This window comes from Methylobacterium sp. W2, from assembly GCF_020662345.1.
Lineage (GTDB): Bacteria > Pseudomonadota > Alphaproteobacteria > Rhizobiales > Beijerinckiaceae > Methylobacterium.
On sequence record NZ_VMOA01000035.1, the window covers coordinates 1 to 55,307 of the forward strand.

Sequence of the window (55,307 nt, forward strand, 5' to 3'; positions counted from 1 at the left end):
CCATCCAGCGGGTGCGCATCGGTGCCACCAAGGACGGCACGATCACGGCCATCGCCCACGAGAGCACCTCAGGCAACCTGCCCGACGGCGATCCCGAGACGGCGGTGAGCCAGACGAAGCTCCTCTACGCGGGCGCCAACCGGCTCGCGGCGATGAAGCTTGCTCTTCTCGACCTGCCGGAGGGCAACGCCATGCGCGCGCCTGGCGAGGCTCCGGGCCTGATGGTCCTGGAGGCGGCCATGGACGAGATGGCTGAGAAGCTCGGCCTCGACCCCGTCGAGTTCCGCGTCCGCAACGACACCCAGGTCGACCCCCACGCCCCGGATCGCCGCTTCTCGCATCGCGACCTCGTCGGGTGCCTCAAGCTCGGAGCGGAGAAGTTCGGCTGGGCTAAGCGCAGCGCCAAGCCCGGCACGGTCCGGGACGGGCAGTGGCTCGTCGGCGTCGGGGTTGCTTCCGCCTTCCGCAACAACATGGTGATGAAGTCCGGTGCGCGCGTTCGCCTGGACGAACAGGGGACGGTCACGGTCGAGACCGACATGACCGACATCGGAACGGGCACCTACACCATCATCGCCCAAACGGCCGCCGAGATGATGGGCGTGCCGCTGGAGAAGGTCGTGGTGCGGCTGGGGGACTCCAGCTTCCCGGCCTCGGCGGGCTCGGGTGGCCAGTGGGGCGCGAACTCGTCGACGTCCGGTGTCTACGCGGCCTGCATGAAGCTGCGCGAGGCCGTGGCCCAACGCCTCGGTATCAACTCGGCCGATGCGGTCTTCGAGGACGGCCATGTCCGCTCCGGCAACCGCGCCGTGCCGCTCGGCGATGCGGCCCAGGGCGGCCTGACGGTCGAGGACACCATCGAGTTCGGCGACCTTTCCAAGACCTACCAGCAATCGACGTTCGGAGCGCATTTCGTCGAGGTGGGCGTCGACGTCCATACCGCGGAGATCCGTGTCCGGCGCATGCTCGCAGTCTGCGCCGCCGGTCGCATCCTCAACCCGAAATCGGCCCGCAGCCAGGTCATTGGCGGGATGACCATGGGCACCGGTGCCGCGCTGATGGAGGAACTCGTCGTCGATACGGAGCGCGGCTTCTTCGCCAACCACGATCTGGCCGGCTACGAGGTGCCGGTCCACGCCGACATCCCGCATCAGGAGGTCATCTTCCTCGACGAGGTCGATCCGATCTCGTCGCCGATGAAGGCCAAGGGCGTCGGCGAGCTCGGCATTTGCGGCGTCGGCGCGGCGGTGGCCAACGCTGTCTACAACGCCACCGGCATCCGGGTGCGCAACTATCCCATCACCCTCGACAAGCTTCTCGACCACATGCCGGAGGCGGCATGAGCGAGTCTCGGGGATCGGCAGTACGAGGTGGTGGGCGGTCGCCTCCACGGCGAGGGCCGGATCGTCGGTCGCACGACCAGGGCCGAGATCGCCGAGGGTAAGGCCCGGGCCCCGGCCACGATCGACGGAGCCTTCCTCAAGGCCGGCCTGATCACGAGATCAGCCTGCTGATGAGCCCGGCCATCGACGGCCTCGCCGGGGTGCCGAGCCCCTTCGACCACCAGGGAGAGCCCGGCCGAGAAGCCCGCCGCCGGCCGGTCGCCCCGGCACCTCCACACAGAGACCCGTGAGGGCGGCACGGTCTGGCTCCGGCCCCGGATCGAAGACGCCCCGGCGGCCTGAGCAACTCCACGAACCCGACGATGAGGACCAACCATGCCCAGGCTCACCACGACCGTCGACTATGCCGAACGCGACGCCGCCATCGCGATCAACACCTACACGACGGTGCTGCGACGCCCCCGGGTGCCGCACGAGCTTTTCGCCACCTATTGGCGGGACGTGCACGGGCCCCTGTGCGCGCGCATTCCCGGGCTCGGGTGGTACGTGCAACGGCATCTCGATCGTGCGCAGGATGCGCATCTATGGCCACAGGTCGAGGGGATCGGGCCGTTTGCGGACTACGAGTTGGACGGAGGCGTCGAGATCGGGTTCAGTTCCGTCTCGGACCAGGCGGCCTTCACCGAGGCATGCCCGATCCTGTTTGCGGACGAGCAGAACATGTTCGCCGCCACGGTCGCGTATGCGCTCCCGCACGGCTCGACGACCTTGGTGGACCGCGTGGCCGAGCCATCCCCGAACGGGGACGACGGCCTCGACAGGATCGAGATCCATTTCGGCGCCTCGCACGATGACGCGGCGGCGTTCGGCGAGTGCATCACCGAGTTGGCCCGCTCCCTCGCGGCCGAGGCCGCGGTCCTGAAGGTGCGGTTTCACCTTCCCGAGCCCTACGACAACGCGAAGCCCGCTCCGCCGGCGCCAAACGTGGATCACGCGGTGCCGAGCGAACGCCGGCTGATCGCGGTCCTGGAACTGGCGTTCGGCTCGCCCCTGGAGCGGCGCACCGTCTACGCGTCCGATGCCCTCGCGGCCGCAACCGCGGGGCTGAGCGAGCATGTCGCCCATGCCTCGGCGTTCGCGGTCAGCGGCGTCTACACCTATGTCCGCGACGGGACACTGACGCTGGCGGGCCTGCGCGGCAGCCGCCCCGCCCAACTCATCGAGCGGATCGGCGCGATCAACCAGGTCGGCGAGGATGTGCGGCATCTGCTTCACACCGGAGAATTGCCCCGTCGCTGAAGGATCGCCGGCGTCCGCGCTTGGGTGAAGCGTGCAGCTTGTCGTCCGGCCGAAGGGCCCGCACCACGACGATGATGTCGTCATCGGGGCCGCCTCGCGGGTTCGGATCGGTGGAGGCTTGGGTTCAGGCGACGCAAATGCCGGGCACAGCCACGGGGCGGAACAGGTGCGGGCTGACGGTGGCGGTGTCGGGATAGGCGCTGAGGCTCGCCCTGAACTCCGGATTGGTGAAGGCGGCCCGGAAGTGGGCGACGGACTCCCACACGGCGTGGTTCAGAAAGGCACCGCTGCCCGCGATGCCGCGATGGAGCTGGGTCGAGACGAAGCCCGGCTGGCGCTTCATCACGGCGGCGTCCGCGGCCCAGGCAGTCAAGAGCCGATCCGCGTCCTCGGGCGGTGCGGTGAAGACGTTGAACAAGACGACGGGACCGCCCTCGTCCCCGAGCTGGTCAGCGAGGGTGACGGTGGGATCCATCTCGACGAAGGTCATCATGGCTGGGCTCCTTCTGCGGTAGGTTCGGCGGGTGCGCCGGTCTCGGCCTCGGCAAGACGGATCTGAAGTATCCGCAGCAAGGCGCCGGCGGCCTCGATGGCGTCGGAGGACAGGCCGGAGACGAGGTCATCCGCCCAGCGCTCCTGTCGTTCGCTCGCCCGGCGGTAGGCGTCCTCGCCCCGCTCGGTCATCACGACGAGCATGGCGCGGCGGTGATGCGGATTGGGCTCGAACCGGACCAAGCCCTCTTCTCGCATGTCGTCGGCGACGCGCTGTACGGCCTGGCGGGTCAGACCCATGTTGCGGGCGATGTGCGCCACCGGGAGCGGCACCGGTGAGAGGGCGATGGCCCCGAGCACCTGCCAGCGGGCGCTGGTCAGCCCAAGGTCGCCCACCAGGACGTCGCCGGCGGCGAGCAGGTCGCCGTTCAGTCGGAAGATCTCGAAGATGAGGCCGTTGAGGGCAAGCCTCGTTGCGGTGAGATCCGGCAGCCGCGACGGGGATGTCTTGCTCATGGGCACAACGTAAACGATGACATCCCATAGTCAAGTCGACAATATGATGTCGTTTATTGGTTGTCGGTCATCCTTGGGGGGAGGGGACGGCATCGTGCGGCGCGGACGCCATCCCCGCTGGATGCCGCCGGGCGAGGATGGGCGCTCGGTCTGAAAGCGGAAGTTTGCTGCGCCATTCCGTTGGCCTGGGTCGGTCCCATCGCCGACATCCAAAGTCATCCCTGGCCCACCGCGACGGGAGCGCGGACGGGTCCCCGGGAAACGCGGGACCGGATTACTCCACCAGCACCCGCGCCGCCGCTCCGAGCGCGCACACGCCGAAGGCCAGATCCGCATCGCTGGTATCCTCCGCCCAGTGATGGCTGATGCCGCCGATCGACGGGACGAACAGCATGGCGGCCGGCAGGATGCGGGCGATGTTCTGGGCGTCGTGGCCGGCACCCGAGGGCATCACCTGCCAACGGCCGGGGCACACCTGCTCGGCAGCCTCCGAGAGGGCCCGCATCAGGGTCGGATCGCAGGGGGCGGGGACCGCCTTCGACAGGGCCGTGAGAGTGGCGGTGCAGCGCTCCCGCCGGTTCGACTCGCGCACCAGCCCTTCGAGGCAAGCCTCCATCCGCTCCAGCACCGGGATCGACACGTCTCGGAACTGGAAGGCCACCTCGGCGCGGCCCGGGATGATGCTGTAGCCGCCGGGATCCAGGATGATCCGTCCCGCTGTCCAAGTGCTGCGCGGGCCGCAGACCTTCGGAAATTCTCGATCGATGGCCGCGAGCAGGCGCACCGCCGCAAGCCCCGCATCTCGGCGCTCGGCCATGGTGGTGCCGCCGGCATGGTCCTGATTGCCTTCGAACACGATCTGGAACTGCCAGATCGCCACGATGCCGCTGACCACGCCGAGATGCAGGCCGGCGGATTCGAGTTGCGTACCCTGCTCGATATGCAGTTCCAGAAAGCCCCGGTAGCGGGCAGGATCGAGCCGCATGCGGGGTAGATGGGCGAGACCGCTGGATTCGAGGGCCACGCGCAAGGGCGTGCCGTCGGTGCGGTTGCGGGCGGCGTCGATCTCGGCCTCGGTCAGGTCGCCGATCGCCGACCGGCTTCCCAGGAAACCGCCTGAAAAGTGACCCTCCTCGTCCGCGAAGGCGACGACGTCGACGGGAAGCCCGGCCCGGGCCAGCGCCAATCCGGCGACGACGCCGAGCGCCCCGTCGAGCCAGCCGGCCTCGTTCTGGGTCTCGATATGGCTGCCCACCAGGAGGTGGGGCCCTGGGCCGCGATGACGCCCGAGCACGTTGCCGATGCCGTCGATCGACGCCTCGAGACCGCAGGCCTCGAGCCGGTCCATCAGCCAGCGCCGCGCCTGCATATCTTCCCGCGAGAAGGTCGGCCGGTGGACGCCGGTGCGGAACCGCCCGATCTCGCGCAAGGCGTACAGGTCGGCCAGGAAGGTGTCGGTCTCGATCTCGGTCATGCTGGGTCCAGGCGGTTGATCGTGTTCGGTGGTCACCTCGCCACCCTCTCTCAGAGATCGAGGGTCACGCTGCCCTGAGCGCGCGAGACGCACGGCGTCATCCGGTCCCGGCGTTTCCCGACCGAGAGCACGGCATCGCGATGGATCACCGTGCCGTCGCGGTAGCCACACTCGCAGGCGCCGCAGACTCCGAGTTCGCACGAGGCGGGCTGAGAGACGCCGTGCTCCCGCAGGACGTCGAGGAGCGAACGATCTGCAGGCACGTGAAGCAGGGCGCCCGTGGATGCGATGCGCGCCTCGAACGGCTCGGGCTTGAAGGTTTCGTCCGAGAGGGGGGCGAAGTGCTCGACATGGACCTGCTCCGGCGGCCAGCCCTGCGCATCCAGGGCAGACTGGACGGCGTCGGTGAGACGCCGCGGGCCGCAGGCATAGACGTGCGTGTCCACCGTGAAGTCGCAGAGACGCGTGGGATCGAGGCGTCGACCGTCATCGGCGAACCAAACCTGAAGTCGGTCACCGCAGAGCGCGCGGACATCCGCGAGAAGAGGCGCATCGGCGGCGGAGCGCGCACAGACATGCAGCGCGAACTCCGCCCTGTCCGCCGCAAGCGTACGCGCCATGGCGAGGAGCGGCGTCACGCCGATGCCGCCCGCCACGAGAATGTGGCGCCTTGCAGCGGGTGCGAGGGGGAAGTTGTTGCGGGGCGCGGAGACGTCGGCGACCGAGCCAACGCCGAGGTTGCCGTGCGCCCAGGCCGAACCCCCGCGTCCCGCTTCCTCGCGCTTGATCGCGATCTCGTATCGACCGCGATCGGCAGGGTCGCCGCAGAGCGAGTACTGGCGCACCCGCCCATCCGGCAGCCGAAGATCGACATGGGCGCCGGCTGTCCAGGCCGGCAGTTCCGGCCGTCGCGGATGGACCAGGGTGAGATGCAGCACGTCGGGCGTCGTCGCTACAGCCGCCGCGACCTGCAGCTTCATGACCAGGCGTGCGCTCACGGGCTAGTCCACCATCTCGATCGTATCGCCGACCCGGATGATGCCGCCGCGCTCGATCCCGCAATTGAGGCCCGAGCGGTTGTAGAGAGGCAGGTAGACCGGTTGGCCCAGGAGCTCCTCGAGGTACTTGCAGGGGAAGTTCAGCCGTCCGCCGCGCAGGATCACCTCGCCCACGCGAAAGCGACGTCCCACGAGATGGTTGAGCGGCACGCCGCGGACCGTGAGGTTGCGGCGATGGTCGATGGGCGCGATGTGCAGGGGGCCGCTCTGGAGCGGCGGGTCGTTGCGGTTGATCGCATCGAGGGCCTCCTGCTCGATCAGGGTCACCTCACGGGTGTCGGGCTTGGGCGAATAGGTGCCGGAACCGAGATAGTAGCGGTCGCCCTCGATGCCGCGTCCGGCGACGCACCGAGCCTCGGCGCGCTCTTCCATCTCGTAGCTCGCCGCCGAAGCGGTATGGATGTTGAGCAGGCTGCCCCGCCATCCCACGGCTCCGCCAGGCACGCCGACAGCGATCGAACCGGCCGGGTGCGCGAACGCCTCGACCATGCGGGGGGCTGATGCGTCCGTCATCGCGTGGTCTCCGGCCGTGTCGCGAGGGCGATGGCTTCGATCTCGACCATGGCGTCGCGGGGCAGCCGGGCGACCTCGATCGTCGAGCGCGCCGGGGCATCGCCGGGGAAGTGCTCCGCATAGACCGCGTTCATGGCGGCGAAGTCGTTCATGTCCTTCAGGAACACCGTCGTCTTGGCCACCGTCGCCAGGCTCGCGCCGCCTGCCTCCAGAACCGCCGCGAGATTGGCCAGCGAGGCCCTGGTCTGTGCCGCGATGCCGTCGGGAAACCCGCCCGTCTCCGGGTCGATCGGGAGTTGCCCGGAGGCGAAGACGAGATCGCCGACGCGTGTGGCCTGGGCATAGGGACCGGCGGCCGGTGCGGCCTTGTCCGTCTTGATGATGGTTCGGTTCATTCGTGTTCCTCGGGGTGAACGAGACTGCCAGGATTCGTCTACGATACTAGAAAAATATCCACCGTGAAGGAGTGGCGGCGCCGAAGTTCTCAGTCGTGCGCCGAGCTCGGGTGGTCCAACGGCTCAGTCGATCGGCCGTCGCGCGGTTTCGGGCGACAGGAACGCGGCGACCAGCGTCACGCAGGCCAGCACGATCAGATAGACCGAGATCGGCCAGGTCGCGCCGCTGCTCCAGGTCAGCAGGGCGGCGGCGATGAGCGGGGTGAAACCACCACTGAGGGCGGCCCCGACCTGGAAGCCAAGGGAAGCGCCACTGTAGCGCAGGCGCGCATCGAACAGCTCCGACATCCAGGCCGCTCCCGTCCCGAACATGATGCCCTGGCCGAAGCTCAGGGCCACCGCGACGGTCAGCGTGATGATGGTCGGATCGCGGGTATCGAGAAGCTGGAACAGCGGGAAGGCGAAGACGATGGAAAACAGGCAGGCGACGACGAACAGGGTGCGGCGGCCGTAGCGGTCCGACAGCCATCCGAAGACCGGGATGGTGAAGAGCTCGATGATCGCCGCGACCAGGATGCCGTTGAGGATGACGCTGCGCGGCAGGCCGAGTTTCCCCGTCACGTAGGAGATCGAGAACACCGTGACGATGCTGACATAGGCGATCTCCGACACCTTCAGGCCGACCGCCTTCAGGAAGGTGCGGGGATGCTCGGTGAGGATCTCGACGACAGGAATCTTGGCCACGGCGGCGCGCTCTTTCACACGCTGGAACGAGGGTGTCTCGTGCAGGCGAAGCCGGATGAAGAGTCCGACCCCGACGAGGAGGGCGCTCGCCAGGAACGGCAGGCGCCAGCCCCAGGACAGGAACTCGGCCTCGGGCATCAGCCCAGCCAGGGCGAAGGCTCCGATGGAGAGGATGACGCCTAAGGGATAGCCGAGCTGGACGATGCTCCCGAAGAAGCCCCGCCGATGGGCCGGTACGCTCTCGACCACCATCAGGACCGCGCCACCCCACTCACCGCCGATGCCGATGCCCTGGACCAGCCGCAGGGTGACGAGCAGGATCGGCGCCCAGACGCCGATCTGCGCATAGGTCGGCAGGCAGCCGATCAGGAAGGTGCCGAGGCCCATGATCATGATCGTGAGGGACAGCATGGCCTTGCGGCCGATCTTGTCGCCGAAATGGCCGAAGACGATGCCGCCCAGGGGGCGTGCCAGGAAGCCGACCGCGTAGGAGCCGAAGGCAGCGATCGTCCCGACGACGGGATCGATGCTTGGAAAGAAGAGCTTGTTGAACACCAGGGCACTGGCCGTGCCGTAGATCAGGAAGTCGTACCATTCGACCGTCGTGCCGATCACGCTCGACCAGACGATCTGCCGTCGGTCCGCAAGGGACACCTCGTTCCGGTTGAGGCCGATGTCGGCCTCCATCGCGATCGCCGCACTGGCCATGATGATCTACCCTCCACGAACTTGGAGAAATTTCCACTGATGTGGAGGCAATCGTCGTGCCACATGCGGCAACGATCGTCCGACGAGGCTGGGGAGCACACCTTCGCGCGCGGCTGCATCGGGGTGCGCCGGGAGGGCCGGGACGTCGCGCGATGGGGCGCGTGCAAACGTCGTGACGATCCACTATTCAGGGGCAAAGCTGACCCGCACGGCCATACTGCCGATCTACCGGGAGGATGGGAGTGGATGACGGCATGTCGGTGAGGGAGATGGTGGCCCCGGCGCAGACCGCGGCGGAAACAAGTCCCCAGATCTATGTGTCCGAGGAGATCCGTCGCCGCCGCAGGGAGCTCCACCTGTCCCTGGAGGCGCTTGCGACGCGATCCGGCGTGAGCCGCTCGATGATCTCGAAGATCGAGAGGGCCGAGGCGGTGCCATCGACCGCTGTGCTCTCCCGCCTGGCGGAGGCCCTCGGCGTGACCTTCTCGCGCTTGATGGCCCCGGCGACCGAACTCGAGGTTCTGCTGATCCCGGCGCGCCGACAACCCGTCCTTCGGGACGAAGAGTCGGGCTTCCTGCGTCGCTGCCTGTCGCCGGTCCTGCCGGGCCGAGGCATCGATCTGGTGCTGAACACCCTGCCGCCCGGTGGCAGCACGGGCGAGTTCACGGCGCATCGCCCCGGCGTCTCGGAATACATCTACATCCTGCGCGGCCGCCTGCGCGCCGTGATCGGCGACCGGACCGTCGTCGCAGAGACGGGAGACAGCCTGTACTTCGAAGCCGATGCCGGGCACGCGTTCACGAATCTCGGCACGGACCCGTGCGAGTATATCCTCGTGATCGATCCGTCCCGCGCTCGGTAGCGATCTTCCGTCGGAAGCTCGGGGTTTCGCATGCGTTGCAGAGAATGGGCTTGAGAACGAACCGGAGCGCATCCTGCGATGGAAGACCGTTTTGACATCGCCGTCGTGGGCCTTGGCGCCATGGGCAGCGCAGCCCTCTATCAACTGGGGCTGAGGGGGGCGAAAGCGGTCGGCCTCGATCGCTTCGCCCCGCCGCATGCCCTGGGGTCGAGCCACGGCGAGAGCCGCATCACCCGGCAGGCCGTCGGCGAGGGCCGCGACTACGTCCCCTTCGTCCTGTCTTCGCACCGGATCTGGCGCGCTCTGGAGGCGGAGACCGGGGAGACGCTGTTGACCGCCTGCGGCGCCCTGGTGATGGGGCCGGGCAGCGGTGTCACCTCCCACCACGGCAAGCCGGATTTCGTCGGGCGTTCGATCGATGCCGCGCGGGCCTTCGCGATCCCGCACGAGGTTCTCGACGGGCGCGAGGTCGCGCACCGCTTCCCGCAATTTCTGAACCTTCGCGGCGACGAGAAGGCCTATTACGAGCCGGGCGGCGGCTATGTGCGCCCCGAGCGCTGCATCGCCGCGCAGCTGCGCCGGGCGGGCGAGCTCGGCGCCGCGATCCGCACCGGGACGACGGTGCTGTCGATCCTCCAGGAGCCGGGCGGAGTCCGGATCGAGACCGAAAACGGCGTCGTCCTGGCCGATCAGGTGGTGGTCTCGGCAGGAGCCTGGACCGCGCCCCTCCTGGGCGCGCCTTTCACGGATCTGCTCACGGTCAACCGCCAGCTCCTGCACTGGTACGCCCTCGACGACGCTTCGGCCTACGGCCCCGAGGCCCCGGTCTTCATCTGGATGCATGGATCCGGCGAAACGGACTACCTCTACGGCTTCCCGCCCCTGCCGGGCGAGACCCGGATCAAGGTCGCCACCGAACAGTACGAGAGTTCCACGCGTGCCGAGACCGTGGACCGCGCCGTCAGTCCCGAAGAATCCGCCGCCATGCATCGGCACCACGTGGCGGGCCGGCTCGCCGGCGCGACGGCGCAGGTGACCAAGGCCGCCGCCTGCCTCTACACCGTAACCCCCGACCGCGGATTCATCATCGACCGCCACCCGCGGATGGACCGGGTCCTCGTCGTCTCCGCCTGCTCAGGGCACGGCTTCAAGCACTCCGCCGGGATCGGCGAGGCCGTGGCCGACGAGATGGTTCAGGCCAGCGGGCGGATCGATCTCGAACCGTATTCGCTCGCACGGTTCGGCTGATCCCCACAGGATGGCCTGCCGATTGCTTGACCCGGGCGAACCGGACAAGGCAGTCTCTCTGAAGAGCGATCGTCGCGCCCGGGTCTCGTATCCGGTCGACCCGGATGTCCCAAGCACAGGTGTCGTTTCATGCGCAAGCCGACAATGGCGTTCCTCGGCTCCGGTCTGCTTGCAGCGGCAACATTGCTTTCAGCCTCCTTGGCAACGGCTGCGGATGGGATCGAGGCGATCAAGCAGCGCGGGACGCTCATCGTCGGCGTGAAGGCGGATTACCGTCCCTTCGGCTTCCGCGATCCGAGCGGCGCGATCATCGGGCTGGAACCGGATCTCGCCGCCGACGTCGCCAAGCGCCTCGGTGTGAAGCTCGAACTCGTGCCGGTGGTCTCCTCCAACCGGATCGAGTTCCTGCAGCAGGGCAAGGTCGACCTCCTCATCGCCACGCTTTCGGACAAGCCGGAGCGCCGCCGCGTGGTGCAGGCCATCGACCCGCAATACTATTCCGACTTCGTCAACGTCATGCTGCCCAAGAAGGCCGGCATCACCGACTGGGCGCAGCTGAAGGGCAAGCCCCTCTGCGCCACCTCCGGCGCCTGGTACAACAAGGACGTGGCCCGTACCTACGGCGCGGAGATCGTCGCTTTCGACGGCTCCGAAAAGCCGCTCTTCGCAATGAAGCAGGGCAACTGCCTCGGCTACGTCTACGATCAGAGCATGCTGCAGGGGAAGCTCCTCGACGCCGACTGGAAGGCGGATTACGCCCTGCCGCTGAAGGGCATCCTCGACGCCCCCTGGATGATGGCGGTGGCGCCCGGTAACGGCTCGCTGCAGACCATGCTGGAGGCCACGACCAAGGACTGGATGAAATCCGGTTTCATCATCGAAGGCGAGAAGAAGTGGGGCATCGAGCCGACGGAATACTCGAAGGCGATGCACGAGAAGTACAAGAACGCGACCAACTGAGTGTCTCTCACGAAACTCCCGCCGCGCGGTAGGGTTCAGGGCGAGAACCGGCCGCGGTCGGGAGTTTCGTGAGGCACTCCGAGCCGCGCCGGGCCGATCGACCCGCCGTCTTGAGGAGCACGATGGACGCCGTTCCGAACTGGTTCCGGACCCTTTACGACAGCACGGGCTTCAACTTCACCGTCTTCTACGACCCCTACGACTGGGACCGCTACGTCAACGGTCTGAAGACGACCCTGCTGCTCGCGGTGACGACGATCCTGGCGAGCCTCGTCATCGGCGCCGTGGGGGCCCTGCTTCAGGGCGGCCCGTCGCGGCTCCTGCGCGGATTCGTCAACGGCTTCGTCGTGGTGTTCCGCAACACGCCGCCGCTGGTGCAGATCTTCTTCTTCTACTTCGGGCTCGGGACCCTGCTGCCGGCCGCCGAGACCGCCGACAGCCTGCGCGTGCCGATCCTCGACAACGTGCAATGGGCCATCGTCTCGCTGGCGCTGTTCGCCGGCGCTTTCAACGTCGAGATCTTCCGCTCCGGCATCGAGGCGGTGCCGCGCACCACCATCGAGGCGGCCGAGGCCCTCGGCTATACCCGCCTGAAGGCCTATCTCTACATCGTCCTGCCGCTGGCGCTCCGCGTCTGCCTGCCGGCCCTCAACAACAACCTCATCAACCTCCTGAAGACCACCACCCTGGCCTACGCCATCGCGGTGCCCGAGACGCTCTATGCGGTGAAGCAGATCTGGTCGGAATCGCAGAACGTGCTCGAGATGATGATCGTCCTGCTGGCGACCTACGCCGTCCTCGTCGGCGTCCTCGTCTGGATCATGCATCGCTGGGAGCGGGCCTTGCGGATCCCGGGCTACAGCCGGTGAGGGCGCCACCGCCGAGTGCCAGCGACCTGCCGGTCCTGCTGCCGTTCCGGGTCTCGCGCACGCGGACCCGGTTCGCCCTCAGCCCGGCCCAAGGGTGGCTCCTCGGGGCGTGGCTCGCCGGCCTCGTCCTCGTGGTGCCGGCCTTCGCACAAGGGCCGGACGCGGTCTTGTCGCCGCTCCAGGTCGTCCTGCGCTGGGCGCCGCTGCTGCTGACGGGCTTTGCCTTCAACGTCGCGATCTCGCTCGTGGCGATGCTCCTCGGCACGGGGGCGGGTCTCGGGCTGGGGCTCGCCCTGGTGAGCGAGGGGCCGGTCCTGCGCCGCATCGCCTGGGGCGTGACGCAGTTCTTCCGCAACGTGCCCTGGCTGGTGCTGCTGTTCTTCGTGATGTTTCTCGTGCCGTTCCAGGTCACGGTGTTCGGCCTGCGCGTACCGCTGCCCGACTGGGTCAAGGCGACGGTGGGGTTCGCCCTGCCGGTGATGGCCAATGTCGCAGAAATCGTGCGTGGCGCCGTGCGCTCGGTGCCGGCCACCCAGTGGGAGGCGGCCGAATCCCTGGCCTTCACCCGGCGCCAGACGCTGTTCCGCATCATCCTGCCCCAATGCCTCAAGCGGATGCTGCCGCCCTGGATGAACGTCTACGCCCTCATCGCCATGGCCACCGTGCAGGCCTCCATCGTCGGTGTCACCGAGATGCTGACATTGACGGCGCAGGTTCACGCCGCCGAAGGCGGGCGGCCCGAACTGTTCGCGCCCCTCTACGGCTTCGCCCTGCTGTGCTTCTTCCTCTACTGCTATCCGATCGACCGGCTGACGGCGCGCCTGGAGCGGCGCTTCGAGACCGCGTGAGGCCAGTATTCCCTATGGTGCGTCCCCGATGCTGAAGGTCCCGACCGCCGATGCGCCGATCATCGAGCTGCGCGACGTGCACAAGTCCTTCGGCGAGGCCGAGGTTCTCAAGGGCATCAGCTTCGACGTGCGCCGGGGTGAAGTCGTCTGCATCATCGGGCCGTCCGGTTCGGGCAAGTCGACACTGATCCGCTGCATCAACGCCCTCGTTCCGGTGACCTCCGGTACCATCCGGGTCGGCGGGATCGAAGTGGTCGATCCGAAGCTCGACAAGCTCGCTTTGCGCCGCAAGGTCGGCATGGTGTTCCAGCAGTACAACCTGTTCCCGCACAAGACGGCGCTGCAGAACGTCATGATGGCGCCCATCCACGTGCTCGGCCAGGACAAGCGGGAGGTCGAGGCCCGAGCACGGGCGCTCCTTGCCAAGGTGCGGCTCGCGGGCAAGGAGGCGGCCTATCCCGGCGAGATGTCGGGCGGGCAGCAGCAGCGCGTGGCCATCGCCCGCTCCCTCGCGATGCGGCCGGAGGTGATGCTGTTCGACGAGGTCACAGCTGCCCTCGATCCCGAGACGGTCAAGGAGGTGCTGGTCACCATCCGTGAACTGGCCGAAGAGGGCATGACCTGCCTCCTCGTCACCCATGAGATGAACTTCGCGCGCGAGGTCGCCGACCACGTCTACTTCACCGATCGCGGTGTCATCGTCGAGCACGGACCGCCCGAGACTTTGTTCTCGTGCGCCGTCGATCCGCGCACGCGACGATTTCTGTCCCAGGTGCTTTAGAAGCCCATTCGAGAGTAGTCAGACAAACTGTGGGCATCGCCCCCTTGCTCTTCGGTAAGGGACCTGTCGCTTGGCGACCCAAAATCACTCCTGCGCAACACGGAGCTTGGGAGCCGCTGCGAACAGGGCCTGCGTATAGGCGTGGCGCGGGTTGGCGAAGAGTGCGGCGGTCGCCCCTTCCTCGACGATCCGTCCGCCGAGCATGACCACGAGGCGGTCGCAAAGGCGTGCGGCCACGCGCAGATCGTGTGTGATGAACAGGATCGAGAGGTTGAGACGCTCGCGGATATCCTCCAGCAATTCCAGCACCTGGCGCTGCACCGAGACGTCCAGGGCCGACACGGCCTCGTCCGCGATGAGCACATCGGGTTCCATGGCCAACGCCCGCGCAATGGCGATGCGCTGGCGCTGGCCGCCGGAGAATTCGTGCGGATAGCGGTCGAGCGCGCCGGCATCGAGATGGACGAGATCGAGGAGGCGCGTCGCGCGCGCCCAAGCCGCCTCTTTCGACAGACCGTAGTTCATCGGTCCCTCGATGATCGACTGCCCCACCGTCCGGCGTGGATTGAGCGAGCGGTAGGGATCTTGGAACACCATCTGGACGCGACGCCGATAGGGGCGAAGTTCCCGCGTCGGCAACAGGGCGATGTCGTCGCCACCGATGCGGATATGGCCGGCGGACGGATCGACGAAGCGGGCGACGCAGCGCGCCAGGGTCGATTTGCCCGAACCCGATTCCCCCACGATGCCGAGGGTTTCCCCCGGTTGCAGCGCGAGGCTGACGCTGTCCAGGGCCGTCACCGCGCGGCCGCCACCGAAGAGACCGCGTCCGCCATAGGTCTTGGTGAGGTCACGCACGGCGAGGATCGGCGCCGAAGGCTGCCGGCGTGGCCGGGGAGGCGGCGGCTCGGCCCGGGGAACCGCCGCGATGAGCATGCGGGTATAGGGGTCGCGCGGCCGGGTCAGCACATCCTCGGCGCTGCCCTCCTCCACGAGACGCCCCTTCTGCATGACCACCACCCGGTCGGCGATCTGGGAGACGACGCCGAAATCGTGGGTGATGAACAGGATGCCGGCATTGCGGCGGGCCTGGAGTTCCTTCAGCAGCTTAAGGATCTGCGCCTGGGTGGTGACGTCGAGCGCCGTGGTCGGCTCGTCGGCGATGATCAGGGCCGGGTCGTTGGCGAGCGCCATGGCGATCATCACCCTCTGGCGCTGGCCACCGGAGAGTTGGTGCGGGTAGGCCTTCGCGAGGCTCGGCGGATCGGGCAGGTGGACATCGCCGAGAAGGTCGAGGACGCGGCGACGCCGCGCCTCGCGGCCGCCCCGGCCGGAATGCGCTTCCAGCATCTCGGCGATCTGGTCGCCGACCTTCAGCACGGGGTTCAGGGCCGTCATCGGCTCCTGGAACACCATCGCCATGCGGCTGCCGCGCAGGGCGCGCAGGCGCGCGGGGCCGACCTTCAGCACATCCTCGCCCTGCAACAGGATCTGCCCGGCAGACGGCGACAGGTTCGGCGGCAGGAGCCCCATCACCGCGCTCGCCGTGATGGATTTGCCCGAGCCGGATTCGCCGACGACGCAGACGATCTCGTTCGGCCCCACGCTGAGCGACAGGCCCTCGATGGCGTTGGCCCGGTCGGCGCCCCGCGGCAGCGGAACGGTGAGGCCGGTGATGGACAGGACAGGTTCCGAACGCACCGAGGCTCCGATCATCGCAAGGCTCCGAAGCGGCGCGCGGTGCGCGGGTCGAGGGCGTCGCGCAGGCCGTCGCCGATGATGTTGACGGCGAGCACCGTGGCGGCGACGCAGAGGCCCGGGAACAGGATCACCCAGGGCGCGATCTGGAAGGATTGGCGCCCCTCGGCCATGATGTTGCCCCAGCTCGGGATCTCGGTGGGAATGCCGGCGCCGAGGAAACTGAGGATCGCCTCGGTCAGAATCGCCGAGGCGCAGACATAGGTGCCCTGGACGATCAGGGGCGCGATGGTGTTGGGCAGGACGTGGCGGATCAGCAGCATCGGCAGGCGGGTGCCGGCACCGATGGCGGCCTCGACATAGGGCTCCGAGCGCACCGACAGGACGACGCTGCGCACGAGGCGCGCCACCCGCGGGATCTCGGGAATGGCGATGGCGACGATCACCGTGCCGATGCCGGCTCCCGACAGGGTCACCATGGCGATGGCGAGAAGGATCGACGGGATCGCCATGATGCCGTCCATGATCCGCATCACCACCGCGTCGAGGCGGCGCAGGTAGCCCGCCACGAGCCCAATGAACAGACCGATGAGTACGGCGGCGGCGGCCACCGAGAAGCCGATGGTGAGCGACACCCGGGCGCCGTAGACGACACGGGTCCAGACGTCGCGCCCGAATGCGTCGGTGCCGAGCCAGGCCACGCTCGACGGCGGTTTCAGGCGCAGGCGGGGCCGCAGCAGGATCGGGTCGCCGGTCCAGAGCAAAGGTGCCGCCAGCGCCGCGAGCCCGACGACCAGCAGGACGACGAGCCCGAAAAGCACGCCCGGATGGCGCAGGGCCGGTGGCAGCGTCGCGAGCCGTGAGGCCAGGGAGGAAGGGATGGGGGAGGGCATCGTCCGATCCTCGCCGCTCAATAGCGTATCCTCGGATCGAACAGCAGGTAGGACAGGTCGATGGCGAGATTGACCACCACGTAGAGGGCGGAGAACAGCAGGATCACGCCCTGGATGACCGGATAGTCGCGGGCGAGCACCGAATCGACGGTGAGGCGGCCAAGGCCGGGCAGGTTGAAGACGCTCTCGGTGACGACGACGCCGCTGATGAGGAGCGCGATGCCCAACCCGATCACCGAGATCACCGGCACCGCCGCGTTGCGCAGGGCATGGCGCCACAGCACCTGCGTCTCGCCGATACCCTTGGCGCGGGCGGTGCGGATGTAGTCCTCGCCCAGAACCTCCAGCACGCTGGAGCGCGTGGTCCTGGCGATGAGGGCGATGTAGATCACCGAGAGCGTGAGCGTCGGCAGGATCAGCCGCGACAGGAACGGCCAGACGCCTTCGGTGATGCTGACATAGCCTTGCACCGGCAGAAGCCGCAGCTGCATGGCGAAGCCGAAGATGAGGAGATAGCCGAGGACGAAGACCGGCACCGAGAAGCCGAGCACCGAGACCGCCATCACCGCCCGGTCGACCCAGGTGCCGTGCCACCACGCCGCCAGCACCCCGAGGGGGACCGCCACGAGGACGGCGAAGACGATGGTGGTGGTGGCCAGCGCCAGCGTCGGCTCGATCCGCTCCAGAATGAGCTTTGCGACGGGCTGGTTCGAGATGATCGACGCGCCGAGATCGCCATGAAGCAGACGGCCGATCCAGGACAGGAACTGGGTCAGGATCGGCTGGTCCAGACCGAGCCGCGCCCGGATCGCAGCGATCTGGTCGGGGCTCGCGGCATCCCCCGCGAGGATGGCGGCGGGATCACCCGGCGCCAGCCGCAGCAGCAGGAACACGATGACCGCCACCACGCCCATGACGGGAAGCGTGGCGGCGAGGCGTCCGGCGAGAAAGCGACCCATTCAGATCTCCGGGTTCTCGGATCGAGGTGCGGTTCCCCCCTTCCGCGGGGGAGGGGAGGCCGTGCGAACGTCACTTCTTCTCGATGTTCCAGAACACCGGCGCGGGGGCTTCGAGGATGCCCTTGAGCTTGGGGCCGGCCGCCAGCGGGCTGATGAACTGGCCGGTCGGGTAGTACATCCCGACCGCGTAGGCCCGCTCCTGCACCATCTTGGCGATGGCGACCTGCTTGGCCGGATCGATCTCCAGGGCATAGGCGTCGCGCATCTTCTCGATCTCGGCATCCTCCGCCCAGCCGAAGAAGCCGCCGTTGCGGCCGCGCGCGTTGACGCCGACATTGCTCACCGGGTTCAGCATGTCGGCGTTGACCCAGGTCGTGTGGAAGATGTTCCAGCCGCCCTGGTCCACCGGATCCTGCTTGGCACGGCGTCCCACCAGGGTCTGCCAATCCATCGATTGCAGATCGACGTTCATGCCGATCTTGCGCAGCGCCTGGGCGGTCACCGGCCCCAGCGGCGCGGCGATGGCGAGGTCCGTCGGCTGCATCACGACGATGGGCTTCCCGTCATAGCCGCCCTCCTTCAGCAGTTGCTTGGCGCGGGCGAGATCGGTCTTGGGCGCACCGGCATCGGTGGCGTTGGGCGTGTTGCAGACGAACATCGCGAGACACGGCACCATGTAGTCCGGGTCGCCGATCTGGGCGTCGAGGTAATCCTGCTGGTTGACGGCCAGCAGCACGGCCTGGCGAATCTTCTCGTTGTCGAAGGGCGGGTTGACCCAGTTCATCCGGAGCATTCCAGAGACGCCGAGCGTATTGTAGTTGATGATCTGCACACCCGCCCCTGCCTTCAGGATAGGCAGGAAGTCATGTGGCGGCTGCTCGATGTAATCGATCTCGCCGTTGATGAGGGCGTTCACGGCAGTCTGATAGTCGGGGATGTTGAGCCACTCGACCCGGTCGACCTTCACCACCTTCGCGCCGGAGGTCCAGCTCGGCGCCTCGCTGCGCGGCACGTAATCGGGGTTCTTTTCGTAGACCACCTTCAAACCAGGCTGGAATTCGGCCTTGACGAAGCGAAACGGGCCGGAGCCGATCTCCTCCGGCACGTTCTTGTCCGCCGGTGTTTCGGCGATGCGCTTGGGCATGATGAACGGCACGTTCGAGGACGGCTTGCCCAGGGAGGTGAGAACGAGGCCGTAGGGCTGTTTCAGCTTGAGGGTGAAGGTCTTGTCGTCGACCGCGTCGAGGGAGGCGGTGTAGGCCATGAGCTTCTGGCCCATGCTGTCGCGTTTGCCCCAGCGTTGCAGCGAGGCGATGCAATCGGCCGACGTCACCGAGGTGCCGTCGTGGAACTTCAGCCCGTCGCGCAAGGTGAAGGTGTAGGTCAGCGAGTCGTCGCTGACGCTGTAATCCTTCACCATCTGCGGCTGGACCTTGAAGGTCGCATCGGTGGCGAACAACGTGTCGTAGATCATGTAACCGTGATTACGGGCGATGTAGGCGGTGGTGATGATCGGGTCGGTGATCCGCAGGCCCGAATGCATCACGGCGCGGATGGTGACGGGCTTGGCCTGCGCCATCGCCTCGCTCGTGATCGCTCCGGCCGCCATCGCAGCGAGGGCCAGTGCCGCCCGGAAACCCGTCCTGAACGCCTTGTCCATGGAATTCCTCCCCAACGCCGCGATGCGGCTCTCGTGACGAAGTGTATGCAGGATGCAGGCCGTTACCGTCCGTCGAGCCTCGCCATCAGGCCGGCCAGCAGCCTGGCGCGATGCGGCAGCGAGGCGGTGAGCACATGCTCGTCCAGGGTATGGTAGCCGGCGCCGCAGGGGCCGAGACCGTCGAGGGTCGGGATGCCGAGATTGCCGGTGAAATTGCCGTCGGAGCCGCCGCCGAAGCTCTCGTGCGGGAGGGCCGAGCCGAGGTCGCCAGCGATCATCCGGGCGGTATCGTAGAGCGCCATGGTGCCGGTATCGGGCTCCCAGACCGGGCGGGTGACACCGCGCGTCACCGTGAAGGCGACCCCGTCCGCCTCTCCGGACAGGGCGAGCATCCGCTCGACGCCGCGGTCGAGATCGCCCTGGCGCTTGGCCATGCTCAGCACCTCGGCCCGGCAGGTGGTGGCGACGCAGTTCACCCATTGCCCGCCCTGGACGATGCCGACGCTGAAGGTGCAATCGGCATCCGACATCGCCTCGATGGCGATGATCTGCTGCGCCATCGCCCGGATGGCCGAGCGGCCGTCCCCGAGGCGTGCTCCCGCATGGCTCGGGCGGCCGGTGGCGGTGAGATCGAAGCGCGCGATGGCGTAGCGCCCCGTGAGCACCCCGTCCCCCGGCTGGCCGGGCTCCGGCACCAGGACGTAGCGCTGCCGGGACGCTTCCGCCTCGATGAGATCACGGGTCGAGGGGCTTCCCACCTCCTCGTCGCTCGTGAGGAGGAAAGTGATCGGGAGCGGTGTCTCGACGGCGGCTTTGCGCAAAGCCTTCACGGCTTCGAGGGCGATGAAGTTCCCCCCCTTCATGTCGAGGATGCCGGGGCCGTAGCAGCGATCCCCTTCCACCCGCCAGGGGAGGGCGGACAGGGTGCCGACGGGATGGACCGTATCGAGATGGCCGAGCACGAGGATGCCCGGCTCGTCCCGGCTTGGATGCGGGAACCGGGCGCGGACGCAATCGCCGAAGCCCATGCGTCCGGGGATCGACTCCACCGCGGCGCCGGCCATGGCGAGGTCGCGGGCGGCAACGCCCATCATCCGGTTCACCGCCGCCCTGTCGTGGGTCGGGCTCTCGCACTCGATCCAGGGGCGAAGGCCGGCGAGAAGGTCGCCGAGATCGAAGGGAAGGTCGTTCAGAGCGAAATTCTCGAAAGCCATCGATCAATCCTGTGCGAACGGGTCGGCGATGCGGGGCCAGTAGGCCGGGTCGCGCTTGGTGTAGGGGATCGCTCCGTAATCCGGTGGAACCGCGCCGGGGGCGGCGACGTAGCGAATCTCGCTGGCGATGGGCGCGAAGGCCGCGTGGAAGTGCTGCATCGATTTCACCACGACGATGCGCTTGTCGTCGAGGGTGAGGCCGAGGCCGGTATAGGCATCCGGAGCGAAGGGCTGCTGGCGCTGAGAGGCCAGAACGATGTGGATGCCGTCCGCCTCGATCCAGGCGCAGGGACCGAGCTGTGCGCGCCCGCCGCTGAGGCCGCCCTGGCTATGGGCCTCGGAGAGCCCGCGCACGGTGATGCGCAGGTCGAGGGGATCGCCGGAGGTGACACCGCACTTGCCGGCGATGCGCAGATCGAACGTGGCGCCGATCCCGGCCTCGTGGCAGATGCCCACCGCGCCCGGATCCCAGTACAGGCCGGTGACGGCGTCGCGGATGCCCCGCTCGACCATCCGGGCGAGGAGGGCGGTATTGTCGGAGGGAGCGCCCGCCCCGGCATTGTCCGCGATGTCGGCGAGCACCATCGGGCGCGGATCGGTGGAGGCCAGCGCCGCGTCGAGCGCGGCATCGACCGTATCGACCCGTGTCGCGGCCTCCCCGCGCATCGCCCAGACCTCGGCGGCGAGACTTCGGGCAAGGGACGCGGCCTTGGCCGTATCGTCGTCGGCCACCACGAGCATCCGGGCGCCGACCTCGGCGACGTCCCCCCATGGAAAACCGTGTCCGAACGAGACGGACAGGATGCCGTCCCTGCCCTCCAGCGCCTCCATCCGCCGCACGAACCCGGCGACCGGCTCCGCCGTGGTGCGCCACATATTGACCATGCGGCAATCCTGGATCGCCATGACCGGACGGATCGCCCCCGTGGCCGTGCCGATCACGAGCGGATAGAGGTCGCGCGCCCGCGCCACGATGTCGGTATGCGGGTATTCCTTGTAGATCACGACGACGTCGGCCGCCCGGCGGATCGTCTCGGTCAGATGGCAATGCAGGTCGAGCTCGACCCCGACCGCCACTTTCGGCCCGACCAGGGCGCGGACCCGCGCCAGGGTATCGCCCTCGCAATCGTCGTAGCCTTGCGCGACCATGGCGCCGTGCATGAACAGCAGCACCGCATCCACCGGCAGGGCCGCTTCGAGATCGGACAGCAGCGTCTCGCGCAAGTCTTCGTAGACCGCGCGCAGGGTGATGCCGCCGGGCTGGGCGAAGGTGGACAGGCTTTCGACCACCCTGTGCCCGTCGTTCTCGGCCATCTCGCGCCAGGCCTTGAGGCCGATATTGCTCAGGCTCGGCGGGCCGAGGCTCCCGTCGCGGCGGGCGTAATCGGCGAGGAAAGCGGCCCTGCCCGTGGGAATGGGAGCGAAGGTGTTCGTCTCGGTGGCGAGGCCGGCGATGAAGATCTTCACGTGTGCGGCACCTCCTGGCTGGGTCGAATGGGCTGGCTGGGTCGAAGGGTGATGACGGTCTCGGTGGCCGCGTCCACGGCCTCGCGCGAATAGAGCAGGGGCACGGTCTCGCCCGCCGCCCAGGGCACGGCATGGTCGGCGTAATGGGGGCTGTCGGCATGGCCCGACTGGCCCGGTGCGTTCACGAACAGGCTGGCGTCCCAATCACCCACATCGACGACCATGCGGAACGACGCGCCCGTGGTGAGGGCACCGTCATGGGGGCGGTAATCCGCATGCATCACGGAAGCCGCCGAGCCGCCGACAGGCAGCGGACCGACATTCCTGCCGGCCGCGCCGCCGATGCCGGAGAAAGGATGCCGGAAGAAGCCATGATGGAACCGGCCCCATTCCCATCCGGCGGGATCGGTGCCGAACCGCGCCTCGCAATCGCGCCAGGCCGAGGCGAGGGCGCGGGTGACGAGGGCCGTGCGCGCCGCTTCATCGAGGTTCGGGTGGCCATGATCGAGGGCGTCGAGCAGGGTCTCCGTGTCGCCGGGCCGGAACAGGTCGGCATCGGCCGGCTCGGGCGCCAGGGCGGTGACGAGGGCCGGGCGCAGGTGCCGGACCCACAGGGTCTCGATGAGGCAGGCGGCGGCGCTCCCCGCATGCAGGTGTCCGTCGAAGCCGAGGAGCAGGTGGGCGGCGGCGCGGGACGCAGCATGGTCGGCCGGGGGCAGGGCGGCGACGAACCGGCCAAGGCGGAGGGCGGGTTCCGAGAAGACGTCGGCCTGCAGGCGGGTCGAGGCGTCGAGCGTATGCCCGGCATCGTCCTCGAGGACGGAGCGGATGCGCCGGGCCCGCCAGGGCTCGAGCCACTCGAAGCCTAGCTTGCGCGTCTCGGCCGGATAATCGGCCGGCAGGTTCATCTCGTTCGCGCTGAAGACGAAGCCGCATTCCGGGTCCACGTGGTGCGGCAGCACGAAGGGATCGTGGAAACCGGCCCATTCGTAGCGACCGTCGCCGGGCACCGGGAGCAACCCGTCCCAGTTCGAGCGCACCGGCGCCTTGCCGGCCATGAACCATGCGATGGTGCCGCCGGTATCGGCATAGACCTGATTGGTGGAGGGTGCCGACCAATCGCGCAGCGCCTCTCGGAACTCCGTCACCGTGCTGGCGCCGAGATAGGCGAGACTGCCGAGATAGGCGGCTGTCCCGGGCTCCGACCAGACCGTCCGCACGGCGAAGGCCTGGCGCCCGGCCGCATCCTCGCAGATCACCGGCCCGTGACGGGTGAAGGCGAGGGTGACCTCCTCGTCGGGGCCGTCGCGCACGGGGATGCGTTCGACGATCCGCGCCATCGCCTCCCAGCCCGTGCCATAGCGATAGAGGCCGGGATCGTCCGGATGCGTCTCGTAGACGAACAAATCTTCCTGATCGATCGGCGCGATGGTGAGGCTGAAGGCGGCTGTGCCGTTATGGCCGATGGAGATGCCCGGCAGCGCCGGTTCTCCGGCTCCGATCACGTCGAGCCCCGGCGCGGTGAGGTGAACGACGTAGCGCAATGAGGGAAGCTGGTAGGCGCGATGCGGGTCGCTCGCCAGGATCGGGCGGCCGGTGGCGGTGCGCGCACCCGAGACCGCCCAGTTGTTCGAGCCTTCGCCGGCCTCCGCCGGCGCCACGACCGGTTGGCGACCCGCGCGGTGGACGGTGCCGAAGGCATCGACCTCGCTCCATGCCCAGCCCTCGGTGCGATGGGCGGCGAGGCGGTCCGGATCGAAGCTCACCGGCGCGGTGGCGAGACGGAAGACCGTGAGGAGGTCTTCGGGCAGACGCTCGGGCGCCAAACCTTCCGGGATCACGGGGGCGTGGGCTGGGCTCAGCGCCTTGCGTAAGGCGTCCGGCGCAAGGCCGCAGCGTGCGAGGACACGGGCGCGGGCGACCTCCGAGGCGACGTTGCGGACGAGGGCATGGCTGCGGATCCGCACCACGTCCTCCGCATCCCACACAGCGGGCCGCGTCCCCAGAGACGCGAATTCCGGCGGCAGCAGATCGTCCCGCTCACGGGTCAGGGCAATGAACGCGTTGAGCCCGCGGACGAAGGCGGAGACAATGGTTATGGTGCGGGGATGGCCATAAGCCGCCCATTCGGCCTCCATATCCCCACGATACAGAAACAGCCGCGCGGCCCGATCCTGGGCGAGGTAGCCCGGACCGAAATCTGCGGCGAGCAAACCCAATCCTCGCTTGCGCCACAAATCGAGCTGCCAGAGACGGTCGCGCCCCGCATTGAATCCCTGCACGAGGAATGCGTCGTCCTGCGATTCCGCCCGGATATGGGCGACGCCCCATTGGTCGAGGCGGATCTCGGCGGGCGCAGCCAACCCATCAATGACGAAAGCCGCGTTTTCCCGGCCTATGGCCGCCGCCATCAATGCGGATTCCATCGGAACGGCTTCAGGCAGTCTTCTCGGTCTCCGGCACGTATCATGTATGCAATTCCATCCTGTCTTCGGCGTTCTGGCAAGCCGTACGCCAACCCGGGAGTGATGGGATGAGCGGGATTTCTCCGATGCCGAGCCTGCCGCAGGGCGGGATCGTCGGCCTCGACGCGACGCGGATGATGGCGGCGATCCACGACCGGCACATCTCCTGCCGGGAGGTGATGGAGGCTCATCTCGATCGCATCGCGCTGGTGAACGGGCGAGTGAACGCCATCGTGTCCCTGCGTGACCGGGACGACCTTCTCGCCGAAGCCGACGCGGCCGATGCCGACCTTCGACGCGGGCTGTGGCGCGGGCCGATGCATGGATTGCCCCACGCGGTGAAGGACCTGGCGCCGACGCGCGGGCTTCGCACCACGTTCGGCTCGCCGATCTTCGCGGAACATGTTCCAACGGAGGATGCTCTGTTCGTCGAGCGCCTGCGCGCGGCGGGGGCAATCCTCATCGGCAAGACGAACGTCTCCGAGTTCGGCCTCGGCTCGCATAGCTACAACCCCGTCTGGGGGACCACGCTCAACGCCTATGATCCCGCTTTGAGTGCCGGCGGAAGTTCGGGCGGCGCCGCCGTCGCGACGGCCCTGCGCATGGTGCCCATGGCCGATGGCAGCGACTTTGCCGGCTCCCTGCGCAACCCCGCCGGCTGGAACGGCATCTTCGGGTTCCGACCCTCCCAGGGCAGGGTCCCATCGCTGCCGGGCCCGGAGGGCTATCTCCAGCAGCTCGCCACGGACGGTCCCATGGCGCGAACCGTCGCCGATCTGGCCCTCCTCCTATCGGTCATGAGCGGCCCCGATGCCCGTGCACCCCTTTCCCTGGCGGAGCCGGGCCTCACTGCCGAGTTGCCGCCGGGCGGAGCGGATCCCGCCCGCATCGGCTGGCTCGGCGATTTCGTCAGTGCTCTTCCCCTGGAAGACGGTATCCTGCCCCTATCCCAGGCGGGCCTCTCCGCCCTCGAAGCCTCGGGATGCCGCATCGAGGAGACCCGTCTCGGGATCAGCCGGGACGAGATCTGGGCATGCTGGCTGGTCTGGCGCCATGTCCTGGTCGGCAGCCGCTACCGGCCGCTCTATGACGATCCGATCAAACGCGAGCAGATGAAGCCGGAACTGATCTGGGAGATCGAGGGCAGCCTCGGCCTTTCGGCCGATGATCTCTATCGAGCTTCGGTGACGCGGACGCGCCTCTACCAGCGCTTCCTCGCCCTCTTCGCCGATTTCGATGCGCTGGCCCTGCCGAGCGCTCAGGTCTTTCCCTTTGCTCAGGCCGAGCCCTGGCCCGCGACCATCGCCGGCACGTCCATGGATACGTATCATCGCTGGATGGAAGTGGTGGTCCCGGCGACCTTGTCCGGATGCCCCACGATCTGCATCCCGTTAGGTCCTTGGGCACCGGACGGACGATCATCGGGGCTGCAGCTCATCGGAAGGCCGGGACAAGACAGGGCGCTGCTCCGCATAGCCGCTGCGTTCGAGGACGTGAGCCGGCCATCAGAGCGCCTTCCCCCATGAAGGGATACACTTACCCGGCAGACTCGACCTACGACCATCAACGCCCCGGTACGACGCCCCTGTTTGCCGTCCCCGACGTCATGGTCGGCATGGGGATCGGCGTTAAAAGCATGGCCCTATGAGAAGCGCGGTCAAGTCTGTGACGCATCAACGAGATTTGAGATTTTGGCGGGATCGCCATCGGCGCCGGTCGCAACCCCACTTCGCGGGGAAATCGGCTCGATGAGCCATGATCCGGGAAGACTTAGGGTAGGGTCATGCTTCGACGACGATCCACACCCTGAAAGATAGCGCGAACAGAATCAGGAGTGATATCCAGACTTAATGGGCCGGCCTCATCGAAGCCTGCCCGCGCGGCCGGGCGGCGGCGGGCGTCCGCCGAAGCGCAGGGAGACCGATCTAAGTGTCTCTCACAAAACTCCCGCTGCGCCGTCGTGCTTCGAGGAGAACCGACCGGGGCCGGGAGTTTTGTGAGGCACTCTAAGGTTGGGGCTGTGCGAGACATCGTATGCACGACCGGATATGGCGAGCCGTCCCAACGGCCGATGCACCATCGCGACAACTTCAGTCGCGAAGAAGTAGCACGCTTAACTTCTGCTTCGGGGCATCGAGTCGTGGAGCCCGAACGGTTGGGTTCGGTCGACGGTGGAGCGTCCGCTTCTGAGCGTGCGGCGAACTTCCGCTTCTGGCAAAAAGGGGACACTACCGAACGGCTTAGTTGGGTGGCAACCGGACCTTAGCCCTCCGGCCCGAAGCGGACGATCCGCCTCCACCCCTGCCCCCTTTGAACAGCCCGATCAGGATTCCGCGCATTCGATGACGACACTCCTCACTGTCCTGAAAAGTGGCGGTCGCTACGACGCGGCCTGGGTCGAGCGCTTGGCACGAGGCGTTCGCCGCCACGCTCCGTCTTTCGACCGCATCCTCTGCCTCACCGACCTTCCCATCGTGGTGGCCGGTGTAGAGCGGGTGCCGCTGCGGCACGACTGGCCAGCCTGGTGGGCGAAGATGGAAGCGTTCCGCCCAGGCCTTACACAAGGGCCGACGCTGCTCTGCGACCTTGATACCGTCTTCACCGGTCCGGCAGACGCTCTGGCCGAGCCGGGCCTCGCCGCGATGGAGGATTACTTCCACAAGGGACGGCTCTCCAGTGCCCTGCTACGCTGGGACGGCGGCGAGCTGGATTTTCTCTACACGACCTTCGCGGCCGAGCCCGCGTGGTGGATGACGCCGGGCGCCTGCGGTTCCGTCCCGAACGCTGTGCATGGCGATCAGGTCGTCATCGACCACCTCGTACGTCGGGAGGGCCTGCACCTGGACTTCCTTCAGCGCCTTTACCCGAATCTTCTTGATTTCTACGATCCGCGCCGGTCCGATCACGGCCCTGTCGTCATTTTCATTGGGGATGCGAAGCCGGACACTGCAACAGGTCCGTTCCGGGCAGCGTGGGCGGACACATAATTGAATGCGGAAACGGTCCTACCCTCATCCCCGTCTCCCGTTGTGCCGCGTCTGCTGTCAATAAACCTCCGTCTTAGTGTCTCTCACAAAACTCCCGCTGCGCCGTCGTGCTCCGAGGAGAACCGACCGTGGCCGAGAGTTTTGTGAGGCACTCTTAATGCGGAGTGGCAAAAATCCACCGAAGCCCCTCGTCTGTCACTGCATCACCAAGACCCTGGGAGCGGATGTTCCCAGGGTCCGCAATGGATCGTCATCCGCCCGTCGGCGCACGAAGGGGCTCTGAAAAATGCGCCCCGCGAACGTGAAGGCGTTCCTCGGCTTCCCCGCCGAGATCTTCCGGACCCCGGCACCGTGGGATGCGACGGTCGCGGCCCACGCCTGCCGCAGGCCCCAGCCTTCTGAGGCTGAGGACGTCTGACCCGGACGGGAGAGGCGTCCTCGCGTCAGCATGGATCAGTTCGGGATGAGTTCGCGCGCCGGGCCACCGGTCTCCTGACCACGCGCCTGGGCGTAATCGGGGAGGGCCGGGTTCTTGGCGTTGCCGCTGTCGGTGTCCATACGTCCGAGCCAGTACGGGGAGCCGGCGGGCGCCGAGAGAGGCTCGATGAGGACCGAGTGGGTTTCGGTGTGCTGGACGGTGCGGGCTTCCGAGGCACCCGTCAGAACGGCGAGCGTACAAGCAGACGCGAGGAGCAGACCCGAGAGGTTCTTGAGGGGCTTCATATCATGTCTCCAGTTGTCCTGCCACGAACGACAATGTCTGGCAGCGATAACCGGACAGACGCCAGCTTCCCTTGGTTATTCCCGACCTCTCGCAAAATCTTTTTCTTGCCGTTTCGCGGTACTCCCTTGTGATGGACCCTCTCGAAGGCGCGCCCAAAAAGATCTTGGTGTGCTGGAATAATCCGGAATTGGCAGCGTCCATGCCTACGTTGCCAGCCCCGGAGCACCTCCGGTCCGGCCGGCGCGACGGCACAGGAGTCCCGCCCATGCCAGGAGACCGGACATGACGGACATGATGCGCCTCATCGAGCCGCTGATCCCGGCGCTACGCCGCTATGCGCGGGCCCTCCTGCGCAATCCCGCCGATGCCGACGATCTCGTGCAGGACTGTCTGGAAAAGGCGGTCGGTCGCTGGCACCAACGCCAGGCCGACGGCGATACCCGGACCTGGCTGTTCGCCATCGTCCACAACCTCGCCGTGACGCAGATGCGCCAGCGCGCCCGCCGCGGGGCCCACATGGCGATCGAGGACACGGCGGAAGCCAACCTCGCCGTGGCGCCGACGCAGGAGAGCGGCCTGCGCCACCGGGACCTGATGACCGCCCTGGAGGCGTTGCCGGAGGAGCAGCGCAGTGTCCTCCTGCTGGTGACCGTGGAGGGCCTGTCCTACGCCGAGACCGCGCAGGTTCTCGCCATCCCGACCGGAACGGTGATGTCCCGCCTGTCCCGGGCGCGGGACCGGATGATCCAGTTGATGGACGGCGCCGAGGCGGCCGTTCCCGCCAAGCGCCCGCTCCTGCGGAGGGTAAAATGACCACGCGTCCAATCGGCGAAGACGATCTCCAGGGCCTCGTGGACGAGCGCCTCGATGCCGCGCGGCGCAGCGAGGTCGAGACTTATCTCGGCGACCACCCGGATGCCCGGGCGCGGGTCGCGCGCATGGTCGCCCTACGCGAGGACATGCGCGCCGCCTTCGCGCCCATCGCGGCCGAGCCGGTGCCGGCCCAGCTCAACCTGTCGCGCATCGTCGAGGCGCGCCGTCGCCCGGCTCGTCCCGCCTGGCAGGCGATGGCGGCCGGGCTGCTGCTCCTCGTGGGCGGCGCCGGAGGGTGGGGCCTGCGCGAGGTGGTCTCGCCCGCACCGACCGGCATCGAGGCCCTGGCCCAGGAGGCGAGCACGAACTATGCGGTCTATGCCCCCGATCATACCCGCCCCGTCGAGCTCGTTGCCGCAAACCGCGATGAGCTTGCCGGCTGGTTCTCCAACAGGCTGAAGCGGCCCGTGGGCGTGCCGGACCTGAGCGGTTCCGGCTACCGCCTCATGGGCGGGCGCCTCGTCGCCACGCCGCAGGGGCCCGCCGGCATGCTGATGTACGACGACGGCCACGCCACCCGCTTCGTCATGCTGATGCGGCCGATGGCCCAGCCCGGTGACGCGCCGATGCGTGCCCATACCTCGGAGGCTTCGAACGGCTACGCCTGGGCCCAGGACGGGCTGGGCTACAGCCTCGTGGGTGCCGTCGACCCGACTGTCCTGCATCCGCTGGCCAACGAGATCCGTCGCGCCACCGCGAAAGCCATCTGAAGGTCCGCCATGTCCCTCCTGAACGATCTCACAGGCGCCGGTCCCGGCTTGGGCCCGCGCGCCGTCCTCCTCCGGCTTGGCGCCATCGGAGCTCTCGTCGCCGGCACCGCGGGGACCTTTGCGTATGCCGGAGGCTGGCTCTCGCCGGGGGACCTCACCCAGGCGCGCATCGTCGACCGCTTCGAGCAGGTCAACGGCCCCCATCCGGGGTTCCGGCGCAATCACGCCAAGGGGCTCTGCCTCGCCGGGCGCTTCGAGAGCAGCGGCGGGGGCGTGCGCCTGTCGGAGGCCGCGCTGTTCGCCGCAGGACAGGTCACCCCCGTCACCGGGCGCATCGCGCTCGCAGGCGGACAGCCCTACGCGGCGGATGCGGCGGCGACGGTGCGCAGCCTCGCGCTTCGCTTTCATCTTCCCGACGGTGAGGAATGGCGCACCGGCAACAACGACATCCCGGTCTTCCCGGTGCGGACACCGGAGGCGTTCTACGCGCAGCTCCTCGCCGCCAAGCCCGATCCGGCCACCGCCAAGCCCGATCCCGAGGCGCTGAAAGCGTTCTTCGCCGCGCACCCCGAAAGCGCGAAGGCGGCGGCCCTGATCAAGGCGCGGACGATCACGTCCGGATTCGCCGATGACACCTTCCGGAGCCTGAACGCCTTCCGCTTCGTCGCCGCGGACGGGACCGAAACGCTCGTGCGCTGGGCCTTCGTGCCGGAGCAGGCGGCCACAGCAGAGAGCCCCGCTCAGGCAGCGCGCACAGACAAGAATTTCCTGTTCGAGGATTTCGCGGCCGCAATCCGCCGGGGTCCCGTGCGCTGGCACCTCGTTGTCACCCTCGGCTCGCCCGGCGACGCCAGCGCGGACGCGACCCTTCCCTGGCCGTCCGAACGCGCGAGCGTCGACGTCGGCAGAGTGGTCGTCACCGCGACGGAGGCGGAAGCGAACGGCAATTGTCGCGACGTGAACTTCGACCCCCTCGTCCTGCCCGACGGCATCGTGGGATCGGACGATCCGCTGCTCAGCGCCCGCTCGGCGGCCTATTCGCAATCCTTCACGCGCCGCGTTGGCGAACCGAAGGCGCCGAGCGCCGTCCACGACACCCCTGTCTCAGGAGCCGGATTGTGAGCGACCCAGCGCACTTCAACCTGCCGGCCCGAGCGTTGCACTGGACCATGGCGGCGATGGTCCTGGCCATGCTGTTCATCGGCGTGGCGATGGTGACTTCGGTGGCCCACTATCACGCCCTCGTCGCGCTGCACCGGCCCCTCGGCATCGGCATCCTGGTCCTCGCGGTGCTGCGCCTGATCAACCGCTGGCGCAGTCCACCGCCTGACTTGCCGCCGGACCTTCCAGGCTGGCAGCGCAAGGCGGCCCATGCTTCGCACATCCTGCTCTACGGACTTATGCTCACGCTGCCGCTGGTCGGCTGGGCGATGCTGTCGGCGGCCGGCTATCCCATCGGCCTCGCCGGCTCCGTGGTGCTGCCGCCGATCCTGCCGCGCGATCCCGGCCTCTACGCGTGGCTGCGTCCGCTTCACACGGTCCTGGCCTACACCCTGTTCGGCATCATCCTCGCCCATCTCGGTGCCGCCCTGATGCACGGGCTCATCCGCCGGGATGGCGTCCTGGGCAGCATGGCCCTGCGTCTAACGGCATCCCAGTCGCGATGATGCAGATCAAGGGAAGGCAAGGCCGGATGGACAGTAGCGACAAAGGCCGCGTGCTGATCGCCGGGGGCGGCATCGCAGGGCTTGCCATGCGACGGGCGCTCCAGCGGCGCGGCATCCCCTCACTGACCCTGGAGCGGCGTTCAGAAGCGGCGGATGGAGGCCTCGCCATCAACCTGCCGGGGAACGCGGTCCAGGCCCTCGGGCAACTCGGCTTGGGCGACGCCCTGCGCCGGGTCGGCTCGCCCGTTCACCGGCGCGAGTACCGCACCGAGAGCGGGCGCCTCCTCTTCGCCGTCGACGAAGCAGCGTTCTGGGGCGAAGAGGCACAGCCGCGTTGTCTTCGACGCGCCGATCTCCTGCGCCTGCTGACGCTGGACCTCCCCTCACGCGACATCCGGCCGGAAAGCGAGGTCGCCGCCCTCCGGCAGGGACCGCAGGGCGTTACCGTGGAATGCACGGATGGAGCGGTCGAGACCGGAAGGCTGCTCGTTGGTGCGGATGGGGTGCACTCGCGGGTCCGACGTGGCGTGTTCGGCGAACGCGCGCTCGGCGCGGCGATGCTGGCTTCGGCGAGTTGGCGCTTCATGGCGCCGAACCCCGGTATCGACGCCTGGACGCTCTGGGCGGGATCGGGAGGATTGTTCCTGCTCATCCCCGTCGACCGTGGCGAGGTCTACGGCTGGGTCTCACTCGGCAAGGCCGCGGAACAGGGACGGGATCTGGCCGCCTCCCGCAGCGTGTTCGCCTCGTTCCCACGTCTCGTCCGCGAGACCCTCGATTCGGTTCTGGCTCAGCCGGGCGCCCTCCATCACTCGCCGCTCGAAGAGGTCCGGATCCCGAATTGGACCCAGGACCGCGTAGTCCTGGTGGGAGATGCCGCGCATGCGACGGCACCGGTCTGGGCCCAGGGCGCCGCCCTTGCCCTTGAGGATGCGGTGGTGCTGGGCGCGCTGCTCGCCGAGCGAGCCGATTGGCGCACGGTCGGCGCGGACTACGAAGCGTTGCGGCGGCCGCGCGTGGCCCATGTCCAGGCCATGACCGATCGCCTGTCGCGCACCGCACAGATGCCGGGCTGGGCGAGGAACCTCCTGCTTCCGTTCATCGGTCCACGCAGCTACCGCGACACCTACGCTCCCCTGCGCGTACCGGTCTCAGCCTGAGCATTGAAATATACCCACCTGGACCTGACGACCCAACGGCTGGACTGGGATTGCCACGGTTTGGTGGACACTGAGAACGCTTTCGCGTGAGGTGTTTGTCCAAATGCCGAAGAGCCGCCCGCCATACCCAAGCGCGTTCCGCCGACAGATGGTCGAGTTGGGCCGCGCCGGCGGTGATCCCAACGATCTGGCTCGCGGGTTCGAGCCCTCCGCCAAGTCTCTGATCGGCAAGCCTTCTTGCGTTTGTAATTACTTAGCGAGGCACTGGCGGAAGGGATGCCCGCTTTAGTAAAAGGAATCGTTCGATTCCTGGTCGAAGTACGCCTTCGGCAACAACGAGGCGGTCGGCTCGCTGAAGGCCTTCTCGGAGAGCTTCGAGAAGCTCCTCAACGTGCCGACTGGGCTAGGGACGAGGACTAAAGGTCTTGCAGGTGTCGAGGTCCGCCAAAAACACACCGCTGGAGGCTCAGGAGGCGATGATGCGGATTGATACGCATCATCGTGGTCGTTGCCCTGGTCTAAAAGCCACGCACCCTGTTAAATCGACAATATCTTTTTATGTCGGTTTTAGACCAATCAGCTTCCGGCCCATATTGTATAGGCGCTTGTCGTCCTCATGGGCGCATCGCGAGAAATTCGACAGCTTATGGTCGTCTCTTTGACCCATCCGATATGCGTCAATAGCGGATGAAATGTACTTTGGGTCGCCCTTAGCGAAAGCCTCTTTGAGTTCGTCGCGACCCTTCACATCTTCGCCTTGGTTCAGGCTCCAATCCAAGTCGTCTTTAACTGATTTCCAGTTTGCCGACATTATTTCCTCCCTGGTCCCATGCGGGACAAGAAGGAGGATACGCGCCTTTTGATCTTCGTCGAGCAAATCCGCATCGGCGGCCGGGCACGGAGCTCCGAGGGGATCGAGCTTAGGCCATCCCCATCTTATCGCTGCTGATGGTCGCCGATCCGCAGCGATACCGACGCTGCGGATTCGGTGGCGGGAAAGCCTCCTCAGGAGAACGAACCGAAGCTTTCAAAGACCGACGGAGAAACAGCTCTGGCATATGGGGGCCGGGGTGCGGGCGCAGCATTATCTGCCACACTCTCAGTAGCCGGCTCGCCAAGGCCAATATTGTTCAGAGAGTCGGCACCGCTATCCATCACCTGCCCGGTCGAAGGCAAGGAAAGACGATCACGTTCAATGTGATTGTACATTTGTCAGGCCCATCTGGACGCGGTGAATTGGGAAAGGTGAGCTTAGAATGCGCTGCGAGCGGGCGTGTTCCGACTGGTATGCCTATGGTCTGGTGTCGCACCGGCACACGCTCAAGCTCCGAGCTACTGCCCGCTCAGGGATGGCCCGCCGGACGTCCCACCGGTGCCGGGCGGGCTGCTGGTGAGCGTGCCGCCGATGTTCACATCAGGCGTGCTGCCGGGGACGGACGATGGGCTCGGATTGCCCGGAATGGCATCGGCAGGACGGCTGCTCGGGCCACTCGCCCTCGGGACCGGACCCGGCTCCATGGACGGCGTCATGACGCCGGTGTTGGCGGCGCCACCAGTGGGAGCCAATTGCTCGGCGAGAGCCGGTACGGTCAGCATCATCGCCAGCGTGGCCGTGAGAGCAAGCTTCATGAGTGTCATGGGTCCGTCTGTCCTGCTGAGGTCAGTCTGCAACTGATGGGAGACCTGGAAGTTCAGGGCGTTGGGGTGGGGTGGGCCATCTCAGGCCTGGCAATGATGCGGATCTTCCCTCCTGCACGCACACGCGCGGGCGCGTATGAAGGCTTCACGGCCAACCCGCATCAATCCGCATCATCCTTGGAGGGGGGGCCAGTAGCACCTCGGACGAGCCGTCATTTCGATGGCTGACCGATGCTTAACCAGGCGCAATCAATGGCCGGCGGCATTCGGATCGACTGAAAGCGGACGAAAGGGTTGAAGCCTCAGCCCCCCAGAGGGGCGGGTGGTTCTAAACGGGCTGGGAAGGCTACGCGACGCCTCCACCCGAGAGCAGCAAAAATCCGGGACGGCTTGAGAAGTGCTTTTGAACGCCTGCTGATTCCGAATAGGGGGCAGGGCGGAGACATCATCCGCTCTGAATAGTGAATGAAGGTCGCGGTATCAGCAGTTTAGCATATCGCCATTGCAACCTACCCACGGCGGCACCCACGGTAGCCGACCAAATCATCGCCCGATGCGGCGTCACCGATCAGGCCCCAGCGACCCCCAGTCTACCTGGATGGAAGACGACAGGATGGTGGCGTATCGATCACGCATGACGGCGGCGCCTCGCGGTAGATCCTGACCAGCGGCGGCTCCTCACCATTCTCTATCGCGTACAGACGTTCCTCCTCGACGTAGGCCCAGCTTTTCTCGTCCGAGTGCTCTGCTTCCAGGAACACCCCTGATCGGCAGCCCCAGCCGTGAGCCCGCGCTATCTGCGCCTGCTCGTAGCTCACGGAGTAATACCCGAACTCATGAGCCTCCCGATCGCGGCACAGGATCTTGCCGTCGTCGGTGACGATGTCGCCTGGCTTGGCGCCGGCCGGAATGTCGATGGTCATTGGATCGCTCCAGGAGCGGGATGAGGGACCGTTTCGATCGCGGCCTTGATCAGATCACGGAGAAGGTCCGGTGCCAACTCCGGGTCGTCCTGTGGGATCTCCGCCTCTCTGGAGGCTGAGGTGAGGCGCGTCACGATCTCAGCGACGCGGGCTTCGATGTCTCCCGAAAAGGAAGGATCGCTCCGGACATTCTCGCTGATCCAATCGCGAACGAAACTCGATGGATTCTCGGCCATGGCGTCCTCTGCATCCGACCCGTGATCAGATCGGGGCGGCGGGGATGCGAACTCGACTCTCGTCAAGGGGACGCGAAACCCCGCTTTCATCCGCATTCGCTAATTTCGCCGCGGTTGTAGCGGCTTCGCGTTCCAGCCTCGCAGCTTCGAGATCCAGTCGGATGTCTTCGAGTTCTGCAGGTCCAATCATCGCAGCGCACTCCCAAGACGATTGCAACGCAGCACGATAAAGAGACGTTGGCAGCCAGTCGTTCCCCCACCTGTGGCGTCGGTACGAAATCGGACGGCGCTCTCCCGGTTCGAGCGGACGCAATTTTTTTGGGATGTGCCGGGCCGGCTGAAGGGGGCCGTGCCGATTTGGGCGGCGAAGCGGTAAGCGACTGGGAAGCTGCCCTACCTCCTCGCAGTCGCAACAGAGCCCCGATCATGAGCCGCGAGCGCGAAGAGGGCTACTTTATCGCCCTGGCGAACGTGCGAGGCCACCTACGGCGCCGGGTTAATGAGCCCGGCATCACGAACGACGGTCGGCTCGAACTCCTCGACCTACTATCGAGGTTAGACGACATACTGAACGGCAACCAGCCGCATGAGGAGCCCGACGACGCCGCGCCGGAGCCGCTGAGCGGCAGCTTCTAGCAAAGCCACCCGCACCTCATGCGGATCGAACTCAGGCCGTCAGTCGCTTTTCGTCCTGAGCAGCGAATTCCTCGGTAATCGTCATTGAGATCTTCGACAGCCACGCTTCTGCGGTGCGAGCCCGCTCTTCCGCTTCCTTGATGCGGGCATCCGCGGCTTTCAGCAGCGCATCGGACCGGGTTTGAATGTCCTGGGCATGGCTCTCGGCCTCCCTGACGCGATTATGCGCGGCCGTCATATCCTCACGAACCCGGTCCAAAAGTTCACGAACGCGGATTTCCTGCTCCTGAGCTTCTGTCTCAGCCTCCCTCACGCGATGCGCCGCGTTCCTGACCCTATCAATCAGGTCCGACCAATCCTGCGGAGTCGCGTGATGATTGGAGGGAAAGTCGGCGGTCTGCCGGTCGCTCGGACCGATGACACGCAGGATGCCAGCCAGTGAAGGCGTGGGCGTTTGCTTCGCGTCGGGTGCCTGCCGCTCGGCTTCAAAATCCTTGGTGAGATCACGCATGATCTTTTCGATCTGATCCACCGTATGTTTCCTTACAATCAACCTAAGCACATCTTCTCGGCTTCTCGCGGGCCGAACCAGGAGCACTCCCGAATTTTCCGTAGCCGTCAAGCGAGATAAAGTTGACTAATTATACTCGGGAAGAACCGCCCGGTCGGTGTTGCTCATATATCTCTCGGTATCGGAGGTACCACTTCCCCGGCCTGCTGCTTGCCCTGCTCGCGTGTGGCTGCTCAACCCTCGTAGCGTCTTGGACTGCCCGCCCCACCTAGCCGGCGCAGCGGTGCGCAGCTTGCGCGCGCCACCTGTCACGGTCGCGCTCCACCACGGCAAGCCGGCCCTGTAGCCGCTCCACCTCAGCGTGGAGTTCGCCTGCATCCACGGCCAGTTCGACACACTGGTCCTGGACCTCCGCGAGTTGGGCACGCAATTCGACATTCTCGGTCGCTAGGGCGAGCAGGAGCAGGGTATCGGAAACGGTGGGCCTCCTCGGGGCGGGCATCGGATGCCGAAGCGGCCCTTTGAGCCTACGAAAAGCGAACGAGCAACTGACGATATCGTCGCGATCGGGTGCGTATTTGGACGGCCACAAGCGGGGGCGGACGTCTACGATCAATATAATACAAGTATTGATAGCGCTTTTGCTTAGTAAATATTTGATTTGAGCGGGGGTCGAATGACCTTGCGCCAGTATCAACGATTGCGGGGCCGGATGTCCTGAGGGCGAAGCGATCCGTCCAACACCGAAAACGCTGACTCCTCTGCCCCGCGCGCGTCGTGCGTCATGAACCGGTCAAGCCGGGGGCGGGCGCACCTCTTCCAATCCTACGACGTCACCTTGATCCGGAAGCCCAAACCACCCCGCCAGCGCTCTGCCGTATCGAACGGCAAGCGGTTCCTCGGCCGTGTCGATGGCCGCACGGACGTTGGCCGCGGTTTCGCCGACATCATCGCGGACCTCGAAGCCGAGCGCGGCGGTACGGACGCCCTCGGCGTCGTGGAGCGCCAGGCGGTGCGGGCCTTCGCTATGCTGAGCGTCCGGCGAGAGCTGATCGAGGCCGAGATGGCGGCGGGCAAAGCCGTGATCCGGTTGACCAACCGCATCGGCATCACCGTGACGCCAGCCAGCTTCAAGACGGTGCGCGGTGCGACCCTGGCGGCGGTGGTCTGCGACGAGATCGCGTTCTGGCACATCGGGGACGCGGCCAACCCGGACAAGGAGATCCTTCGCTGCATCCCAGCAGCCGCAAAGCCTCACGGACGCTCTCGGCTATGGCTCCAGCCATAGGCCAGACGAACGATCCCAACGTCGTGGCTCATTCCGTTGCCTCCGTTTCCGCACGGCGACGAAGCCCCCCGGATCGGGATCGGATCGAGCGGTGTTTTAGGAGGGCCGTCCGCTCGGTCCTCACGTCGTCGGGCCATCGTACGCAGAGAGGTCGGGCGCCCTCGGAGGACGCGAGAAGAGCGTGCCGAAAACGCGGCGGACGAAACGGGTGCTGGCGATGCGCAGGGCGCCATGCAGCAGTCGGATACCGAGGCGGGTCTTCGGGTTCGCCAGTTTCGGAGCGATCTTCGGGACGCCTTGGCCCTGTTCGACCATCGGCCGCATCGCCCGCTCGTAGGCGGCAAAGCCCGCCCGGACATCCCGGTTTCGCGAGAGTTCCTGGGCGAGGACAAAGGCGCCGGTGATGGCCAGGGTGGTGCCGATGCCCGCGAGCGGCGTGGCGCACCAGGCCGCGTCGCCCGTGAGCCCGACGCGGCCTTTCGACCAGTGCGGCATCCGCACCTGACGCAGGACGTCGAAGTAGAAATCCTCGGTCGAGTCCATCCCGGCGAGGACGCGTCGCGCCTGCCAACCGGCATCGACGAACCGCTCGCGCAGGAAGGCCTTCTGCCGGTCGACGTCCCAGTGCTGCTCGCCGGCAGGAGGCTGCCGGACGGAGATCATCGCCCTGGTGGTCCCTTTCCGGTCGGGGCGAAGCGACACGCTCCGGCCGCCGGTCGCATTGTACCAACGCCAGAGCCGATCATCGTCGGCGACCCGTGGAATGGTGAAGTAGGCGATGGTCAGGTCCATCCAGCGCGGCTCGCTCTCCCCGGGAAAAGCGAGTTCGCGCGTCGTCGAGCCCACGCCCTCGGCGACCACGACGGCGTCGTACCGCTCGGTGAGGCCACTGGCGAACGTGACGGCCGCGGCGTCACCATCGTCTTGGATGTGCTCGACCCTGTCGCCGAAACGGAAATTCGCGCTGTCGCGCGCCGCCTCGTAGAGGAGACGGGCCAGGTCCCCACGCAGGATCTCCATCTCCGCGGTCGGCCCGTCACCGCCGAGCTCGTCCGTCATGAACCTCGCGACGACCCGGCCGTCTCCGTCGACCCACGCCGTTCCGGTTTCGCCCGTGCCCTGTTCGAGGGCGCGCTCATCCAGTCCCATCCGGCGCAAAACCTCGCGGCCGACGCCACGCACGTCGATGTTCTGACCCCCGTCCCGGAACGCGGGCGCCCGCTCCACCACCGTGACCTCGTGTCCGAGATGGGCAAGCCACCATGCGAGGGTGGAGCCGGCAACGCTGGCGCCGGTGACGAGAATGCGATGAGCCATGATTCCTTCCCGCAGCGGGAGCGAGGATCGGGACGTATCCGGGTGCAACCCCGATCCCATCGACATCGATGGACCGAGCATCGGTGTCGGAGGTGGAACCCGAGCCGTTCGCATCATACCCCAGGGGATCATCGAGGGCAGCGAAAATAGGCCGATACGACTGCGTGGGGGCGAGCCAGGGCGACGTCCGATCCCTACTCCCGCGTACCGGGTGCCGAGGTTTCGTCGCGCCTCCCGATGGACGACACAGTGGTGGAATGCTCCTACGCCGGCAGCTTGGCGATGACCTCATCGAAGCCCTCAGTCGTGAGTGCCCCTTCGTAACGGGTGTCGTTCACGAACAAGGTCGGGGTGGCATGGACGCCGAGCTCCTCCGTCGCGCGGGACTGCACGCGGTTCACGTGGTCGTAGAGCGCCTGATCGGCGAGGATGGCGTCGAACCTCGCCCGGTCGAACCCGGCCTGACGCAGGAGGTCGCGCATCGCATCGAGGGGCTTCGGCACGAAGGCCCACATGGCCTGCCGCTCGAACAACAGGTCGGTGATCGCATAGTAGTGCCGTCCGCCATCGGCCCGGGCGAGCATGAAGGCGGCCGTGTCGAGCGGGTTCAGGGGGAATCCTCGCAGGGCGAAGCGCACCCGCCCGGTATCGATCCAGCGCGTCCTGATCGCCGGCAAGGTCCTGTCGTGGAACGCGGCGCAGTGCGAGCAGGTCACCGCGGCGTACTCGATCAGCGTCACCTTGGCATCGGGCGCGCCGACCCAGATGTCCCCGAGGGGGCCCGCCATCGACGGATCGCCGACGGCGGTCGCGAGGGCATCGGAGGGCCAGGTCGCCATCGCCCAGGCGGGGCCGAGGAGGATGGGGCCGGCGAGGAGATGGCGACGAGTGATCCGTCCCGCCGCCGTTCCTTGCGTGAAAATCATGCGATGTCGCCTTGGTCGCGCCCCCACCCGGTCGGATCGACCGGATGGGGGCGTTGGGAACGGGTTCGTTGCCGGTATCATGGGGTCGCCTCGGCCAGGGCCGACGCGACCCTGGGCCTCGTCGGCGAGGTCCCCACGGGGCATCCCAAGAGGATGGCGGAAAGATCAGTTCGGCCAGCAGCGGCGGCCGTAGGGGCCGATGTGGAAGCCCGCCGGGCAGGAGGCGCCGCGGACATAGCCGCCACGCTGACCACCGGCCCGGCAACCGCCGTAGGGACCGCGATGGGCGTAGGGGCCGCAACCGTCGTAGACCTGGATGATCTCGGCGCCGTCCAGGCCGGTGGACACGGCCGGCTGGATCAGCGGCGAAGCCGCGGCCGGGAATGCCAGTCCGGCCAGGAGGGCGACCGGGGCGAGGATCTTCAGCATCGTGGAATCCTTCTCTGCTCTCGTCCGAGCCGCGATGCCGGAGATGGCCCCGCGACCGATGAGGTCAGGATCGTCCCCGCTTGCCTCCCGGATGTGACGGACCGATGCGTCGACGTAACGTTCTGTAACGGGCCGCCCGGCGTACCCTCCGGTCGTCAGACGATGGCCGGCAGGGTCGCGACGAGGCGGGCACCGCCGAGCGGGGACGCCTCAGCCACGACGGTGCCGCCATGCGCCTCCGCGATCTGCCGGGCGATGGCGAGCCCCAGCCCGGTCCCGCCGGTCTGGCGGTTGCGAGACCGCTCGATCCGGTAGAACGGGCTGAACACGGCCGTCCGCTCCGATGCCGGGATGCCCGGGCCGTCGTCTTCCACGGTGATCCGGCACGACGCGCCGGTCCGGCTCACCGAGACGGCGACGGTCGAGCGGCCGAACTTGACGGCATTCCCGATCAGGTTGGCGACAACCCGACGCAAGGCGACCGCATCCCCGGCGGCGACGGCATCCTGCACGTCCTCGCCGGTCAGGTGGACATCGATGCCATGCGCGGCCTGCTCGGCCACTTCCACCGCGACGAGGTCGGCGAGGTCTACCGCCGTCCGGCCCACCTCGACCGCGGTGCCCCGGGCGAAACCGAGGGAGGTGTCGATCAGTGTGGTCATCGCGTCGAGATCCTCGATCAGCCGGTCCCGACGCTCCGGCTCCGACACGCCCTCGGCCCGCAGGCGCAGGCGCGTCAGGTAGGTCTTGAGGTCGTGCGAGATCGCGCCGATCAGCAGCGAGCGTTCGCCGAGGAGGCCGACGATGCGGTCCTGCATGTCCCGGACCGCCCGAGACAGACGCCGGATCTCCGGGGCGCCCCGCGGGGTGGCGACCGGCTCGGGCGCGCGGCCGTCGAACCGGGTCACCGCCTCGGTGAGGCGTCGCAGCGGGGCGAGTTCGTGGCGGGTGCCGACGAGGACGAGGGCGGCGACCGCGGCGCCGAGGACGGCCACCCACAGGCTCAACGGTTGCCCGAGCAGCCACGGCATGAGCGAGCGATGCCTCTCCACGGCCGAGATGATGAGGGTCCGGCCGTCCGGCAGGCGATCGGTCGCCGTCGCGAGGCGACCGACGGGGAGGTTCCGATCCCGGTCGTTGACGTCCTCGGGGTCGACGCCCCGATGCAACATGGCCGTATCGGTATAGGCCCGCAGCGACCCATCCGGATCACCGCTCATCCGGCGCAGGCGCCGTTCGAGGCGCGGTTCGCGGATCAGGCCGGCGTCATCCGGGGCCGTGTCGACGATCTCGGCCCTGAGGACCTCGCCGCTCACGGCCCTGAGGATGGCCGGTCTCAGAGCCGGATCGGCCTCCCTCAGCAGGGTGACGATGTTCGCGGCCTGGTCGACACGCGGGAAGCGCGTGCCGTAGGGCGAGGGCTCCTGCCGCCGCTGCCACGTGTCGAGGGCGACCGTGGCGAGCACGAGCAGCGAGAGCGCGCCGAGCAGGAGCAGCATGATGCGCCCGAGCAGGCCGACCCGCGCCATCACGACGCCGGCTTTACCGGCACGGCCAGGATGTAGCCGGCGTTGCGCACGGTCTTGAGCAGCGCCGCCACGCCGCTGCCCCCGGCGTCGAGCTTGTGGCGTAGCCGGCTCACCTGGACGTCGATGGTGCGGTCGAAGGCCTCGGCCGTGCGGCCCCGGGTCCAATCGAGGAGCTGGTCGCGGGAGAGCACCCGCTGCGGCCGGGTGACGAAGCAATGCAGCAGGTCGTACTCGGCGCTGGTCAGGGCGATCTCGGCCGCCGGTTCGCCGGTCGTCACGCGGCGCGCGGCGAGGTCGACGACAAGGTCCGCCACGGCCAGGGTCTCGGGATCGGCGGCGTCCGCGCGGGCGCCATTCCTAGGGGCACGCCGCAGGACGGCGCGGATTCGGGCGAGCAGCACCCGCGGGTTGAACGGCTTCGAGACGTAGTCGTCGGCTCCCATCTCCAGCCCGAGCACCCGGTCGATGTCCTCGTCCTTGGCAGTGAGCATGATAACGGGCGGTCCGCCTGCCTCACGCAGCCGCCGGCAGATGGAGAGCCCGTCCTCGCCTGGGAGCATCCAGTCGAGCACGATCAGGTCCGGGGCCGGTCCGGCCATCAGGGATCGGTCGAGGCTCGCGCCGCCGTCGAGGCCGACCACACGAAAGCCCTCGCCCTCCAGGTAGGCGGCGAGCTGGGTGCGGATGTCGCCGTCGTCTTCGACGATGACGATGGTCTGGCCCTCGGTCATGTGGCGAACATACGAGGACCGGGCGTGCCGACAACGCAAAAAGCTTCGTTGTCACAAAACGTTACACGGCGGCACGCCGCTCGGGATCTTGTCTGGTACCCGGAAGGGCCGGCCACGTTTTCCGGCGACCCGTCCGCCAACCGGCGTACCGACGAAGGAAGTCGACCCGCGATGATCCACATTGCGGACCACGGCGGTCTCGGCAAAGCCAGTGATGAAGAGCGCCTTCAGGCTCGGCCGGGTGACCCGAGCCGCATCGGCGCCCGTCGCGGCCCGTTCGGCGGATGCGGTCTCAACCGTGGCCCCGAGGCGATATCAGGCGCGTCGCGACCGGTGCACCTCGCGGATGCCCTCCGGGTCTCTACCGTGGACCTGTCGGGCGATGCCGCCGATGACGCGGGCGTCGCGCCTCGCCCATCGCAATCGCCAGGTTGGCCGGGGGGTCAACGTGAGGGGCCGGGCATCCGCGCTGCCTGACAGGTCTCATCCAAGGCCGGCAGGTGTCATCCAAGGCCCGATGGTCCCGACCTCGGCCATCCCGCCGGTGGCGGGACCATCGCGAGCGTCACACGTTAGACGAAGGTGCCGCCGTGACGGTCCAGCATGAAGAGGAATGAGACGAATGCCGTCGGACACTCCGCGCCCAGCTGACGCTCCTCTTCCGCCTATCGGCGACCCGGCTCCCGAGCCCCAGACGCCTGAGATCGATCCATCCGTCGAGCCACCGGCTCCCCAGCCACCCGGGCCCATCGAAGCACGGTGAAGGTCGGCGCCTCCCGACCGGCTGCTGCACAGCCTCGTTAGACTCGATACCGTGGCGGGTGCCTGTGCAACCGTATTGAAAAGGGTCGCAGGGTCGCTGCGACCCAGGCTTTGGAGAGCCGGGATCGTCTTGGTCGCGTGGCCGGTTTTTCGATGTCGGGACGATGCGGCCGTTGCGATGGGCGGCCGGGACGTTCCGATCATGACATCGCAAGGCAAGTCCTGTTCTTGGACAAGCCTGTTCTTAGACAAGCCTCGCGATCCGTTCGATTCCAAAGCGATGCGTTTTAGCGCCCCTGCTGCGGCATCAACGAACGAGCCTGCTGGACGGCGTCGCGGCAAGACTGGTCACCCTTGGCGTTGAGGTCTGTGGCGCGCTGCAGGGCGGTCTTGGCTTGCGAGACCTTGTCCTCGGCGGACAGGTTCGGCGAGGCGGACGGTTCACCGCCCTTCGACGCCTCGACGGCGGCGGTCGGCTTGTTCTCGGACTGCGCCCGGACATCTGCCGGCGAGGTGGCGATTCTTCCGCTCGCGACCGAGTCCGCCTGACCCGTTCCGGCCGTGGCTGCGACGGGCCCCGAGACGCCGCCCACCGTGCCCGGCGATCCTCCCGTCGCGCGGGATGCCCCGCCGTCCTGGGCACGATCCGTTTCCGCGTTACCGACTGGCTTGGCCGCGGACACAGTCGTGCTCGCCGTCTGGTCAGCGGTTCCATCATTCGGTCCCCGGCGCTGGCCGGTATCGGGCTGCGAGACGGGTGCCCCCATGCCGACCTGGGTTCCGAGTTCGCGCTTGAGCTTGGCGATGTCATCGGAACAGGGACCGCCTTCCTGAGCGACGGCAGCGGCGTTCATGAACCCAAGAGTGGACATGGCGGCAGCGCCGCAGAGCATCTTGAAACGTGACATTTGCATCCTTTGATCAACCAGGCAAACAACTCGGATGATCTTAAAATGTTCAAATAATGAGAGTTTCAAATTGATTGTAATCTATATAGATATGAGCAATCAGCAACGGATAATGCAGCGCACTTGGATTGCTCCAGGCGCACTGCATCTCTAATCACGACCCGTCACGTCGAATGGCGAGCCAGCGACGGACTTGGATCAGTACCCGTAGCCGTAGGCCGGATATCCGTAGCCATAAGCCGGCGCGTAGCCGTAGGCGGGTGCGTAGCCATAGCCGCCGTAGTACCCGACCGGACGCCCATATCCGTAACCACCGTATCCGCCATAGCTATTCGCCACGATGGCCCCCGCCGCGAGGCCGGCGATGCCGAGGCCGATGGCAGCGCCCGGTCCGATGCCGCGACGATAGCCATAGCCGCGACCGTAGCCGCCGCCGTAACCGCGATACCCACCGTAACCACCGCGGAAGCCGACGCCGCGGTAACCGCCGCCGTAGCCATAGCCGCCGTGGCCGTAGCCACCGCCCCAGCCGCGAGCCTCGGCGGGTGCCGATGCGAGCAGGCCGAGGCCGAGCAGCGCCGTCGATGCAAGTGCGAGCTTGCGCATTCGATAGCTCCTCATTGTTCGAGATGTGGGTAAGAAACAACCTCGCTTGGTCGACCGTTCCGGCTTCGGACATGGTACAACACGTCACAGGGTCAGTAGCCGTTGCCACCGAGGTAAGCGTCGTAGCCTATAGCCGGCGCGAACCCGTTCGACGCCGTTGTCGGCCCTCCCCAGGTGTAGCTCTGTCCAGTTGGATAGATCCTCATCTGATCATCATGGCGAGCGGCATGGATGCAATTGCGGTTGGTCTTTCTTGCGCTGGAAAGACCCGAACGCTTCTGCCCTGCAAAAATAATCAGGATAGACGGCATGATACGCATGGGCGCCTCCGGCTTAAGCTGAGGGACCGGTAACATCCTTGAGACGATACCGTTCCTGCACAATCCCATCAGCGTAAGGACCAAAGATCATCACGTTCGAACCGGAGCTTTCCCTGCCTGCTACCGGCCGAGGCCGGCGCGTGGCAGGAGCTTCCGGGCCCTCGGCGTCCTCATGAACTCGCCAGCATGCTCGTCGATTGAAGGACGACGATGACGAGCATGAAGATGGCCGCGGCGGCGAGGACATAGGTCACGGTCTTCGTGAATTTGGTCATGGTCTGATTCTCCTCAACCGCGTTTTCCGTCCTGAACCGCATCGACGGTGTCCTCGGCCGGCAGCACAAAGACCTGGCCGGGATAGATCAGGTCCGGGTCAGCATAGCGTTCGCGTTTCCCATGCCGCCGTGACCATCGTCCGGGGCCCCCGGTCATCGGGGCTTCGATCCGTCAGAGCCGGTGCCTGGCCATCATGCCCGGGCCGGACTGCCCCCCGGGCCGGCAAGCCCAGGCGCCCACCGGCATCGTTCCGTAAGGTCAGTCGTCGGCCTCACCGGACGATCCGGCACGGGACCGTTCGTAGACGGCGATGGCCTGCGAGCATCCCTGCGACAGATTCTGGCGATTGCGTTTGAAGCAGGCTTTCACCTCCGGCCCGCCCGGCTTCATGCCAGCGCAAAAGCGAAGGTAATCGCCCCCGCAATTCGCTCGCATCGCCTCCATCTCGGGGCCGTCCTGCGCCGTGGAGGGCTGGGAACAGACCAGGGAGCCTGCGAGTGCGACTGCCGTCAGGGCGAAGATACGGATGTTCATCATGCGGTCTTTTCGTGCGGTGGGGCCGGGATAGACGACCCATGCGAGCGGTTGCCCGCATGGGTTGCCTTGTCTCAGCGAGCCGGCTGGTTCGGCGCGGCGGCGGGCGGGTTGGCGAGTTGCTGACGGATTTCGGCGAGCTTCGCCTGGGCCGTGCTCAGGTCCTGCCGGGCTGAGGCCAGTTGCTCGTCGATGGCCGCAGCCTCCTTGTTGCGGGTGGCCAGCGTCTCGGTGAGGGTGGCCAACTCGCCTTGCGCATCGGTCTGGCGCTTGCGCAGGGCATCGAGGGCGGCCGTGCCGGCATCGCGGTCGGCGGAGAGCGTCTGCAGCGCCTGCTCGGCCTGGCCGCGCTCGGACACGACGCGGTCACGTTGCGCCTGGGTCTCGGCGAGCTCCTTGCGCACGTTCGCCAGGGCGTCGCGGGCTTGCTGAGCGTCGCGGTTGGCGAGGCCGGTCTCGGAGGTGAGCTTGTCCTTGCTGGCGGTCAGGGCCGCGACCGCTTGGTCCGTCTCCGTGCGCTGCTTGGCGGCCTGCTCGGTTGCGGTCCGTGCGTCGGCCAGGTCCTTCTGGGCTGCGGCGGCGGCCTCGCGGGCGTTCTGCTGGCGCTCTTCGGCCTTGGCGAGATCGGCGGTCTTGGCGGTCGCCTCCTGCGTCATGGTCGCAAGATCGGCGCGGAGCTTGGCCTCCTGCACCCGGGCGTCTTCAAGGCGGCGTCCGACCTCGGCGAGATCCTGGGTCCGGTCGACGGCGGCCTTCTCAGCGGTCGTGATGGCCTCGCGCAAGGGCGCGAGCTTCCCCTCGGCCTGCGTGACCTGGGACTGGAGGTCGGACAGCTTCAGGGTCTCGGCCTCGGCCGCCTTCTTGGCGTCGGTCGCCTTGGCCTCGGCCGTCTGCTGCTCCTTCGTCAGTGTCGCGGCCCGAGACTTCGCCGCCTCGGCGGCTTGGCTTGCCTGCTGGTCCTGCTGCTGGGCGGTGGCGATCTTGGCCTGGAGCGCGGTCAGGGTGCCGGCGGTCGCGATCTGGCGGTCCAGGTCGGTGCGGAGCGCCGTTTGCTGGGTCTGCAGGTCCTCGATGCGGTGATCACGGGCGCTGCGCTGACGGGCGCCGGCGATGGAGGCGACGATGAGCCAGACGAGCAGCACAACCGCGACGACCGCGAGGCTGAAGGGCAGGGGGCGGCGGAGTTCGGAGCGATAGTCGATGGCCATGGGGGTCTCGCAAGGTCAGGGAAAGGCGGTGGATCGAACCCCGGCGCGGCGTCGCCCGGCGTCGTGTGTGGCCGATGCCCTGGGGCACCGGCCATGTCGCAGGATCAGACCGGCGCGCGGCCGTCGGTGGCGTAGCGGTCGATGGCCGAGGGCAACTCACGCGAGAGGCGGGACAGAAGCGCGCCGCGGCTCAGGCCGGTCTGCTGGGTGAGGTGGTCCAGGGTGTCCGAGCCGATGGCCTTCTCCAGGTCCGCCTCGGGGATGTCGCGGTTGGCTCCCTGGTTGACCCAGGAGTTGGCCGTCTCACCGTGCCCGCCCTTGGTGAAGTGGTCGACGAGCTCGCTCAGGCCGCTGGCGATCAGGCCGCCGACACCGGCGGTGCCGAGACCGCCGAGCAGGCCGCCGAGGCTGCCGATGCCGCCCGTGGAACCTGTGCTCGATGCGGAGCTCGGGACCGGCGGGACGGTGCCGTGGTTCGTGCCGAGGGCCGGGTTCGAGGGGGCGTCATGCCCCTTCAGGAGTTCGGCGAGCTTGTCGCGGTTCTGGTAGCCGGCCACGGCCAGCAGGCCGAGCAGCGCGGTCATCGAGGGGTAGCCCTTGCTCATCGTGTTTCCTTTCCAATGTTGAACGTGGTGCCGGATGGGGTCATCCGGGGTCTCGCGGTCAGCCCGCCGCGTCGGACGCGGTGGCTCCCGTCGATGTCATGCGCCCGGCAAGCTCGGGCTCGTCGCCCGATGGTTGCCCGGCGACGATGGTTCGCTTGACCGTGGAGCGGGCCGCGTCGATGGCGATGGCCGCCGCCGACATGGTCCTGGCCTCGGTCGGCCGCTCCAGCGCATGCTTGGCGATATCGCCGGCAAGATCGTCGATCTCGCGGGCGAGCGCTTCGAGGCGCCGGGCATCCGCACCGTCCTGCGCCTCGCGACGGATCTCCAGCAGCCGGTCGGTGGCCTCCTCGATGCGTTCGCGCCGGATGCGGGACAGGCGCTGTCCCACCCACGCCACCGCCGAGCCGATACCGCCGCCGAGGAACGCGACGAGGTAGATCCAGGTTTCGTAGCGCTCGACGAAGCCCTGCTGCTCACGTTCGAAGTAGTCGACGGCACCGGGATGGATCGGGAGCCGCGCGCTGGTGGCGGCCGCGGTGCTGTCGTAGCTCGGCGCCTGCAGGTAGTCCGCGGCCGGGGCCACGTTCGCCATGCCGCTGCGCAACTCGAACAGGTGCTGGGTCACGTCGGCCGCCACCGGGCGGGACAGGTTCGCCCGCGCCATCAGCCGGTAGGAGGCGCCGACGGTGGCCACGTCCTCGGCCGGCACCTTAGGGCTGCCGCCGAAGGTCTCGGCCGGCATGCTCACGGCCTGGAGGCGTGGCAGCCGGGCGACGATGGCGTCGGCGTTCGCGACCGTCACGAAGGCCACCTTTCGCGTCTTGCTCGCACCCTGCACGATGCCGATGATGCGTTGGGCCGCCGGGGCGGTCGGCGAGATCACCGAGATGACGGCGTCGATGCGCTTCTTCGCGAACGCGACCGCCAGGTCGGCCTCCGGCATCTCGACCAGGGCGACGTGACGGGGTGGCAGCGGCCCCTCGGGATCCGTGTCGAGGAGCGTCAGGCCGTAATGCTCGACCATCGCCTTGATCAGGGCCTGGTCGGCGTCGCGGTGGGCGAGGATGGCCAGGCGCTTGCGGTCGAGATCCGGAAAGCTGGTCAGGCCGGAGGCCTCGGGGGACGCGATGATCATCGCCTGGTCGCGCAGGATCGCGAGCGTCAGACCGTTGTCGGGCAGGTCGACGTCCGGACGCACGACCGCGAGGTCGGCCCGGCCGTCCTGCAGCGCCGCCGCGCTGTCGCGCACGTCGTCGAACGGCAGGATCTTGAGGCGGATCTCCTTGTGCCGCCTCGCCAACGCGTCGGCATAGGCCTGGATGACGGCCGGCTCGGTCCCGTCGCTCGGCGCCACGGCGATGGTCAGCACCGTGGCGCGGGACACCCAGTAGGCCGCCGCCGCCCCGAGCCCAAGCAGCACCGCGAGGGCGAGGAACACGAACTCGCGGCGCAGGACGAGGCCCGGAACGGTCACAGGGTCTGGGCCTCGGCTCGGCAGGGCGATCCGGCTACGGGCAAGGGTGGCGGTCGCCGTCGTTGCCGAGATACGTCCCGCTCGACGCGTCGTAGGACCGGAAACGGCGAGCGCATGCGGCGACGGCCTCGGGGCCCGGACCACCCTGCACCACGACCGGGGCGGCCTGCGCCTGCGAGTTGGCGATGGCGCCGCCGATGATGGCACCCGCCGCCAGGCCGGCCACGCCGGCGCCCACCGCAGCGCCGACGCCGGGCCCGCGGCGATAGCCGTAGCCACGACGGTAGCCGTAGCCCCGGCCATAACCGCGTCCGCCACGCCATCCATGCCGATGACCGAAGCGGCGGTACTGGACGTAATCGGTCGGCAGGTCACCGCGCACGAGCGCCTCGATGGGCGCCGCGGAGGCCGGGGCGGCATGGGCCGGCAGGCCGACAAGGGTGGCTGCGACGGTGGCGGCGAGGGCGAGGGTCAGCTTCATTGTGGATCCGTTTCCTGAATCGGTTTCGAGGGAAGCAGGAAGGTCAGTAGCCCCGGCGGTTCGGGGGAGTGCCGGAGCGACCCTTGAGCCGGCGGCTGACGTAGGCGATGACCTTCGGAAGCAGGAAGGCGGTGAGGAGCTTGCGGATCATGAGGTCGTCGCCAGGATTGCGGGTTCAGTGCGTGCGACGGGACAGCCAGCCCACCGTGAAGGCGACGGCGGCGAGGCCGAGCAGCGTTGAGGGGCGGTGGTGGTCGGCGTAGCGCACGGCCTGACGGCCATAGGTCGTGCCGCGCTTAGCCGCGTGACGGGCGAGGTCGCGGCCGTCCGAGATGAGGTTCCCCGCGCGGTCGCGTGCCTCGTCGACGAGGTGACGTCCGTCCTCGATCAGGTTGCCGGCACGATCCCGGACCTCGTGGGCGATGTCGCGTCCATCGTCGAAGAGATCCTCGGCCCGGTCGCGAGCGCGGCCGTAGGCGTATTGAGCGCCACCTGCGACCTGGTTCACGGCGCCGCGCACCTGACGGGCCGGATCACCGGTGATGCCGCCGACAGCGGTCTGCGCGCGGCCCTTGAGGTGGCGGGACGCGCCGCGGAACTGGTCACCGTTCATGGGATACTCCTGGGTTCGAAGGATGGGGCGACGGGACCCGGTCGGGTCACCCGCCGCCCGTATGGGATCAGTGCTTGCCGGTGACCTTATCGACCACGGAGGCGACGCCGTCCTTGGCCTCGCCGACGGTGCGCTGAGCCTCGCCCTTGAGTTCCTGGGCCTTGCCTTCGACGACGAGCTTGTCGTTGCCCGTGACCTTGCCGGCGGCCTGCTTGACGTTGCCGGCCGCCTCGTTGGCGAGGCCCTTCAGCTTGTCGGTGGTGCTGCTCATGGGATGAGTCCTTCGGTTCCAGGGGCGGGTTTTCAGGGAGGCGGGTTTTCCGGGAGAAAGGACCGGCCGGTCGCGAGGAACCGGCCGGGGATCGCCTCAGACGCGGCGGGCGTCGTAACCGGCGACCAGGGTGGCGGGCTTCGGGGCGCCGAGGCGACCGCCGAAGAAGCCGGCGAGCGCGCCGAGGATCAGCGCGAGCGCGCCGTAGAACGCACCCTGGGTGGCGGCGGACTTGGCGACGACGGCCGCCTGCTCGGCCTTCACCTTGGCGGTGGCGACGGTCTCGTCGTACTGCTTCTTGTAGTCCTGGATCTGCGTCTTGGCCTGATCGACCGGGATGCCCTGGGCCTTGGCGAGGGCGTCGGCGGCGCGGTTCTCGGCCTGCGCCTTCTGGGCCGGGTCACCCGTGAACAGGGCGCGGATGGCGGCGACGGCGGCGTCCTTGGCGGCCTGCGGGTCCTGGCCGGCGGCCTGGTTGCGGACCGACTGCTCGATGCCGTCGAAGGGGTTCGAGATCTTGGACAGCGAGGGAGCCGCGGCCTGGGCCGCCGTCTGCACGGTGCCGCCGACAAGCGAGCCGGCGCCGCCGAGCGTGCTGGTCACGCCGGAGAAGGCGCCGCCGATCAGGCCACCGGCCGCCGAGGTCAGCAGGTACAGCACCACGAGGGTGGTCACCGCCCAGGACACGAGGCCATGCAGGCCAGCCCCGCCGGTGATGGGCTTGCCCGAGAGGCGCCCGGCGATGAACCCGCCGGCGAGCGCGGCGACGATGCCCGAGCCCACGAACCAGATGCCGGCGCTGAGAGAGAGCGTCGAGGCGGCCGGGTTGTCTGCAGCGACGGGGCCGACGCTGGACAGGCCGACGCCGACGCCGACCATGTTGAGGATGACCTGGGTCACCAGCGCGGTGACGGCGCCGGCGAAGATGGCGCCCCACGACACCTGGTTCAGCAGGACGGTGCGGGTGTCGGCCGAGGCCGCGGCGGTCGGGGTCGCGAGAATGGGGGAAGTGGACACGTAGAGATACTCCGGGTGGTCGGTCGTTCGAGCGGATGGTCGGTGGGGTGGAACATCAGGGCCCGACCGCGCAGTCCCGGCGCGGTCGGACCAAGATCGTGGACCTGCGGGTCAGTCGCGGCCGTGGATGAGCAGGCCGAGGCCGTAGCCGAGGAGGCCGGCCACGAGCAGCGCGGCGATGGGGTGCTCGGCGATCTGGCTGGTGGCCTCGCGGCCGCCCTCGCGCAGGGCGCGGCCACCATTCTCGTAGGCGTCCTCGGCCCGGTCGTAGGCATCGCGGCCGGCGCTGCGCACGTGGCGCTCGCCGCGCTCGTAGGTGTCGCTGGCGGCGCCCTGGGCGCGGCGCGCACGGTCCTCGACGTCGTCGGACCCGATCAGGTTGCCGACGGTGTCGCGAACCTTGCCGCCGATGTCGCGGGCGGTGTCGGCGACATGCTCGGCGGCGTCGCGCACGGTGTCCTTGGCCTGGCCGTAGAGGTTCTCGGCGGCACCCTGCGCCTCGCGGGCGCGGCCCTCGACCGAGTCCCGCTTCGAGCCGGTGAGGTCGCCCACCGCGCCCTGCACTTTGCCGCCGAGTTCCTTGGCGGCGCCGGTGAAGCGATCCGTATCAACCATGATGTCGTTCCTGTGTTCGTCGGTGATGGTGTTCGTGGCTGCGCCGCCTGACCGAATCTACGGCTTGGAGGTGGTCTTCGGTTTCACGTCGGACTTCGGTCGTTCTTGCTGAGACTTGCCCTCGGCCTCGACTTTGGGGTCGCCGACCAACTTCCCGAGGGCTTCCTTGATCGAGCCTTTGATCTTGTCGGATTTGTCGGTCGTCTTCTGCGTGCTCACGGGGTGCTCCAAAGCCTGGGCAAATGACTCACCCCATCAAGTGGCCCGTCGTTCCCGGCGAGCAATGATGCAGACATACCAGTTGAAGGATTTTATTTGCTTGGCTGGCTCAATGGAAATCCGTTGTCCCGGCCCCAGACGATGGCCTCGGAGCGCTTGTGGACGTCGAGCTTCCGGTAGAGCGACGCCGAATGGTTGCGCACCGTGTTCCTCGATAGGTTGAGCCGCGTGGCGATGGCGTCGTCCCCCAGCCCCTGGCAGATCAGGTCGAGGATCTGGCGCTCGCGGACCGAGACGTTGGGGACGATGCCGTCCTTGTGGTCGGCACCCGGCCTGCGCAGGTTGGCGAGCTTGTCGATGAGCCCGCGGCTGAACCAGGAGGTGTCGGCCATCACCGCCTCGACGGCCTCGAACAGTTCGCGCTCCGTGCGCTTCCGCTCGGTGATGTCCTGCAGCACCATCAGGGCGAAGGTCTCGGAGCCGATCTCCACCCGCTCCGCCGAGACCAGGCAATCGAGGTTGGTGCCGTCCTCGTGCTTGAGGCAGACCTCCAGCCCGAGCACGTAACCGGTGCGTGCCACCGCCGACTCGAACTTGATCCGGGCTGCCTCGTGAACCCAGAGTCCGAGATCCGCCGGCGAACGCCCGGACGCCTTGTCGGCGCCGTAGCCGAACACCCGGGTGAAGGCCTCGTTGACGCCGGTCACGGCAAAGCCGTCGGCGCGTGCCAGGAGGGTCGGCACCGGGGTCATGTTGAACGCCTTAGCGAAGCGCTCCTCGCTCTGGCGTAGCGCGGTCTCCGCCTTCCGGCGCAGGTCCAGGTCGGCGAAGCTGAACAGCATGCAGGGCTCGTCGCCCAGGTCGATGGGCTGGCCGGCGACGATGACGTAGCGGCTGCCCCCGTCAGGCAGGTTGAGGCAGGCTTCCATCTGCGGGATGGTGCCGCCGCTGTTGAGGCGCGAGATCGCCAAGTCCCGACTGCGGGCGCCGGCCAGCACGTCGACCTCGTAGACGCTGCGGCCGATGACGGCGTCGCGGGTGTAACCGGTCATCTCCAGGAAGCCGAGGTTGACCTTGACGTGGCGCAGGTCCGAGAGCCGGCAGATCACCGCCGGGGCCGGGTTCGCGTTGAAGGTGGCCTCGAAGCGCTCCTCGGCCTCGAACTGGTCGGACACGTCCTTGAGGATGAGGGCGAGACAGCTCGGATTGCCCTCGCGGTCGGTGGCGACCAGGCTGCGCAGGGAGTGGACGAAGTCGACGTCCGGCCGGTCGGTTCGCTTCACGTCGACGATGACGTCGTGGAAGCGCTCGCCCGAGACGACGCGCTCCATCGGGTAATGGTTCGGGGTGTGGTTGTTGCGGTAGCGCAGGGCGAAACGCGCGCGGTAGGCCTCGACGGTCTCGCCGAGCTCGCCGACGGTCTCCGCGCCGTGCATCGCGAGCGCGGCGTCGTTGGCGTAGGCGATGGTCTGGTCGGGCTCGACCCGGATCACGCCCTCGCTGAGGCCGGCGATGATCTGCCGAAGCTCATGCCTGTCGACGCCTACCGTCACCTTCGACCACCCTCCCACTGCTTGGATCAAGCCGAGCCGTAACAGGGGATGGCGGGGGACGGTTCCGCGGCAAGTCAGCAATCTTCTGGTATATCTGGATCATTGACGTGAACGTGACCGATCAGCCACAAACTGAGACGCAAAGTCCACCGTAGAGGGGGCGGACACACCCGGTCATTATCCGGGAGAAGGACAAATTCCTCCGTATGTACTTAAGCATCATCTCTGAAAGACCTTCGCGCAGCGAGGGATTGCCCCGTCATGTCTCGGACCTGATCGGACGGCGGCTGGACGTGCTCATTCCAAGAACGGACGCGGTCGATCCGAATACGGAGCCGCGTGCCCCTTGCCCGTGCCCCTTGCCGCGCAGGTCCATGCCGCCCTGGACAGCTCTCTGCGGGACCGCGCGCCAGCCGAGCGGCCGGCGTTCTGGAAGGCCGTCGCGCTCGGCTACGGCGGGAATTGCGAGAGCCCGGCCGGATGCCCCACGCAGCTCCCCTCCCTGACGTCGCCATAGCCGGCGATCGACTATGCACGGGTCCGGACTGACGCGACGCATACTGTATTTTACCAAGTCAGGGCCTGCCAAAATGATGCATCCGCATCATTGAGCCAGCTTGGGACAGTCATATCTCACAGTCATCGCAGAACGCATCCAGGCGAACGGCGAGTGAATCCCGAAGTTCTGCCGGGCCCCAAGAGTCCCCCCGATCAGGTCCGGCATGGCCGCAGGGCCGGGCGTCGTGCCGCTCCGGGCGCACGTTCGGCCCGTAGGCCATCCATCACCCGCAACCCTGGAGGATCCCACGATGGCCAATCCCGGCATGCCCGATCCCATCCCCGGTGGTGACATCCCGTCGGAGCCGCCGCCGCGTCCGTTCCCGGGCGAACGCCCACTCGGGCCGGACGAGCCATCCGCGCCCTACGAGGACGCGCCTGTCGACGAGCCGGTGGAGCCAGGCACCGGCCCCGATCATCGGCCAGGGGCGCCCACGGACCCGGGGATACGCGCCTGAGCATGGTCGTGCAGGCCTACGAGACGCAGGCCATCCAGGAAGCCATCGAATCCGGAACGGGCGCCTCGTCGGCT

General features: G+C 67.6%; 58 protein-coding genes and 1 pseudogene. 21 read left to right on the top strand and 38 right to left on the bottom strand.

Annotated elements, in window-relative coordinates:
- The 3 genes from FPV16_RS18135 to FPV16_RS18145 all read left to right on the top strand — a co-directional run.
- On the top strand, window positions 1-1,343 hold a 1,343-nt coding region (locus tag FPV16_RS18135), incomplete at its 5' end, for a xanthine dehydrogenase family protein molybdopterin-binding subunit (RefSeq protein ID WP_227439778.1).
- A gap of 30 nt (window positions 1,344-1,373) precedes the next feature.
- Window positions 1,374-1,514, top strand: a complete 141-nt coding sequence (locus FPV16_RS18140) for a hypothetical protein (protein ID WP_227439779.1) — start codon at window positions 1,374-1,376, stop codon at window positions 1,512-1,514.
- A 204-nt stretch (window positions 1,515-1,718) separates the two neighbouring features.
- A complete protein-coding gene (locus FPV16_RS18145) occupies window positions 1,719-2,642 on the top strand; it encodes a hypothetical protein (RefSeq protein ID WP_227439780.1) in 924 nt (307 codons plus the stop codon).
- A gap of 124 nt (window positions 2,643-2,766) precedes the next feature.
- Here FPV16_RS18145 and FPV16_RS18150 read toward each other — a convergent pair whose 3' ends face one another.
- From FPV16_RS18150 to FPV16_RS18180, 7 genes are all read right to left on the bottom strand, one after another.
- On the bottom strand, window positions 2,767-3,135 hold the full coding sequence (locus FPV16_RS18150; protein WP_227439781.1) for an antibiotic biosynthesis monooxygenase family protein: 369 nt from the start codon (window positions 3,133-3,135) through the stop codon (window positions 2,767-2,769).
- Window positions 3,132-3,650 (bottom strand): MarR family winged helix-turn-helix transcriptional regulator, encoded by a 519-nt coding sequence (locus tag FPV16_RS18155; RefSeq protein ID WP_227439782.1) that lies wholly within the window; start codon window positions 3,648-3,650, stop codon window positions 3,132-3,134. Before FPV16_RS18155 ends, FPV16_RS18150 begins: the two co-directional genes overlap by 4 nt.
- Window positions 3,651-3,924: 274 nt before the next feature.
- Complete coding sequence (locus tag FPV16_RS18160; protein WP_227439783.1) at window positions 3,925-5,124, bottom strand: Zn-dependent hydrolase; 1,200 nt, start codon at window positions 5,122-5,124, stop codon at window positions 3,925-3,927.
- Between the two features lie 50 nt (window positions 5,125-5,174).
- A complete protein-coding gene (locus tag FPV16_RS18165) occupies window positions 5,175-6,122 on the bottom strand; it encodes a PDR/VanB family oxidoreductase (protein ID WP_227439784.1) in 948 nt (315 codons plus the stop codon).
- A 3-nt stretch (window positions 6,123-6,125) separates the two neighbouring features.
- Window positions 6,126-6,695 (bottom strand): MOSC domain-containing protein, encoded by a 570-nt coding sequence (locus FPV16_RS18170; RefSeq protein WP_227439785.1) that lies wholly within the window; start codon window positions 6,693-6,695, stop codon window positions 6,126-6,128.
- Window positions 6,692-7,090 carry a Rid family detoxifying hydrolase gene (locus FPV16_RS18175; RefSeq protein WP_227439786.1) on the bottom strand — a complete coding sequence of 133 codons (399 nt, stop codon included), beginning with the start codon at window positions 7,088-7,090 and terminating at the stop codon, window positions 6,692-6,694. Before FPV16_RS18175 ends, FPV16_RS18170 begins: the two co-directional genes overlap by 4 nt.
- A gap of 123 nt (window positions 7,091-7,213) precedes the next feature.
- Complete coding sequence (locus FPV16_RS18180; protein WP_227439832.1) at window positions 7,214-8,521, bottom strand: MFS transporter; 1,308 nt, start codon at window positions 8,519-8,521, stop codon at window positions 7,214-7,216.
- Window positions 8,522-8,784: 263 nt separating this feature from the next.
- On the opposite strand from FPV16_RS18180, the gene FPV16_RS18185 reads away from it, so the two are divergent.
- The 6 genes from FPV16_RS18185 to FPV16_RS18210 all read left to right on the top strand — a co-directional run bounded on the left by FPV16_RS18185 (window position 8,785) and on the right by FPV16_RS18210 (window position 14,111).
- Window positions 8,785-9,405, top strand: a complete 621-nt coding sequence (locus tag FPV16_RS18185) for a helix-turn-helix domain-containing protein (RefSeq protein WP_227439787.1) — start codon at window positions 8,785-8,787, stop codon at window positions 9,403-9,405.
- 78 nt (window positions 9,406-9,483) lie between these two features.
- Complete coding sequence (gene solA, locus FPV16_RS18190; RefSeq protein WP_227439788.1) at window positions 9,484-10,653, top strand: N-methyl-L-tryptophan oxidase; 1,170 nt, start codon at window positions 9,484-9,486, stop codon at window positions 10,651-10,653.
- Window positions 10,654-10,782: 129 nt separating this feature from the next.
- Window positions 10,783-11,613 (top strand): transporter substrate-binding domain-containing protein, encoded by an 831-nt coding sequence (locus FPV16_RS18195; RefSeq protein WP_227439789.1) that lies wholly within the window; start codon window positions 10,783-10,785, stop codon window positions 11,611-11,613.
- Between the two features lie 122 nt (window positions 11,614-11,735).
- The gene (locus tag FPV16_RS18200; RefSeq protein ID WP_227439790.1) at window positions 11,736-12,482 is read left to right on the top strand and encodes an amino acid ABC transporter permease; all 747 of its coding nucleotides are present in this window, start codon (window positions 11,736-11,738) and stop codon (window positions 12,480-12,482) included.
- Entirely contained in the window at window positions 12,479-13,330 is an 852-nt protein-coding gene (locus FPV16_RS18205) for an amino acid ABC transporter permease (protein WP_227439791.1), read from the top strand. The genes FPV16_RS18200 and FPV16_RS18205 overlap by 4 nt, the downstream gene beginning before the upstream one ends.
- A gap of 28 nt (window positions 13,331-13,358) precedes the next feature.
- Window positions 13,359-14,111, top strand: coding sequence for an amino acid ABC transporter ATP-binding protein (locus FPV16_RS18210; protein WP_264483917.1), 753 nt, complete (start codon window positions 13,359-13,361; stop codon window positions 14,109-14,111).
- An 84-nt stretch (window positions 14,112-14,195) separates the two neighbouring features.
- Here the strand turns inward: FPV16_RS18210 and FPV16_RS18215 are convergent, their stop codons facing one another.
- The 7 genes from FPV16_RS18215 to FPV16_RS18245 form a co-directional block, all read right to left on the bottom strand.
- Complete coding sequence (locus FPV16_RS18215; RefSeq protein ID WP_227439792.1) at window positions 14,196-15,827, bottom strand: dipeptide ABC transporter ATP-binding protein; 1,632 nt, start codon at window positions 15,825-15,827, stop codon at window positions 14,196-14,198.
- Window positions 15,824-16,702, bottom strand: a complete 879-nt coding sequence (locus tag FPV16_RS18220; protein ID WP_227439793.1) for an ABC transporter permease — start codon at window positions 16,700-16,702, stop codon at window positions 15,824-15,826. The genes FPV16_RS18215 and FPV16_RS18220 overlap by 4 nt, the downstream gene beginning before the upstream one ends.
- 17 nt (window positions 16,703-16,719) lie before the next feature.
- Window positions 16,720-17,661 (bottom strand): ABC transporter permease, encoded by a 942-nt coding sequence (locus tag FPV16_RS18225; protein ID WP_027174151.1) that lies wholly within the window; start codon window positions 17,659-17,661, stop codon window positions 16,720-16,722.
- A 70-nt stretch (window positions 17,662-17,731) separates the two neighbouring features.
- Window positions 17,732-19,321 (bottom strand): ABC transporter substrate-binding protein, encoded by a 1,590-nt coding sequence (locus FPV16_RS18230; RefSeq protein ID WP_227439794.1) that lies wholly within the window; start codon window positions 19,319-19,321, stop codon window positions 17,732-17,734.
- Window positions 19,322-19,383: 62 nt separating this feature from the next.
- Window positions 19,384-20,535, bottom strand: coding sequence for a M20/M25/M40 family metallo-hydrolase (locus tag FPV16_RS18235; RefSeq protein ID WP_227439795.1), 1,152 nt, complete (start codon window positions 20,533-20,535; stop codon window positions 19,384-19,386).
- A 3-nt stretch (window positions 20,536-20,538) separates the two neighbouring features.
- Complete coding sequence (locus FPV16_RS18240) at window positions 20,539-22,002, bottom strand: M81 family metallopeptidase (RefSeq protein WP_227439796.1); 1,464 nt, start codon at window positions 22,000-22,002, stop codon at window positions 20,539-20,541.
- A complete protein-coding gene (locus FPV16_RS18245; protein ID WP_227439797.1) occupies window positions 21,999-24,413 on the bottom strand; it encodes a penicillin acylase family protein in 2,415 nt (804 codons plus the stop codon). The genes FPV16_RS18240 and FPV16_RS18245 overlap by 4 nt, the downstream gene beginning before the upstream one ends.
- 122 nt (window positions 24,414-24,535) lie before the next feature.
- Between FPV16_RS18245 and FPV16_RS18250 the strand changes: the two genes are divergently transcribed.
- The 3 genes from FPV16_RS18250 to FPV16_RS18255 all read left to right on the top strand — a co-directional run bounded on the left by FPV16_RS18250 (window position 24,536) and on the right by FPV16_RS18255 (window position 27,454).
- On the top strand, window positions 24,536-25,993 hold the full coding sequence (locus tag FPV16_RS18250; RefSeq protein WP_227439798.1) for an amidase: 1,458 nt from the start codon (window positions 24,536-24,538) through the stop codon (window positions 25,991-25,993).
- Window positions 25,990-26,115, top strand: a complete 126-nt coding sequence (locus FPV16_RS26140; RefSeq protein ID WP_264483918.1) for a hypothetical protein — start codon at window positions 25,990-25,992, stop codon at window positions 26,113-26,115. Before FPV16_RS18250 ends, FPV16_RS26140 begins: the two co-directional genes overlap by 4 nt.
- Before the next feature lie 694 nt (window positions 26,116-26,809).
- Window positions 26,810-27,454 (top strand): hypothetical protein, encoded by a 645-nt coding sequence (locus tag FPV16_RS18255; protein ID WP_227439799.1) that lies wholly within the window; start codon window positions 26,810-26,812, stop codon window positions 27,452-27,454.
- A 453-nt stretch (window positions 27,455-27,907) separates the two neighbouring features.
- On the opposite strand, the gene FPV16_RS18260 is transcribed toward FPV16_RS18255, so the two are convergent.
- On the bottom strand, window positions 27,908-28,177 hold the full coding sequence (locus tag FPV16_RS18260) for a hypothetical protein (RefSeq protein WP_227439800.1): 270 nt from the start codon (window positions 28,175-28,177) through the stop codon (window positions 27,908-27,910).
- 283 nt (window positions 28,178-28,460) lie between these two features.
- Here FPV16_RS18260 and FPV16_RS18265 point away from each other — a divergent pair, with 283 nt between their 5' ends.
- Genes FPV16_RS18265 through FPV16_RS18285 form a run of 5 tightly spaced genes read left to right on the top strand, consistent with a single transcriptional unit; the run spans window position 28,461 to window position 32,588 of the window.
- Window positions 28,461-28,991, top strand: a complete 531-nt coding sequence (locus FPV16_RS18265) for a sigma-70 family RNA polymerase sigma factor (RefSeq protein ID WP_027174144.1) — start codon at window positions 28,461-28,463, stop codon at window positions 28,989-28,991.
- The gene (locus FPV16_RS18270; RefSeq protein ID WP_227439801.1) at window positions 28,988-29,761 is read left to right on the top strand and encodes an anti-sigma factor family protein; all 774 of its coding nucleotides are present in this window, start codon (window positions 28,988-28,990) and stop codon (window positions 29,759-29,761) included. Before FPV16_RS18265 ends, FPV16_RS18270 begins: the two co-directional genes overlap by 4 nt.
- Window positions 29,762-29,770: 9 nt before the next feature.
- A complete protein-coding gene (locus tag FPV16_RS18275; protein ID WP_227439802.1) occupies window positions 29,771-30,883 on the top strand; it encodes a catalase family peroxidase in 1,113 nt (370 codons plus the stop codon).
- Complete coding sequence (locus FPV16_RS18280) at window positions 30,880-31,428, top strand: cytochrome b (RefSeq protein WP_227439803.1); 549 nt, start codon at window positions 30,880-30,882, stop codon at window positions 31,426-31,428. Before FPV16_RS18275 ends, FPV16_RS18280 begins: the two co-directional genes overlap by 4 nt.
- Before the next feature lie 26 nt (window positions 31,429-31,454).
- The gene (locus FPV16_RS18285; RefSeq protein ID WP_227439804.1) at window positions 31,455-32,588 is read left to right on the top strand and encodes an FAD-dependent monooxygenase; all 1,134 of its coding nucleotides are present in this window, start codon (window positions 31,455-31,457) and stop codon (window positions 32,586-32,588) included.
- 1,332 nt (window positions 32,589-33,920) lie between these two features.
- Here the strand turns inward: FPV16_RS18285 and FPV16_RS18290 are convergent.
- Together FPV16_RS18290 and FPV16_RS18295 are read right to left on the bottom strand one after the other, a co-directional pair.
- Window positions 33,921-34,226, bottom strand: coding sequence for a hypothetical protein (locus tag FPV16_RS18290; protein ID WP_227439805.1), 306 nt, complete (start codon window positions 34,224-34,226; stop codon window positions 33,921-33,923).
- Between the two features lie 590 nt (window positions 34,227-34,816).
- Window positions 34,817-35,149 carry a hypothetical protein gene (locus tag FPV16_RS18295; protein ID WP_227439806.1) on the bottom strand — a complete coding sequence of 111 codons (333 nt, stop codon included), beginning with the start codon at window positions 35,147-35,149 and terminating at the stop codon, window positions 34,817-34,819.
- Window positions 35,150-35,811: 662 nt separating this feature from the next.
- On the opposite strand from FPV16_RS18295, the gene FPV16_RS18300 reads away from it, so the two are divergent.
- Complete coding sequence (locus tag FPV16_RS18300; RefSeq protein WP_227439807.1) at window positions 35,812-36,021, top strand: hypothetical protein; 210 nt, start codon at window positions 35,812-35,814, stop codon at window positions 36,019-36,021.
- A gap of 31 nt (window positions 36,022-36,052) precedes the next feature.
- On the opposite strand, the gene FPV16_RS18305 is transcribed toward FPV16_RS18300, so the two are convergent.
- Both FPV16_RS18305 and FPV16_RS18310 read right to left on the bottom strand, forming a co-directional pair.
- Entirely contained in the window at window positions 36,053-36,553 is a 501-nt protein-coding gene (locus FPV16_RS18305) for a hypothetical protein (protein WP_227439808.1), read from the bottom strand.
- Window positions 36,554-36,800: 247 nt separating this feature from the next.
- A complete protein-coding gene (locus FPV16_RS18310) occupies window positions 36,801-37,034 on the bottom strand; it encodes a hypothetical protein (RefSeq protein WP_227439809.1) in 234 nt (77 codons plus the stop codon).
- 282 nt (window positions 37,035-37,316) lie between these two features.
- On the opposite strand from FPV16_RS18310, the gene FPV16_RS18315 reads away from it, so the two are divergent.
- The gene (locus tag FPV16_RS18315; protein ID WP_227439810.1) at window positions 37,317-37,820 is read left to right on the top strand and encodes a hypothetical protein; all 504 of its coding nucleotides are present in this window, start codon (window positions 37,317-37,319) and stop codon (window positions 37,818-37,820) included.
- Window positions 37,821-37,940: 120 nt separating this feature from the next.
- On the opposite strand, the gene FPV16_RS18320 is transcribed toward FPV16_RS18315, so the two are convergent.
- The 5 genes from FPV16_RS18320 to FPV16_RS18340 form a co-directional block, all read right to left on the bottom strand.
- Window positions 37,941-39,137, bottom strand: a complete 1,197-nt coding sequence (locus FPV16_RS18320) for an FAD-dependent monooxygenase (RefSeq protein ID WP_227439811.1) — start codon at window positions 39,135-39,137, stop codon at window positions 37,941-37,943.
- Window positions 39,138-39,400: 263 nt separating this feature from the next.
- Entirely contained in the window at window positions 39,401-40,063 is a 663-nt protein-coding gene (locus tag FPV16_RS18325; protein ID WP_227439812.1) for a thioredoxin domain-containing protein, read from the bottom strand.
- Between the two features lie 165 nt (window positions 40,064-40,228).
- Window positions 40,229-40,492 carry a GCG_CRPN prefix-to-repeats domain-containing protein gene (locus FPV16_RS18330; protein WP_227439813.1) on the bottom strand — a complete coding sequence of 88 codons (264 nt, stop codon included), beginning with the start codon at window positions 40,490-40,492 and terminating at the stop codon, window positions 40,229-40,231.
- A gap of 155 nt (window positions 40,493-40,647) precedes the next feature.
- The gene (locus FPV16_RS18335; protein WP_227439814.1) at window positions 40,648-42,021 is read right to left on the bottom strand and encodes an ATP-binding protein; all 1,374 of its coding nucleotides are present in this window, start codon (window positions 42,019-42,021) and stop codon (window positions 40,648-40,650) included.
- Window positions 42,021-42,752, bottom strand: coding sequence for a response regulator (locus FPV16_RS18340; protein WP_227439815.1), 732 nt, complete (start codon window positions 42,750-42,752; stop codon window positions 42,021-42,023). The genes FPV16_RS18335 and FPV16_RS18340 overlap by 1 nt, the downstream gene beginning before the upstream one ends.
- 171 nt (window positions 42,753-42,923) lie before the next feature.
- Here FPV16_RS18340 and FPV16_RS26445 point away from each other — a divergent pair.
- Window positions 42,924-43,147 (top strand): annotated as a pseudogene (locus FPV16_RS26445) (hypothetical protein).
- A 654-nt stretch (window positions 43,148-43,801) separates the two neighbouring features.
- On the opposite strand, the gene FPV16_RS18345 reads toward FPV16_RS26445, so the two are convergent.
- From FPV16_RS18345 to FPV16_RS18410, 14 genes are all read right to left on the bottom strand, one after another.
- Window positions 43,802-44,422 carry a hypothetical protein gene (locus FPV16_RS18345; protein WP_227439816.1) on the bottom strand — a complete coding sequence of 207 codons (621 nt, stop codon included), beginning with the start codon at window positions 44,420-44,422 and terminating at the stop codon, window positions 43,802-43,804.
- Window positions 44,423-44,620: 198 nt separating this feature from the next.
- Complete coding sequence (locus tag FPV16_RS18350) at window positions 44,621-45,028, bottom strand: hypothetical protein (RefSeq protein WP_056093336.1); 408 nt, start codon at window positions 45,026-45,028, stop codon at window positions 44,621-44,623.
- A 92-nt stretch (window positions 45,029-45,120) separates the two neighbouring features.
- On the bottom strand, window positions 45,121-45,348 hold the full coding sequence (locus tag FPV16_RS18355) for a hypothetical protein (protein WP_227439817.1): 228 nt from the start codon (window positions 45,346-45,348) through the stop codon (window positions 45,121-45,123).
- Window positions 45,349-45,882: 534 nt separating this feature from the next.
- Window positions 45,883-46,161 (bottom strand): hypothetical protein, encoded by a 279-nt coding sequence (locus FPV16_RS18360; protein WP_227439818.1) that lies wholly within the window; start codon window positions 46,159-46,161, stop codon window positions 45,883-45,885.
- Between the two features lie 71 nt (window positions 46,162-46,232).
- Window positions 46,233-47,366 (bottom strand): chromosome partitioning protein ParA, encoded by a 1,134-nt coding sequence (locus FPV16_RS18365; RefSeq protein WP_227439819.1) that lies wholly within the window; start codon window positions 47,364-47,366, stop codon window positions 46,233-46,235.
- A 104-nt stretch (window positions 47,367-47,470) separates the two neighbouring features.
- Window positions 47,471-47,971, bottom strand: a complete 501-nt coding sequence (locus FPV16_RS18370; protein WP_227439820.1) for a YidB family protein — start codon at window positions 47,969-47,971, stop codon at window positions 47,471-47,473.
- Window positions 47,972-48,029: 58 nt separating this feature from the next.
- Window positions 48,030-49,448, bottom strand: coding sequence for a TAXI family TRAP transporter solute-binding subunit (locus FPV16_RS18375; RefSeq protein WP_227439821.1), 1,419 nt, complete (start codon window positions 49,446-49,448; stop codon window positions 48,030-48,032).
- A gap of 34 nt (window positions 49,449-49,482) precedes the next feature.
- Window positions 49,483-49,929 (bottom strand): BA14K family protein, encoded by a 447-nt coding sequence (locus FPV16_RS18380; protein WP_227439822.1) that lies wholly within the window; start codon window positions 49,927-49,929, stop codon window positions 49,483-49,485.
- 175 nt (window positions 49,930-50,104) lie between these two features.
- Entirely contained in the window at window positions 50,105-50,542 is a 438-nt protein-coding gene (locus FPV16_RS18385; protein WP_227439823.1) for a CsbD family protein, read from the bottom strand.
- 67 nt (window positions 50,543-50,609) lie between these two features.
- The gene (locus FPV16_RS18390; protein ID WP_056171488.1) at window positions 50,610-50,813 is read right to left on the bottom strand and encodes a CsbD family protein; all 204 of its coding nucleotides are present in this window, start codon (window positions 50,811-50,813) and stop codon (window positions 50,610-50,612) included.
- 96 nt (window positions 50,814-50,909) lie between these two features.
- Window positions 50,910-51,830, bottom strand: a complete 921-nt coding sequence (locus tag FPV16_RS18395; protein ID WP_227439824.1) for a PhnA-like protein — start codon at window positions 51,828-51,830, stop codon at window positions 50,910-50,912.
- A 111-nt stretch (window positions 51,831-51,941) separates the two neighbouring features.
- Window positions 51,942-52,445: a CsbD family protein gene (locus FPV16_RS18400; protein WP_227439825.1), complete on the bottom strand. Its 504-nt coding sequence runs from the start codon at window positions 52,443-52,445 to the stop codon at window positions 51,942-51,944.
- Window positions 52,446-52,502: 57 nt separating this feature from the next.
- Window positions 52,503-52,664 (bottom strand): CsbD family protein, encoded by a 162-nt coding sequence (locus tag FPV16_RS18405; RefSeq protein WP_227439826.1) that lies wholly within the window; start codon window positions 52,662-52,664, stop codon window positions 52,503-52,505.
- 92 nt (window positions 52,665-52,756) lie between these two features.
- Window positions 52,757-54,217 (bottom strand): helix-turn-helix transcriptional regulator, encoded by a 1,461-nt coding sequence (locus FPV16_RS18410; RefSeq protein WP_227439827.1) that lies wholly within the window; start codon window positions 54,215-54,217, stop codon window positions 52,757-52,759.
- 346 nt (window positions 54,218-54,563) lie between these two features.
- Here FPV16_RS18410 and FPV16_RS18415 point away from each other — a divergent pair, with 346 nt between their 5' ends.
- Entirely contained in the window at window positions 54,564-54,734 is a 171-nt protein-coding gene (locus FPV16_RS18415) for a hypothetical protein (RefSeq protein ID WP_227439828.1), read from the top strand.
- Window positions 54,735-55,307: the final 573 nt, after the last annotated feature.

Bases quoted from the DNA above. Each gene is read 5' to 3' on its own strand.
- FPV16_RS18310 (WP_227439809.1), bottom strand. From the start codon at position 37,034: ATGCCCGCCCCGAGGAGGCCCACCGTTTCCGATACCCTGCTCCTGCTC.
- FPV16_RS18245 (WP_227439797.1), bottom strand. From the start codon at position 24,413: ATGGCGGCGGCCATAGGCCGGGAAAACGCGGCTTTCGTCATTGATGGG.
- FPV16_RS18350 (WP_056093336.1), bottom strand. From the start codon at position 45,028: ATGCGCAAGCTCGCACTTGCATCGACGGCGCTGCTCGGCCTCGGCCTG.
- FPV16_RS18285 (WP_227439804.1), top strand. From the start codon at position 31,455: ATGGACAGTAGCGACAAAGGCCGCGTGCTGATCGCCGGGGGCGGCATC.
- FPV16_RS18330 (WP_227439813.1), bottom strand. From the start codon at position 40,492: ATGCTGAAGATCCTCGCCCCGGTCGCCCTCCTGGCCGGACTGGCATTC.
- FPV16_RS18370 (WP_227439820.1), bottom strand. From the start codon at position 47,971: ATGAGCAAGGGCTACCCCTCGATGACCGCGCTGCTCGGCCTGCTGGCC.
- FPV16_RS26140 (WP_264483918.1), top strand. From the start codon at position 25,990: ATGAAGGGATACACTTACCCGGCAGACTCGACCTACGACCATCAACGC.
- FPV16_RS18255 (WP_227439799.1), top strand. From the start codon at position 26,810: ATGACGACACTCCTCACTGTCCTGAAAAGTGGCGGTCGCTACGACGCG.
- FPV16_RS18275 (WP_227439802.1), top strand. From the start codon at position 29,771: ATGTCCCTCCTGAACGATCTCACAGGCGCCGGTCCCGGCTTGGGCCCG.
- FPV16_RS18265 (WP_027174144.1), top strand. From the start codon at position 28,461: ATGACGGACATGATGCGCCTCATCGAGCCGCTGATCCCGGCGCTACGC.
- FPV16_RS18335 (WP_227439814.1), bottom strand. From the start codon at position 42,021: ATGGCGCGGGTCGGCCTGCTCGGGCGCATCATGCTGCTCCTGCTCGGC.
- FPV16_RS18295 (WP_227439806.1), bottom strand. From the start codon at position 35,149: ATGACCATCGACATTCCGGCCGGCGCCAAGCCAGGCGACATCGTCACC.
- FPV16_RS18270 (WP_227439801.1), top strand. From the start codon at position 28,988: ATGACCACGCGTCCAATCGGCGAAGACGATCTCCAGGGCCTCGTGGAC.
- FPV16_RS18215 (WP_227439792.1), bottom strand. From the start codon at position 15,827: ATGATCGGAGCCTCGGTGCGTTCGGAACCTGTCCTGTCCATCACCGGC.
- FPV16_RS18155 (WP_227439782.1), bottom strand. From the start codon at position 3,650: ATGAGCAAGACATCCCCGTCGCGGCTGCCGGATCTCACCGCAACGAGG.
- FPV16_RS18325 (WP_227439812.1), bottom strand. From the start codon at position 40,063: ATGATTTTCACGCAAGGAACGGCGGCGGGACGGATCACTCGTCGCCAT.
- FPV16_RS18400 (WP_227439825.1), bottom strand. From the start codon at position 52,445: ATGGTTGATACGGATCGCTTCACCGGCGCCGCCAAGGAACTCGGCGGC.
- FPV16_RS18365 (WP_227439819.1), bottom strand. From the start codon at position 47,366: ATGGCCATCGACTATCGCTCCGAACTCCGCCGCCCCCTGCCCTTCAGC.
- FPV16_RS18250 (WP_227439798.1), top strand. From the start codon at position 24,536: ATGAGCGGGATTTCTCCGATGCCGAGCCTGCCGCAGGGCGGGATCGTC.
- FPV16_RS18220 (WP_227439793.1), bottom strand. From the start codon at position 16,702: ATGCCCTCCCCCATCCCTTCCTCCCTGGCCTCACGGCTCGCGACGCTG.
- FPV16_RS18300 (WP_227439807.1), top strand. From the start codon at position 35,812: ATGAGCCGCGAGCGCGAAGAGGGCTACTTTATCGCCCTGGCGAACGTG.
- FPV16_RS18355 (WP_227439817.1), bottom strand. From the start codon at position 45,348: ATGCGTATCATGCCGTCTATCCTGATTATTTTTGCAGGGCAGAAGCGT.
- FPV16_RS18200 (WP_227439790.1), top strand. From the start codon at position 11,736: ATGGACGCCGTTCCGAACTGGTTCCGGACCCTTTACGACAGCACGGGC.
- FPV16_RS18175 (WP_227439786.1), bottom strand. From the start codon at position 7,090: ATGAACCGAACCATCATCAAGACGGACAAGGCCGCACCGGCCGCCGGT.
- FPV16_RS18345 (WP_227439816.1), bottom strand. From the start codon at position 44,422: ATGTCACGTTTCAAGATGCTCTGCGGCGCTGCCGCCATGTCCACTCTT.
- FPV16_RS18180 (WP_227439832.1), bottom strand. From the start codon at position 8,521: ATGGAGGCCGACATCGGCCTCAACCGGAACGAGGTGTCCCTTGCGGAC.
- FPV16_RS18380 (WP_227439822.1), bottom strand. From the start codon at position 49,929: ATGAAGCTGACCCTCGCCCTCGCCGCCACCGTCGCAGCCACCCTTGTC.
- FPV16_RS18230 (WP_227439794.1), bottom strand. From the start codon at position 19,321: ATGGACAAGGCGTTCAGGACGGGTTTCCGGGCGGCACTGGCCCTCGCT.
- FPV16_RS18170 (WP_227439785.1), bottom strand. From the start codon at position 6,695: ATGACGGACGCATCAGCCCCCCGCATGGTCGAGGCGTTCGCGCACCCG.
- FPV16_RS18145 (WP_227439780.1), top strand. From the start codon at position 1,719: ATGCCCAGGCTCACCACGACCGTCGACTATGCCGAACGCGACGCCGCC.
- FPV16_RS18195 (WP_227439789.1), top strand. From the start codon at position 10,783: ATGCGCAAGCCGACAATGGCGTTCCTCGGCTCCGGTCTGCTTGCAGCG.
- solA (WP_227439788.1), top strand. From the start codon at position 9,484: ATGGAAGACCGTTTTGACATCGCCGTCGTGGGCCTTGGCGCCATGGGC.
- FPV16_RS18385 (WP_227439823.1), bottom strand. From the start codon at position 50,542: ATGAACGGTGACCAGTTCCGCGGCGCGTCCCGCCACCTCAAGGGCCGC.
- FPV16_RS18320 (WP_227439811.1), bottom strand. From the start codon at position 39,137: ATGGCTCATCGCATTCTCGTCACCGGCGCCAGCGTTGCCGGCTCCACC.
- FPV16_RS18210 (WP_264483917.1), top strand. From the start codon at position 13,359: ATGCTGAAGGTCCCGACCGCCGATGCGCCGATCATCGAGCTGCGCGAC.
- FPV16_RS18260 (WP_227439800.1), bottom strand. From the start codon at position 28,177: ATGAAGCCCCTCAAGAACCTCTCGGGTCTGCTCCTCGCGTCTGCTTGT.
- FPV16_RS18340 (WP_227439815.1), bottom strand. From the start codon at position 42,752: ATGACCGAGGGCCAGACCATCGTCATCGTCGAAGACGACGGCGACATC.
- FPV16_RS18235 (WP_227439795.1), bottom strand. From the start codon at position 20,535: ATGGCTTTCGAGAATTTCGCTCTGAACGACCTTCCCTTCGATCTCGGC.
- FPV16_RS18160 (WP_227439783.1), bottom strand. From the start codon at position 5,124: ATGACCGAGATCGAGACCGACACCTTCCTGGCCGACCTGTACGCCTTG.
- FPV16_RS18290 (WP_227439805.1), bottom strand. From the start codon at position 34,226: ATGACACTCATGAAGCTTGCTCTCACGGCCACGCTGGCGATGATGCTG.
- FPV16_RS18390 (WP_056171488.1), bottom strand. From the start codon at position 50,813: ATGAGCAGCACCACCGACAAGCTGAAGGGCCTCGCCAACGAGGCGGCC.
- FPV16_RS18225 (WP_027174151.1), bottom strand. From the start codon at position 17,661: ATGGGTCGCTTTCTCGCCGGACGCCTCGCCGCCACGCTTCCCGTCATG.
- FPV16_RS18360 (WP_227439818.1), bottom strand. From the start codon at position 46,161: ATGATGAACATCCGTATCTTCGCCCTGACGGCAGTCGCACTCGCAGGC.
- FPV16_RS18315 (WP_227439810.1), top strand. From the start codon at position 37,317: ATGAACCGGTCAAGCCGGGGGCGGGCGCACCTCTTCCAATCCTACGAC.
- FPV16_RS18150 (WP_227439781.1), bottom strand. From the start codon at position 3,135: ATGATGACCTTCGTCGAGATGGATCCCACCGTCACCCTCGCTGACCAG.